Source organism: Nocardioides sp. GY 10113 (genome assembly GCF_004919105.1).
In the GTDB taxonomy this organism is placed as follows: domain Bacteria; phylum Actinomycetota; class Actinomycetes; order Propionibacteriales; family Nocardioidaceae; genus Nocardioides.
Genome location: NZ_STGK01000017.1, coordinates 1 through 56,797, shown reverse-complemented (window position 1 = coordinate 56,797; position 56,797 = coordinate 1). Strand labels below are relative to the sequence as shown.

Genomic DNA, 56,797 nt, shown 5'->3' with positions numbered 1-56,797 from the left:
TGCAGGGGGCGGCCCCGCGCATCGCGGTCGTCTCCGGCCGCTGCTTCGCCGGGAACGCGGTGCTCGCCGGGTGCGCCGACCTGCGGGTGGCCACGCCGGACGCGAACCTCGGCATGGCCGGGCCCGCGATGATCGCGGGCGGCGGCCTCGGCCAGTTCGCCCCCGAGGAGATCGGCCCGGTCGAGGAGCAGGCCGCCAACGGCGTGCTGGACGTGGTGGTCGACGACGAGGAGGAGGCCGTCGACGTCGTACGGCGACTCCTGGCCTACACGGGCTGGCCCGAGCTCGAGGGCGCCGGCGGTGACCCGGCGGCACTGCGCACGATGCTGCCGGACAACGACCGCGAGGCGTTCGACGTGCGGCCGGTGGTCGAGGCGATGTGCGACGAGGGCAGCGTGACCTGGCTGCGCGAGGCCTGGGCGCCCGAGCTGGTGACCGCCTTCGCCCGCGTCGACGGGATCGCCGTGGGAGTCATGGCCAACCAGTCGACCCACCTCGCCGGTGCGCTCACCGCGGACGCCTCGACGAAGGCCGCCGACTTCCTCGGCCTGTGCGAGCGCTGGCGGCTGCCGGTGGTCTCGCTGGTCGACACCCCGGGCTTCATGGTCGGCCCCGAGGCCGAGCGCACCGGACTGGTCCGGGAGTCCTCCCGGATGGTCACCGCCGGGTCGCGGCTGACCGTGCCGCTGGTCGGCGTGGTGCTGCGCCGCGGCTACGGGCTGGGCGCGCAGGCGATGCTGGGCGGCAGCACCCACCGCCCGCTGCTGACCGTCGCCTGGCCCGGGGCGCACCTGGGCCCGATGGGCCTCGAGGGCGCCGTACGGCTGTCGATGGCCAAGGAGCTGGCCGCGCTGCCCGAGGATGATCGCGAGGCGGCGGTCGCCGAGCACACCGCGGCGATGCGGCGCCATGCCCACGCGCTCAACGTGGCGCGGGTCTTCGAGATCGACGACGTGATCGACCCCGCCGAGACGCCAGGGGTGATCGCCGCGACCCTCCGGGCGGCGGCGGGCTGAGGCCGGGGACGGACTGTCGGCGGGCTCGGGCTCCGGACTCGGGCTCCGGGCTCGGTGAGGGCGCGTCAGGGGTGGCCGCGGTCGACACGGATCTCGACCGTCTCGACCACCTCGATCTCGACCTCGACCGAGACCTCGACGGCGCGCTTGCGCCGGCGGAGCCCGGCAGCGGTGAGGCGACGTACCAGGTCGCGGCTGCGCACCACCTGGGCGCCGGCCGCCACCGCCGCCTCGAACGCCTCCGCGGGGACGTCGTAGTGGTCGCCGTCGAAGGCGCGAGGCGGAACGCCGAGCGCAGCGGCGAAGGCGTGCAGCTCCTCGTAGGACTCGTCCGAGGCCAGGTGCGACCAGAGCCTGCCCCGCCACGGCACCTGAGGCGGATCGATCAGCACGGTCACCCGTCGCACCCTAGTCCCGACCGAGGTTTGAACACCGCGCTGGCGGCATAGGCTCACGACATGAACCTCACCCACGCACCGCTCCGCGCCGCGACGGGCGCGTTCATCCTCAACTCCGGGCTCAACAAGCTCAACGCCGACGAGGAGACCGCGCAGCAGCTGCACGGCTTCGCATCGACGGCGTACCCCCAGCTCCAGGGCGTGCAGCCCGCGACCCTGACCAAGGTGCTCGGCTGCGGCGAGGTCGCGCTCGGCGGTGCCCTGCTGTTCCCGAAGGTCCCGTCCGCGCTGGCCGGCACCGCGCTCGCCGCGTTCGGCGCCGGGCTGCTCAACCTCTATCTCCAGGTGCCCGGGATGCGGAAGCCCGGCTCCCTGCGTCCGACGGAGGCCGGCACCCCGCTGGCCAAGGACGTCTGGCTGGTCGGCGCCGGCACCACGCTCGCGCTGCAGGGTTTCTTCAACGGCGCCCGCCGGGCCGGCCGGAAGGCCGCCAAGAAGGTCAGCTCTGCCACCGAGAGCGCCCACGACGCGCTCCCGATCTGACGCTGCCGCCACGCCTCCGCCCCACCGCGGGCCGAGGGTCCGTGGGGCGGAGACGGCGGACGGTCTGTCGGTTGCCGGTCGGGGGCGTGCGCCTGCGCCAGTCGTGTGCCTGAGGCATAGGGATAGCGGGTTCCTGGACACACAACCCCTCCCACGCCAGAACCTGGCTCGCGTCGTGTGCCCCACACCCCGGCATAGCGGGTCCCTGGACACACGCCCCCCACCGCACCGGAACCCGGCTCGCGTCGTGTGCCCCACACCCCGGCATAGCGGGTCCCTGGACACACGACCCCCACCGCACCGGAACCCAACCCGCGTCGTGTGCCCCACACCCCGGCATAGCGGGTCCCTGGACACACGACCCCCACCGCACCGGAACCCAACTCGCGTCGTGTGCCCCACACCCCGGCATAGCGGGTCCCTGGACACACGACCCCCACCGCACCGGAACCCGGCTGGCGTCGGTGCCCGGCCACCGCGGACTCGTCGACCGCCCCGGACATGACGAGTCCCGACACGACGAGGCCCGACATGACGATGCCCGACATGACGATGCCCGCCGCGCGATCGCGCGGCGGGCATCGATGCTGATCGCCGGGGGTCAGCCCTTGAACGCGTCCTTCACGTTCTTGCCAGCGTCCTTGACGCTCTCCCCGGCCTTCTTTACGGACGCCTCGGACTGGTCGGCCTTGCCCTCGACCTCGAGCTCCTCGTCGCCCTTCGCCTTCCCGGCGGCTTCCTTGGCCTTGCCTGCCAGGTCCTCGGCGGTGTTCTTGGCCTTGTCTGCGAACGACATGACCGCTCCTTCCTGATCGGCTTCCTGGTCACAACATCGGACACCAGTCCTCTACCCGACGCCCCCCCGCGGCAAACCCCGACCGCCTGGTGGGCGGCCCGCGCACGGCTCACGACAACCGCGGCGCGGGCCTGGTAGGAATGAGGCACACATCCACGCGCCCGCCCGCTGCGGCGCAGGTCAGCACAGGAGTAGGCATGGTCCGTCTGTTCTGGAGAGTTCTGGTCTTCCTCGTCTCGTCGGCCGTCGGCATCCTGGTCGCCACCCTGCTGCTGAAGGACATGACCCTCGACGCGACCGGCTTCCTGGTCGTGGTCGTCGTCTACTCGGTCGTGCAGGCGGTGATCCTGCCGTTCGTCACCAAGCAGGCGGCCCTGCACGCCTCGGCGTTCCTCGGCGGCACGGCCCTGCTGGCAACCCTGATCGCGCTCGTCGTCGCCACGCTGATCAACGACTCGCTCATGATCGACGGGTTCGCGACCTGGATCGCGGCGACGGTGATCGTCTGGCTGGTCACGGCGCTCGCGACGCTGCTGGTCCCGCTGGCGCTGGTCAAGCTCGGCGTCGAGGCCATCCGCGACAAGAAGGACTAGGCCCGATCCGCAGCAAGAAGCTCCTCCTCACCGTCGACGCCCCCTCGCTCCTGCACCGCAGCCACCACGCGCGCGCCGAGACGGGCCTGCGCGACCGCAGCGGCCGACCCGCGTGGGCGCTGCACGGCATGCTCCGCCAGATCCTCGAGGCGATCGACCGGTTCCAGCCGGACGCCGTGCTCTTCGGACTCGACGACCGCACGGCCTCGGTGCGCGCCGATCGCTACCCGGAGTACAAGGCCGGCCGGGCGCCCAAGGACCCGGCGCTGATCGAGCAGCTGGGGCGGGCCGGCGCCCTGCTGGACGCCCTCGGCCTGGCCGCGATGACCCCTCCCGGGCTCGAGGCCGACGACGTCAACGCCTCCGCCGCGACCTGGGCCGAACGGCACGGCTGGGAGTGCGTCATCGTCACCTCGGACCGCGACTCCTTCGCGCACATCAGCGACCACACCCAGGTGCTGCGGCTGATCAACGGCGGCATCAACGCCTCTCCCCTGCTCAACCCCGCTCGGTTGCAGACCATGTACGGCGTCGCCGCCGAGCACTACCTGGAGTACGCCGCCCTGCGCGGCGACGCCAGCGACAACCTGCCCGGCGTGGCCGGCATCGGGGAGAAGTCCGCGGCGCTGCTGCTCGAGGCCGCCGGGCCGATGGCGGCGGTCTGGGCCGACCTCGAGCACGCCGGCGGCGTGAACGTCGCGGCGGCGATCGACGACTGGAGCCTGGAGCAGGGCGGCCGGCGGGTCGGTGCCGGAGTGGTCCAGCGCCTCTCGGCCCCGGGTGCGCGCGAGCGGTTCGACTTCAACGTCGCCATCATGTCCGGTCGCGACGACCTGGACCTGCCGCTGACCCCGGACGTGCCGGGGACGCCCGGGCTGCTCCCGCTCGACCCGCCGCGGGTGTCCCGGGTGGTGGCGCACCTCAACGTCGAGGCGACGCGCCAGCTCGCGCTCCGGGTGCTGACCGAGCCGCCCGGGTCGCAGGCGTAGCGCGTTCCAGCAAGACCCGGGTCCGGGTCCCGATCAGTCGTCGCGCATCAGCGCGAGGAACTCCCCGACCTCGGCGCGCAGCCGCTCGGCCAGCTGCGCGAGGCCCTGGTAGTCCGCGGCCACCTCCCCGACGAACGCCCGGTCGGCGCCCGCCATCGCGGCGGCCGCGCCGTCGACGGCGACCCGGATCGCCTCGGCCTGGGGCGCCATCTCACGCAGCGCGTCGGCGACGGAACGCAGGTCCTCGCCCGACCGCGCGGCGGCGGCCTGGGTGTCGGCGACCTGCCGGCTGATGGTGGCCGCGGAGCCGGCCACGCTGTCGGCCAGCGACTTCACCTCGTTGGCGACGACGGCGAAGCCGCGGCCGGAGTCCCCGGCGCGAGCCGCCTCGATGCTGGCGTTCAGCGCGAGCAGCCGGGTCGCGGCCGCGATCCGCGCGATGGTCGCGACCACGTCCTGGATCTGGCCCGAGGAGTCCTCGAGCGCAGCGACCGTCGCGCCGGTCCCCTCGGTCCGCTCCACGGTGCTGGCCGTGGACTCGGTCAGGTGCTGAGCGGTCGCCGACAGCTCCACCGACGCGGAGGCCACCTGCTCGGCGACGTGCAGGACGGTCGCCTCCAGGCGGTCGGCCAGCGCCAGCCGGTCCGCGTGCGCGGTCCGGACCCGCTCGTCCGCGGCGGCCATGGCCCGTCCGGCGGCGTTGATCGTGGCGGCGCCGGAGCGGAAGGTGCCCGCGGTCCCGCCGAGCAGGAAGCGCCGGTGGTAGCGACCCTCGCTGGCGGCCTCCAGGGAGGCGGTGGACTCGCGGACGAAGGCGTCGGTGCGGTCCAGCAGCAGGTTCGCCGCCGACCGCAGCGCAGCCAGCTCGGGGTTGGCCTCGAGGCCGTCGAGGAGCGGCACCCGCGCCTCGAGGTCACCGTGGGCGGCCCGGGTGAAGGTCTCGGCGAGGACCCGGATCACCTCGTCCCGCGCGGTGGTGGTGGCCGCGCTCGGGCCGTGGTCGCGCACCCGCATCAGTTCCCCGTCTCGATCAGCGACCAGACGAACTCGTCATAGGTCTGTCCGGCTTCCTGCAGCCGCGCCATGAGGGCCTGGTAGCCGGCCTCGGCGGCCTCGTTCGCGCCCTGGTGGCGGGCCTCCACGGCCCGCAGCTCCCGATAGAGCCCGTCAGCGGCGGCCACCGCGGCGCGGCTGGGCACCCGGCGGTTGGAGTGGTAGCCGACGACCGCGCCGGAGGCGTCGCGGGTCGGCGTGACGTGCGCGAGCACCCAGTAGTGCGCACCATCGCCCGCGAGATTGAGCACGAGGGCGAAGATCTCCCGCCCGGCGTCGATCGTCTCCCAGAGCAGCTTGAAGACGGCGCGAGGCATGTCAGGGTGACGGATCATGTTGTGCGGCTGCCCGAGCATCTCCCGCTCGGGGTGCGCGGAGACCCGGCAGAACACGTCGTTGACGTAGGTCATCCGCCCGCCGCGGTCGGTCTTGGTCACGATCACCTCGTCGGCGCCGAACGTCCTCTCGACGCCCGTCGGACGCACCGCGGGTCGACTCACCTTGTTCCCTCCGTCGTGAGCACCAACGCGCCCCATGTGCTCCAGGCAGTGTGGCCACACGACCCGAGCGATCTCGCACGACCCATCGGCACCGGGACGCCTGGGGTGAGCCGATGCGCGATGTCGCACGGATCACACGGGCACCTGCGGCACCACGCGCCACAGCCACAAGCTGCCGACGGCGGCGAGGAACGGCCTTCGGCCACCAGGTGGGAGACTGGCCGGGTGACGCAGTTCCTCCCCGGATGGCATGAGTTCCGCGAGGCCCGTGAGACCCGGCTGAGGAGCCCGAACGGCTACCTCGCCATCACCGGCCTGCACTGGCTCGACGAGACACCGCAGCGCTTCGAGGACGTGCCCGGCGCCTGGGCGCAGGACGACCGAGGCGTCACGGTCACCCTCGGCCCGGACGAGCGGATCGACCTCTCCGGCGCCGCCCTGACAGAGGGGACACACACCGTCGGCGACCTGGATGACGAGGGCGTGCGCGCCTCCTTCGACGGCGGCAGCGCCGAGGTGGCCGATCGCGACGGCCGAGCCATCCTCCGCCCGCGGCGGGCCGACGCGCCGCACCTGCGCGCCTACCGCGAGACGCCCTGCTACCCGGCCGACCCCGCGTGGGCGCTCCCCGCACTCTTCGTCCCGTACGCCGACGGCGGGAACGCCCCGGCCGTCGGCGAGGTGGTGTTCGCACACCTCGGTCGCGAGCACCGGCTCGTCGCCTGGGACAACGGCGACGGGAGCCTGTGGCTCCTGTTCCGCGACGCGACCTCCGGGGTGACCACCTACGCCGCCAACCGGCAGCTGGTGGCCGCCGCGCCGGGCGACGGCGGCGCCGTGACGCTGGACTTCAACCGCGCGATCAACATGCCCTGCGCCTATACCGAGCACGTCACCTGCCCGCTGCCGCCGGCGTCGAACACGCTGCCCTTCCCGGTCGAGGCGGGCGAGAGGATCCCCGTGATGGCCGCGCTGGAGCCGCTCGGCGCCTGAGGCCGGCCAGCCCCGGTCCGGCGGGGACGCGCGCGTCACAGCCCCGGCAGCACCTCGCGCACGATCGTCAGCAGGCACTCGCGCAGCAGCAGGTGGGCCTGGTCCCGGCTGAGCGCACCGTCGCGCGACCACTCACGGATCGCGCCGCGGGCCAGCTCGCCGTACGCGCGGACGGCGGCGCGCGCGGCGGCGTCGGCGGGGTCGCCGCCGACCATCTCCAGCACCCGCCCGGCAGCGAGGTCGCTGGCCTCGTCCAGGATCGCCAGCACCTCGGCGTCCTCCCCCACCCCCTCGGCGGCGCGCACGGTCAGGTAGCTGGCGCGCTCGCGAGTGATCAGACCGAGGAACCAGCGCACGGCGGTGTCGACCCGGTCGGGCAGCGGACCGGCCGCCAACGGCGCCTCGCCGAAGTCCGGCAGCAGCGAGGCCCGCCGTACGACCTCCAGGTAGAGCGCGCGCTTGTCACCGAAGTAGTGGTTGAGCAGGCCCCGCGCGGCGCCCGCCTCCCGGGCGATCTCGGTCGTGGAGACCTCGGCGTAGGAGCGCTGGGCGAAGAGGCGCTCCGCGGCCACCAGCAGCTGCTCGCGACGCTCGTCGGGTGCGAGCCGTCGGCGCGACTTCGCCGGTTCGGCCGCAGTGGTCATGGCCCGACCATACTATTGGCAGCATGCCAACAAAGGCCTAGCCTGGTAGTCGACCTCCACCAGAGCGCCGAGAGGACCACAGTGACCGCCGACGCCACCGCCGACGCCACCGCCGGCGACGCCACGACCGGGAGGCGCACGGCGCGCGACGTCCCGGTGCCCGCCGGGTTCGACATCCGCGGCCACCTCTCCGGGATCGGCGCCCACCTCGCCGGTCCCGCCAACGTCGTGATGCAGCTGGCCTGGCCCAGCGTCGGGTACGGCGTGATGAACAGCCGCGTCGACAGCGGCAACGCCGTGAAGCGCCCGTTCAAGCGCGGCCGCACCACGTTCACCTACCTCGCGGTGGCGATGCTCGGCACCGACGAGGAGCGCGCGGCGTTCCGCAAGGAGATCAACGGGGCGCACGCTCAGGTCTACTCCCACGAGGGCGAGCCGGTCGCCTACCGTGCGATGGACCCCCGGCTCCAGCAGTGGGTCGCGGCCTGCCTCTACGTCGGCACGGTCGACATGATCGAGAAGATGCACGGCCCGCTCCCCGAGGCCGAGGCCGACGCCCTGTACGCGTACGGCGCCCGGTTCGGGACGACGCTGCAGGTGGCGGCCGCCGACTGGCCCGCGGACCGTGCCGCGTTCGCGGCGTACTGGGAGGAGTCGCTGGCCGAGGTGCGGATCGACGCACCGGTGGCGGCGCACCTGCTGCACCTGGTCCGGTTCAAGAACTTCCCGCGGCCCTTCCACGTGCTCGGCCCGTTCTTCGTCTTCGTGACCACCGGCTTCCTGCCCCCGCTCTTCCGGGAGGCGATGAGCCTGCCCTGGAACGACCGTCAGCAGCGCCGCTTCGACCGCTTGATGCGGCTCCTCGGCCGGTTTGAGGCGGCACTCCCCCGACCGGTCAGGAGCTTCCCGTTCAACGCCTACCTGCTCGACTTCCGGCTCCGCCGCCGTCTCGGCCGCCCGATCCTCTGACCGACCATCCCTCGTCCACAGGAGCCTCGATGGACTTCGACCTGCCCGAGTCCGCCCTCGCCGTCCGCGAGGGCGTGGCCGCCGTCGCCGCCAAGTACGACCACGCCTACTGGTCGCGGTGCGAGGAGCAGCACCGGTTCCCGCAGGAGGTCTTCGACGACCTCGGCCGGGGCGGCTGGTTCGGGCTCTGCGTGCCCGAGGAGTACGGCGGCGGCGGGCAGGGCCTGCTCGAGCTGGCCGTGGCGAACATGACGCTGTGCGCCTCCGGCGGCGTCGCCGGCACCTTCTTCTACGTCACCACCCCGGGATTCGGGGCGATGACGCTGACCCGACACGGCACCGACGAGCAGAAGCAGCGGATCCTGCCCGGCCTGGCCGACGGCACGATCCAGTTCTGCCTGGCGCTCACCGAGCCCGACGCCGGCTCGAACGCGATCGAGATCACGACCGCGGCGAGGCGCGACGGCGACGAGTTCGTGGTCAAGGGCCAGAAGGTCTGGATCTCGAACGTCGAGAACGCCGACTGGATGGTCGCCGTCACGCGCACGATCCCCGCGGCCGAGACGAAGGCGCGAGGTCTCCCCCGGACCGCCGGGTTCACGCTCCTCCTCGTCGACGTGAAGCAGGCGCTGGCCGACGGAACGCTCTCCTACACCCCGATCCCGAAGATGGGCAGCAACATCCTGCACTCCTCACAGGTCTTCTTCGACGAGGTGCGGGTGCCCGCGGAGAACGTCATCGGTGAGGTCGACGCCGGCTTCGCGGTGCTCTGGGACGTGCTCAACCCCGAGCGGATCCTGGCCGCCGCCGGCGGCGTCGGCACGGCGGACGCGGCCCTGCGGATCGCCTGCGACTACGCCCGCGAGCGCGAGGTCTTCGGCCGCCCGATCGGCGCCAACCAGGGCCTGCAGTTCCCCCTCGCGCAGCTCAAGGCGAAGGCCGAGCTCGGCCGGCTGATGACGTACCACGCGGCCTGGCTCTTCGACCAGGGCCGCCCCTGCGGCAACGAGGCGAACGTCGCCAAGCTGACCGGCGCGCAGGTGGGCTGGGAGGCCGCCAACCAGGCCTTCCAGACCCTCGGCGGCATGGCCTACTCCAAGGAGTACCCGGTGGAACGGATCTTCCGGGACGCCCGGATCGCCAAGAACATCCCGGTCGCCGAGGAGCTGGTGCTCGCGCACATCGGGACCCAGATGCTGGGGCTGCCCAAGAGTTACTGAGTCGGATGGGCCGAGCGTGGCTCTGGCTTCGCTCGGCCACGCTGCCGGCCGCGCAGCTGGCCGCCGCAGTGGTTCCGGCCACCTGGCGGCCTACGGCGGCTCTGGTCCCGGACGGACCGAGCACATCGCGACTCGGCAGAAGCTGGCAGGACAGACGCCGAGTCGGCAGGGAGTTCCTGCTGACTCGGCGTCGTCGTCACATCGTCAGACGCGGGGCGCGCCGCCGGAGCGGCCGCCGCTGCGGCCGCGGGACCGGCCCCGGCCGCCCTGGCCGCCGCCCTGGGGGCGCTGCTGACCGGAGCCGGAGCCCTGGCCGCCGCCCTGGCGGGAGCGCTGCTGTCCGCCCTGACCGGCCTGTCCGCCCTGGCCCGCGCCCGCAGTGCCCGACGGCTTGCGCCGGGAGCGCGCGGAGCGTCCGCCACCGCCGCTGCCCGAGGACTGCTTCGGCTGACGCGGCTGCTGCGGCACGGTGAGCTCGAGGGCACCGGGGCGCGAGCGCTCCCCCGGCGCGAGCTCGACCAGCACCGGGTGGGCGCTGCCCTGGATGCGCGTGGTGGTCGGCTTGATGCCGGCCGCCCGGGTCAGGTCGCGCACGTCGTTGCGCTGGTCGCTGGTCATCAGCGTGATCACGGTGCCCTCGGCGCCCGCCCGCGCGGTGCGGCCGGAGCGGTGCAGGTAGGCCTTGTGCTCGGCCGGCGGGTCGGCGTGCACGACCAGCGAGACGTCGTCGACGTGGATGCCGCGCGCGGCGATGTCGGTGGCGACCAGCGCGGCGGCCTTGCCCTCGTGGAAGGCCGCGAGGTTGCGGGTACGGGCGTTCTGCCCGAGGTTGCCGTGCAGCTCCACGGCGGGGACGCCGTTCTTGTTGAGCTGGCGGGCCAGCGCCTTGGCGCCGTGCTTGGTGCGCGTGAAGACGACCGTGCGGCCCGGCGCGCTGGCCAGGTCGAGCAGGATCGGCAGCCGGTGCTCGCGGTCGATGTGGAGCACGTGGTGGGCCATGGTGGCCACCGGCGACTGGGCCGAGTCGGCCTGGTGGGTCACCGGGTCGTTCAAGAACCGCTTGACCAGCACGTCGATGCCGCCGTCGAGCGTGGCCGAGAAGAGCAGGCGCTGGCCGGCCTTCGGCGTCTGTCCCATCAGGCGCCGCACCGCGGGCAGGAAGCCCAGGTCGGCCATGTGGTCGGCCTCGTCCAGGACGGTGATGGCAATGTCGGCGAGGCTGCAGTGGCCCTGACCGATCAGGTCCTCGAGCCGGCCGGGGCAGGCGATCAGGATGTCGACGCCGCGCTGGATCGCGTCCACCTGCGGCTTCTGGCCGACGCCACCGAAGACGGTGCGCGAGGTCAGGCCCGTCGCGGCGGCCAGCGGGGCGAGCGCCTCCTCGATCTGGCCGACCAGCTCGCGGGTCGGGGCGAGGATCAGCGCGCGCGGACGGCCCGGCTTCGCCTTCGCACCACCGGAGAGGCGGGTCACCAGCGGGAGCAGGAAGCCGTAGGTCTTGCCGGAGCCGGTGCGGCCGCGGCCGAGCACGTCGCGCCCGGCGAGGGCGTCGGGCAGCGTCGCTGCCTGGATGGGAGTGGGAGTGGTGATCCCGCGCTGCTCGAGCACCGTCGCGAGCGAGGTGGGCAGGCCGAGATCGACGAAGGAGGTCATGCGTGAGGCGTCCTTGGGTTGCGCCCACCGATGCCCAGATGTCTCCGCCAGGCGGCGGCGGGCGGCCTACGGAGCGTCGTCGCCGGACGGACCGACGATCGCTGCGACGTGGCACTCAACCCGCGGTGGGACCCGAACGAGCTGAAGCACCAGGCTAACGGCGATGCTCGTCCCGACCCCCATCGACGAGTCCCCCCGGGCCCGTGGCCTTGCTCACCCCGGGACGGTGTCCCGCCTCGACACCACTCTCCGGGTAGTATTAGTGGACGATTCAACAATCCGAAGGATTCGACGATCCGAAGGGGGTGCCGGTGCCTACCTACACCGAGCAGGGCAAGGCCTACACCCGGGACATGCAGTACCTCCCCGATCGGATCACCGCCGAGCCCGGCCGCTCGCGCGACCCGTACGGCGGCCACGACCTCGACGTCACCACCTGGCCGGTCGAGCCGGGCCGCTACCGACTGGTGGCCGCACGCGCCTGCCCCTGGGCCAACCGGGCGATCATCGTGCGCAGCCTGCTCGGCCTCGAGGGCGTGATCTCGATGGGCCTGACCGGCCCCACCCACGACGCCCGCAGCTGGACCTTCGACCTCGACCCGGGCGGCGTCGACCCCGTGCTCGGCTACGAGCGCCTGCAGCAGGCCTACTTCGCCCGCGACGCGGCGTACCCGCGCGGGATCACCGTCCCCGCGATGGTGGACGTGCCGACCGGCGCCGTGGTCACCAACGACTTCCCGTGGATCACCCACGACCTGTTCTTCGAGTGGCGCGACCACCACCGCCCGGGAGCACCCGACCTGTGGCCCGACGCCGTGCGCCCGGAGATGGAGGAGGTGATGCAGCGCGTCTTCACCGAGCTCAACAACGGCGTGTACCGCTGCGGCTTCGCCGGCTCCCAGGAGGCCTACGACGCGGCGTACGAGCGGCTCTGGTCGACGATGGACTGGCTCGAGGAGCGGCTGACAGACCGTCGCTACCTGATGGGCGACGCGATCACCGAGGCCGACATCCGGCTGTTCACCACGCTGGTCCGCTTCGACGCGGTCTACCACGGCCACTTCAAGTGCAACCGCAACAAGCTGACCGAGATGCCGGCGCTGTGGGGCTACGCCCGCGACCTGTTCCAGACGCCGGGCTTCGGCGAGACGGTCGACTTCGACCAGATCAAGCGGCACTACTACGTGGTCCACGAGGACATCAACCCGACCGGGATCGTGCCCCGCGGGCCGGAGTCGAGCGTCTGGCTGTCCCCGCACGGGCGCGAGCGGATCTGACGCTCACCCGCGGGCCCGCGGCGGCTCGTACGCCGCCATCGGCTGGATGTGGGCCGCGTCGACCCACTGCTGGTAGACCACCAGGTCGCCCGGCGAGCGAGGTGGCGGCACCAGCGCGAAGACGCACAGCCCCTGCCACACCACCACGCCCTCCCGCGGCGTCGTGCGCCGCCAGGTCAGCAGGATCCCCGGCAGCGAGCTGGGGCCCCAGCGCATGGTGGTGTCCACCCACACGTGCACCGGCGGCGTACGACGCACCGGCTGCTGCTCCATGGCTGGAGCCTAGCCCGACATCGAACATCTGTTCGAATGGGGGTCGGCGACCGCTCGCCGGCGCAGGGCCGCGCACCCGACCGGAAAAATGAAGCCGGGCCGCGACCTCTGGGGGGGTCGGTCGCGGCCCGACGACCACCATCATGACATACCCGGCGCGAGAACCAACACCCGGGGCAGGTGTGTCCCCGGGAAGCCGAAGTCACTCCCAGAACACGCGGTCGACGACGCCCCGGGCGTGCCGCGTGACCCGCCGGTAGTCGTTCACCAGCGCGTCGGTCTCGTCGAGCCGGTAGCCCATCACCCAGGCCACGGCGCGACGCTCGACGGTCGCCCGGGGGAACTGGTCACCGGGCTTGCCGCGGGCCAGGAGCACGGCGTTGCGCACCCGGCTCACCATCCGCCAGGCCTCGGTCAGGGTCTCGGCGTCGTCCTCGGCCAGCAGGCCGCCCTCGGCAGCGGCGCGTACCGCGGGCAGCGTCTGCGCCGTCCGCAGACCGGGGTGCTCGGCGCCGTGGCGCAGCTGGAGCAGCTGCACGGTCCACTCGATGTCGGCGAGGCCGCCGCGGCCGAGCTTGAGGTGCGTGGCAGGGTCGGCGCCCCGCGGGAGCCGCTCGGTGTCGACCCGCGCCTTGATCCGGCGGACCTCCTGGATGTCCCGCTCACTCAGACCGCCCTCGGGGTAGCGCAGCGGGTCGATCAGCTCGGTGAACCGGCGCCGCAGCGACTCGTCGCCGACCACGGCGTCGGCGCGCAGCAGCGCCTGTGCCTCCCAGACCTTGGACCACTTCGCGTAGTACGCGCCGTAGGCCTCGAGCGTGCGGACCAGCGCACCCTGGCGCCCCTCGGGGCGCAGGTCGGCGTCGACCACGAGGGCCGGGTCCGGGCCGGGGGCGGCGAGCGCGGCCCGGACCTCCTCGGCCACGGCCTTCGCGTAGGAGGCCGCCACCTGCGGGTCCGCGCCGGGGTAGGGGTCGTGCACGAAGAGCACGTCGGCGTCGGAGCCGTAGGAGAGCTCGAAGCCGCCGTACCGCCCCATCGCGACGATCGCCAGCGCGGTCGGCTCCTCGTCCAGCCCACGCTCGGCGCGCACCGCCTCGCCGGCGACCTGCAGGGAGGCCTCGAGCGTCGCATCGGTGAGGCGGGACAGGGCGAACCCGACATCGGCGACGTCGGTGAGGCCGAGCACGTCGCCGGCCGCGATCCGCAGCAGCTCGCGGCGCCGGATGGCCCGGATCGCGCGCGCCGCCTTGCCGGCGTCGGCCTGCCGCCGCGCGGTGGCCAGCATCTCCTCGCGCAGCGGCTCGGCGCCGAGCGGCGTGAGGTCGCCGGCCAGCAGCCGCACGCCCTGCGGCTCCCGCTCCAGCAGGTCGGTGGTGTAGCGCGACGTGCCGAGCAGGTGGGCCAGCCGATCAGCGGCCTCCCCCTCGTCGCGCAGCGTGCCCAGGAACCACGGGCTCCGGCCGAGCGCCTCGCTCAGCTTGCGGAACCCGAAGAGCCCGGCGTCGGGGTCGGCGCACTCCGAGAGCCACTGCAGCATCGCCGGCAGCAGCGCGCGCTGGATCGCCGCGGCCCGGCTGACGCCGGCGGTCAGCGCCTCCAGGTGGCGCAGGGCGGAGCGCGGGTCGGCGTACCCGAGCGCGGCGAGTCGGACCGCGGCCGCCTCCGAGGAGAGGTGCACGCCATCGCCGGGGATCTGCGCGACCGCGGTCAGCAGCGGTCGGTAGAAGAGCTTCTGGTGCAGCCGGCTGACCTCGCGGCGGTGGTGCTCCCAGAGCCGGTTCAGGGCCTCCACCGGCTCCTTGAGCAGGCCGAGGCTGCGCCCCAGCCGGCGCAGGGACGGCTCGTCGGTGGGCACCAGGTGCGTACGCCGGAGTCGGTAGAGCTGGATCCGGTGCTCGAGCTGGCGCAGGAAGGCGTACGCGCGGTGCAGCTGCTCGCCGTCCGAGCGGCCGACGTAGCCACCCTCGGTGAGGCGGGCCAGGGCGCTGAGGGTGGTCGGCGGCCGGATCGCCTCGTCGGCCCGGCCGTGCACCAGTTGGAGCAGCTGGATCGCGAACTCGACGTCGCGCAGGCCGCCGGCGCCGAGCTTGAGCTCCCGGTCGGCGTCCTTGGCCGGGATGTGGTCCAGCACCCGGCGGCGCATCGCCCGCGCGGCGTCGACGAACCCCTCGCGGTCCGCGGCCGACCACACCATCGGCGCGACCATCTCCACGAACTCGTGCCCCAGGTCGAGGTCGCCGGCGACCGGCCGTGCCTTGAGCAGCGCCTGGAACTCCCACGGCTCGGCCCACCGCTCGTAGTAGCCGCGGTGGCTGGCCAGGGTGCGACTCAACGGCCCCGCCTTCCCCTCGGGCCGCAGGTTGGCGTCGACGGGCCAGATGGTGCCCTCGGCGGTGTGGTCGGAGCAGACCTGGATCATCTGCGCGGCCAGCTTGGCCGCGACGCGCCCGGCCGCGGCGACCGCACCGGCGTCGGCGTCGGGGTCGGCGGGCTCGTGGGCGAAGACGACGTCGACGTCGGAGACGTAGTTGAGCTCGTGCCCGCCGCACTTGCCCATCGCGATCACGGCCAGCCGCACGGTCGCGGCGTCCTCGGTGCCGACCCGCGCGCGGGCCACGGCCAGCGCCGCCTCGAGCGTGGCGGCGGCGAGGTCGGAGAGCTCGGCCGCCGCGTCGTCGACGGGCAGGTGGTGGGCCAGGTCGCGGGCCGCGAGTCGCAGCAGGTGCCGGCGGTACTCCACGCGCAGCGCGTTCACCGCCTCCTGGTCCGGCAGCGTGGCGACCGGCAGCGGCGCGGCGTGGTCGGCGCCGACCGCCTCGAGCAGCGCGTTGCGCATCGCGAACGCCGGCACGCGGGTCGACCCGAGCGTCGGGTCCCGCAGCTCGCGCCACTGCTCGGGATGGTGCAGCAGGTGCTCGGCGAGCGCGGCGCTGGCACCGAGCACGCAGAGCAGCCGCATCGCCAGCCCCTCGTCGTGGCAGACCGCGGCGAGCAGCGCCTCCCGGTCCTCCACCGCGTCGGCGAGCCCGACGAGGGCGGTGAGCGCGGCGTCCGGATCGGCCACCAGGCCGAGGAGCGCCAGCAGCTCCCGCCCGCGGTCGCCCAGCTCGGCGAGGTCGCGCTGGGCGCGCTCGGTGTCGGAGAAGCCCAGTCGCACCATCTCGGTGCGGATCGTCGGCCGGATCACCGCGCCGGCTCCTGGGCCGATCCCCGGGCCGATTCCCGGGCCGATTCCCGGGCCGATTCCCGGCCCGGTTCCCGGGCGGTGCCGCCCGCCGCGATCCGCGCCGCGAAGGCCGCACCGCGCTCGAGGCGGCGCACGTCGAGCCGGGGACCCGCCTCGGTGAGCCAGGTCCCCAGCAGGTGGGGCGGGCACTCGTCCTCGTGCTGGAGGACCAGGATCCTGTCCACGGGCTCGACCTCGCGCGCGCCGCCGCCGGTCACAGCACCGGCAGCATGCGGTCCCGCTCGAACGCCGACACCTGGCCGCGGTACTCGTCCCACTCGGCCCGCTTGTTGCGGAGGAAGTAGTCGAACACCTGCTCCCCCAGCGTCTCGGCGAGCAGCTCGGAGTTCTCCGCGATGCTGATCGCCTCGTTGAGGTTGCGGGGCAGCGGCTCGATCCCGAGGCTGCGACGCTCCCTCTCGGTGAGGGCCCAGACGTCGTCCTCGGCCTCCGCGGGGAGCTCGTAGTCGTTCTCGATGCCCTTCAGACCGGCCGCGAGCACGGCGGCGTAGGCGAGGTAGGGGTTGCAGGCGGCGTCGATCGTGCGCAGCTCGACGCGGGTGGACTGCCCCTTGTGCGGCTTGTACATCGGCACCCGCACCATCGCGGACCGGTTGTTGTGCCCCCAGCAGATGTAGGACGGCGCCTCGCCACCGAACATCATCCGCTTGTAGGAGTTCACCCACTGGTTGGTGACCACGCTGATCTCGTTCGCGTGCCGGAGGATGCCCGCGATGAACCGACGTCCGGTCTTGGAGAGCTGGTACTCGGCACCGGCCTCGTAGAAGGCGTTCTGGTCCCCCTCGAACAGCGAGACGTGGGTGTGCATGCCCGAGCCCGGGTGGGTGGTGAAGGGCTTGGGCATGAAGCTCGCCCAGATCCCCTGCCCCAGCGCCACCTCCCGGATGACGGTCCGGAAGGTCATGATGTTGTCGGCGGTGGAGAGCGCGTCGGCGTACCGCAGGTCGATCTCGTTCTGGCCGGGGCCGGCCTCGTGGTGGCTGAACTCCACCGAGATGCCCATCGCCTCGAGCATCGTGATCGCCTCGCGACGGAAGTCGGAGCCGAACGAGTGCGCGGTGTGGTCGAAGTAGCCGCTGCGGTCGACCGGGATCGGCTCCGCACCCGGCTCCGGGGCGTCCTTGAACAGGTAGAACTCGACCTCGGGGTGGGTGTAGAAGGTGAACCCCTGGTCGGCGGCCTTGGCCAGCGTCCGCTTGAGCACGTTGCGCGGGTCGGCGTACGACGGCGAACCGTCGGGCATCACGATGTCGCAGAACATCCGGGCGGTGGCGGGACCGTCGGAGCTGCGCCACGGAAGGATCTGGAACGTGGTCGGGTCCGGCAGCGCGAGCATGTCGGCCTCGTAGACGCGGGCGAAGCCCTCGATCGCCGAGCCGTCGAAGCCGATGCCCTCGGAGAAGGCGCCCTCCAGCTCGGCCGGCGCCACCGCCACCGACTTGAGGAACCCGAGCACGTCGGTGAACCAGAGCCGGACGAACCGGACGTCGCGCTCCTCGAGAGCGCGGAGGACGAAGTCTTCCTGCTTACCCATGGCTGCAGCCTAGGGGCAGGAGACACGGCGCGCGGCCCGGGTGCCCGACACACGATCGCGCCCGCCGGGCCCGGTCCAGCACCTGAAAGTACGACTGCCGCCGACCGCTCCGCCCCTAGCGTCCCCGACGTGCACACGATCTGCCGAGCCCTCGCCGCGGCCGCGGCGGCCGCCGGCCTCTCGGCGGTCACGGGATGTAGCGGGGGATGGTTCCCCGACGACGAGGCGTCGGCTCAGGCGCCGACTCCGTGGACGCCTGTTCCGACGACGTCCGCCGCGCCGACCGTGACGGAGTCACCGGTTGCCCAGCAGCCGAGGAGCAGGAAGCGGACGAAGGCGGCCGCACCGACCTCTCGGTCCGCATCGCAGGCTCCGGCCGCCGACAACGAGCTCGGCCTGCCCCACGAGGTCATCGTCCGCCTGGGCAGCATGGCCGACCTCTACGGCTATGGCCTGGGTCCGGGCACTGCCCTGGACTACGAACAGGCCACCAACTTCGCGTACGGCGTCTCCGTCGTCTGCGACAGCTGGCGTTCGGGCGAGACGACCGTCCAGGACGCGGTGGACGACGACGTCATGAGCGGGGCCCCGGTCAGCGATGCCCGCGGGTTCAACCGCTACCTCCACACCACGTTCTGCCCGGCGTACCACGCCGCGGGCAACTGACCCACGACGAACGGACCCCCGACCCGGTCGGTCGGGGGTCCTCATCGGTCGGACGCGCGGCGTGCGATCAGTCCCGCAGTGCCACGGCGAGCTTGTCGACGAGGGCCGGCATGCCCTTCTCCCACTGGAAGCTCAACGCGGTCGGCGGCGAGACCGAGGAGACGTTGGCCGGGCCCACCATCTGGGCCACGGCGCCGGCCCCGACCGCCGGGATGGTCAGCGCCTTCTCGTCCGTCAGCATCGCGTCGGCCTCCTCCTGGGTGGAGTGGTAGCTGACGATCAGGTCGGACTCGAGCGCATCGGCCTTCTCCCAGCTCAGCTCGAAGTAGAAGCCGTTGTCGGAGGTGTCCAGCTCGGCGACGCTCGGGGCGACCTCGAAGCCGAGCTCGGTGAGCACGCCGACCCGCGGGTCGATCCCGGTGTAGACCGACAGCGTGGTCGGGGCGGCCCAGATGCCGGCGACCGTCGTGCCCGCGAACTCGGGGTGCGCCGCGGCCTCCTCGGCCATGTAGGCGTGGATCTCGTCGAGGATCTCCTCGCCCTTCTCCTCCCGGCCCAGCGCGGTCGCGGTGAGACGGATGGTCTCGTCCCACGGCGTGGTCCAGGGCCCCTCGGTGAAGGCGACCACCGGGGCGATCTCGGAGAGCTGCTCGTACTGCTCCTCGGTGAGGCCCGAGTACGGCGCCACGATCAGGTCGGGGGTGGCGGCGATGAACTCCTCGTAGGGGATCTCGGCACCGCCGGCGTCGTCGTTGAGGACGACGGGGTGCTCGACGCCCGCCTCGTCGTAGGCCTCCTCGACCCAGGGCAGCAGGTTGCCCTCGCCGGCGGTCCACAGCTGCTCGGCGACGGCGACCGGGTAGACGCCGGCGGCGATCGCGGCCTCGGTCGATCCCCAGCCCCACGTGGCGACGCGGGTCGGCTCCGCCTCGATGACGGTCTCGCCGTAGAAGTTCTCGAGGGTGATCGGGAAGACGTCGGCCGCCTCGCCGGCCGTTGCGGCGGTGGCGGTGGCGGAGTCGTCGGAGCCGCAGGCGGCCAGGGTCAGGGTGGATGCCAGACCGGCCACGACGGCTGCGGTGCGGCGGAAGCCACGTGTCGTGCGCACGCGAGTCTCCTTCAGGTTGCGGACTGTTAGTAAGCCCAGCCTAACCTAACCCGCATCCGGGCATGCAGAGGGGTCAGCGCCGCGAACGACCGCGGGGCACCACCAGCGGACCACCGGTCACCGGGTCCGCGACGACGGCCGCGTCGAGGCCGAACGCGTCGCGGACCGTCTCCTCGGTCAGCACGTCGGCGGGTGCCCCCTGGCCCACGATCCGTCCGGCCGCCATCACGACCACGTGGTCGGCGTACCGGGCAGCGTGGTTGAGCTCGTGCAGCACCATCACGACCGTCGTACCGCGCTCCTCGTTGAGGTCGACCAACAGCTCGAGCAGCTCGATCTGGTGGGTGAGGTCGAGGTAGGTGGTCGGCTCGTCCAGCAGCACGGCGCTGGTCTCCTGGGCCAGCACCATCGCGATCCAGACGCGCTGTCGCTGCCCGCCCGAGAGCTCCTCGAGGCGCCGTTCGGCCAGGTCGGCGACGCCGGTGGACTCGAGCGAGCGCAGGACGACCGCGTCGTCAGTGCTGGTGTGTCGTCCGAACCAGCCCTGGTGCGGGTAGCGCCCGCGAGCGACCAGCTCCGCGACCCGGACCCCGTCGGGCGCGACCGAGGCCTGCGGCAGGACGCCGATCAGGCGCGCCAGCTCGCGGCGCGACAGGGCGTGGGCGTCCTCGCCGTCCACGGTGATCCGGCCACCCTGGAGCGGGTGCAGGCGGGCCAGACCGCGCAGCAGGGTGGACTTGCCGCAGGCGTTGGGGCCGACGATCGCGGTCACCTTGCCCGGCGGCAGCGCCAGGTCGAGGCCGTCGATGACCGGGTGCGCCCGGTAGCCGAGGACGACACCCTCGGCGGTGATCGCTGTGCTCATGCCCGCTCCCTCACTCCGGTCTCCGTCAGTGCTCGCATCCGCCCCCGCATCAGCGCCCACCCCGCTCGCTGCGCGCCAGCAGCCACAGCAGGTACGGCGCGCCGACCAGGCCGGTCACCACGCCCACCGGGGCCGTCATCGGGCCGAGCGCGTGCTGGCCGACCACGTCGGCGCCGATCGTCAGCGCCGCCCCGACCGCCGCCGAGGCTGCCAGCGCTGGCCCGCCGTCATCGAGCAGTCGGCGGGCGATCGCGGGAGAGACCAGCGCCACGAAGGCGACCGGGCCGGCCACGGCGGTGGCCAGCGCGACCAGCCCGACGCCGATCAGCAACGCGGTGGCCCGGGCCCGGCCGGCGTGGAGGCCGAGCGAGGCCGCATGGTCGTCGCCCAGTGCCAGCCGACGCTGGTCGCGGGCGACCAGCGCGGCCAGTACGGCCAGTACGGCGACGCCGGCCGCGAGCAGCCCGAGCAGCTCGTCGCGGACGTCGGCCACGCTGCCGACCGTCCACAGCAGGACGCTGCCGGCGTCACGATGGTCGGCCTCGGACAGGCGCCAGGAGATCAGCGAGGCGCACACGTAGGAGACGCCGACGCCGACCAGCACGAAACGCAGGCCGTGCAGGCCCCCACGCCACGCGAGCGCCCAGATCGCGACGGCCGCGGCGATCCCGCCGCCCAGCGCCGAGAGCGTGACCACGCCACCCGACGCGCCGTACCCGACCACGGCGGTCACAGCGCCGAGCGAGGCACCGCCGGAGATGCCGAGGATGTCCGGACTGGCCAGGTTGTTGCGCAGTGTGGACTGGAACAGCGCGCCGGCCAGGCCGAACGCGGCGCCGGCCAGGACCGCCGCCAGCGCACGCGGCAACCGGAGCTGCTGCACCACCAGGAGGTCGAGCCGGTCCCCGACCCCGAACACGGCCGGCAGCGCCCGCTGCGGCGGGACACCGGCGACACCGAGCACGAGGGCGAGCAGGAGCAGCACCAGGGCGAGGCCCGCCGCGGCCGCGGCGACGACCGCGCCGCGGGCGCGCTGGCGCCGCCGGATCCTGCCGAGCGCGAGGATGCTCACAGCCCCGCCACCCGTCGCCCACGGGCCACCGCGATCAGCACCGGCGCGCCGATCAGCGCGGCCACCACCCCGGCCTCGAGCTCCTCGTCGCCGAGCAACCGGCCCAGGATGTCGGCGACCAGCAGCATCGCCGCGCCGAGGAGCGCGCAGAGCGGGACCAGCCACCGGTGGTCGGTGCCGACCAGGCGCCGGGCGGCGTGCGGGACCGCGAGGCCGACCAGCGCGATCGGCCCGGCCAGCGCGGTGGCCGCGCCGGCGAGGCAGACGATCGCGGCACCGGCCCAGACCCGGGTGACACCGACCCGCTGCCCGAGCCCGGCGGCGACGTCGTCACCCAGCGCGAGGCCGTTGAGCCGGTGGGCGAGGGGTGCCGCCACGACCGCGCCCAGGACGACGAAGGGCCACAGCGCGGCGACGGCATCCAGGTCCCGCCCGGTGAGCGCACCGACGGCCCAGAACCGCAGGGAGTCCAGGGCGTCGACGTCGCGGAAGAGCAACAGGGTGGTGAGCGGCGCGAGCAGAGCCGAGACGGTGGCACCGGCCAGCGCCAGCTGGACCGGGCGACCGTGACCGATCGCGAAGACCAGCACCGCGGCGATCGCGGCACCGACGAAGGCGAACCAGATGGAGGCCGCGGGGGCGACCACACCGAAGGTGGTCGCGGCCACCACGATGCCGAGCGAGGCACCGGCGTTGAGCCCCAGCAGCCCGGGGTCGGCCAGCGGGTTGCGGGTCACCGCCTGGGCGAGCACCCCGGCCAGGCCCAGCGCCGCCCCGGCGAGCAGACCGATGACGGTCCGCGGCACCCGCTGGCCCCGGATCACTGCGTGGTCGACGTCGCCGGCGACCGGACCGACCAGCGCCTGCCAGGTGTCGGCGAGCGCCACGCCGCGCACGCCGAGCGCGAGACTGAGGCCGGCAGCGGCGAGGACCCCGAGCCCGGCGAGCCCGAGCACCAGGGTCCGGCGTCCGCGCCCCGTGGCGACCACGCCGCCAGGCGCCGGCGCCGTGACGATGGGATCCGCGCCAAGTAAGGCTTGCATAACCTAAGTCTCACACACCGCCGACGTGGGGGTTGTGGCCCCCCGACTTGCGGGTTACGTCCCCCCGACTTGCGGGTCGTGGTCGCCCGACTCGCGGGTTGTGTCACGGACGGGCGGCGACGCGGTCAACCACCCGAACTCGGCGCGCCACAACCCCCGACTCGGCGCGCCACAACCCCCCACTCGCGGTCAGGGGTGGCGGCGGGTGATCACCGCGTTGGCAATCCCCGCCACGGCGACCAGCAGCGCGGCGACGGCCGGCAGGAGCATCGCGGCGTGGCTCCCCCAGTGCTCGGCCACCTGGCCGGCGATCGCCGACGCGAAGGCCTGGCCGACGATGATCGCGGACCCGAGCATGGTCATCACGGTGGCCGAGCGGCCGACCGGGCTGCGCCGGGCGCCGAGGCTGTACTGGGTGACCAGGGTCGGGCCGATGCCGATGCCAGCCACGACCAGCATCACGCTGATCGCGCCGACCGAGGATGCGGTCGGCAGCAGAGCCGCGCCGAGCAGCAGGGCGACGGAGAAGACGACCCAGCGCGCCGCGAGACCGAACCGGGCCGGGAAGAAGCCGACGGCCAGCGCCAGCACGGCCGAGCCGACGCCCATCGCGCCGTAGACCAGCCCGGCCTGGTCGCCGTGGCCCGCCTCGTCCATGAACGCGGTCAGCGCGGTCAGGGTGGCGCCGAAGAAGAGGCCGACAGCGCCGATGCCCAGCACGACCACCAGCAGCGCCGGCCGGAACAGCTCGGCGACCGGGGCCGCGACCTCGGCCCCTTCGGCGTCGGCGTGTCCCCCGTCCGCCCGACCGGTGGGGTGCAGCGCGAACGCGGTCACGAAGACGGCGGTCAGCAACGCGGCGCCGAGCACGGGGGCCGACGGCCCGAACCAGGTGGCGAGTACGCCGACCAGGACCGGTCCGATGATGAAGACCAGCTCGTCGGCGGCCGACTCGTACCCCATGGTCGAGTGGAAGGAGCGGTCGCGACGGGTCGGGTCGACCCGGCGCCCGATCAGGGCGACCAGCCGCGAGCGCGACATCGGCGCGACCTGCGGTGCGCTGGCGCCGATCAGGAACGCCACGGCCAGCACCGCCGCGTTCGGCAGCGGGCTGTAGACGACCCAGGCCATCAGGGCCAGTGCGAAGGTGCTGACCAGGCTGGCGCCGACGAGCACGCGGCGCTGTCCGAACCGGTCGGCGGCGGCGCCGAGCAACGGACCGACGAGCGCGGTGCCGATGCCGACCATCGCGGAGTTGAGGCCGCCGAGCGCCAGGGAATCGCGCGCGGAGACCACCAGGGTGAGCACCCCGACGACCATCATCGCGTAGGGAAGCCGGGCCGCCAGCGCCACCGGGAAGTACGTCGGGCCGCTGGCCTCGAGCACGCTGCCGGCATGCCGGGTCGCCGGTGAGCGGTCGATCGTCGCGCTGGGCGCGCTGCGCAGCAGTTCCTGTGTCATCACGGACCTCGGGGGGGGCTTGGAGGGCGGTACGTGCCGCCTTGGCCCGCTCCCGGACTAGGTGATGCACATCAGTGCGGCCGGCGCAGAGCTGCCGACCTGCCCACGATACCGGTGGGCAGCCACATTCCCGTCATCGACGGCGGCGCTCAGGCCTCCGGCACCCGGGCCAGGTCCTCCAACCACGCGTCCGGGCGGGCATCCGACGGCATCCGCCAGTCCCCGCGCGGCGACATGGTGCCGCCGGCGACCACCTTCGGGCCGTTGGGCAGCGCCGAGCGCTTGAACTGGTTGGCGAAGAACCGACGGACGAAGACGTCGAGCCACTTCCGGATCACCGGGAGGTCGTAGGCGTTGCGGGACTCCGCCGGGAACCCGGGCGGCCACTCGCCGGCGGCCGCGTCCCGCCAGGCGTGCCACGCGAGGAACGCGATCTTGCTGGGCCGGGTGCCCCGGCGCAGCACGTGGTAGAGCGTGAAGTCCTGGAGCGCGTAGGGGCCGACGTAGTCCTCGGTCGCCTGCGGCCGCTCGCCGGCCGCGGTCGGGATCAGCTCCGGGGTGATCTCCTGGTCGAGGATGTCCTGGAGGACGAGGTCGGTCTCCTCGTCGTACGCGCCGCCGTGCAGCTGGTCGGTGTCGATCACCCAGCGGATCAGGTGCTGGATCAGCGTCTTCGGCACGCCGGCGTTGACGTTGTAGTGCGACATCTGGTCGCCGACGCCGTAGGTGCACCAGCCGAGCGCCAGCTCGGAGAGGTCACCGGTGCCGAGCACGATCCCGCCGCGGTGGTTGGCCAGCCGGAACAGGTAGTCGGTGCGCAGGCCGGCCTGGACGTTCTCGAAGGTGATGTCGTAGACCGGCTCACCGCCGACGAACGGATGGTCGAGGTCGTGCAGCATCTGGGTGGCGGCGGGCTTGATGTCGAGCTCTGCGAAGGTGCAGCCGAGCGCGGTGGCCAGGCGGGTGGCGTAGGACTTGGTGGCCTCGCCGGTGGCGAAGCCGGGCATCGTGAAGGCGTGGATGTCGCTGCGCGGGCGGCCCAGCCGGTCCATCGCCTTGGCGGCGACGATCAGCGCGTGGGTGGAGTCGAGCCCGCCGGAGACGCCGATCACGATCTTGGGCTGGAAGGTCTCGGTGCCGATCGCCATCAGCCGCTGCTCCAGGCCGGACACCTGGATGTTGTAGGCCTCGTAGCAGTCCTGGGCGAGCCGCTCGGCGTCGTCGGGGACGAACGGGTAGCGGTCCACCTTGCGGCGCAGCCCGATGTCGCCGGTCGGCGGCTCGAGCTCGAACCCGACCGTCCGGAACTCCGGTACGCCGGCCGAGCGCGCGTTGTCGTCGAAGGTTCCCTGCCGGAGCCGCTCCTGACGCAGGCGGTCGAGGTCGACGTCGACCACGGTGCGCCGCGGTCCCTCGGGGAAGCGCTCGCTCTCGCCGAGCAGGTCGCCGCACTCGTAGACCATCGTCTGCCCGTCCCACGACAGGTCGGTGCTCGACTCCCCCAGGCCGGCCGCGGCGTAGACGTAGGCGGCGTTGCAGCGGGCGCTCGCGCTGCGCGCCAGCAGGTGCCGGTCCTCGGCGCGGGCGATCGTGATCGGGCTGCCCGAGACGTTGGCCAGCACCGTGGCGCCGGCCAGCGCCGCGTGGGAGCTCGGCGGCACCGGCACCCACATGTCCTCGCAGACCTCGACGTGCAGCCGCAGCCCGGGCACGTCGGTCGCGGCGAAGATCAGGTCCGGGCCCAGCGGCACGGTCTCCCCACCGACCTCGATCGACTCGCCGTGCAGGTCGGCGCCGGCGCCGAACCAGCGCCGCTCGTAGAACTCGCGGTAGGTCGGCAGGTAGGACTTCGGCGCGACGCCGAGCACCCGGCCGCCCTGGATCACCACGGCGCAGTTCAGCACCCGGTTGCGGTGCTCCAGCGGGGCGCCGACGACGAGTACCGGCAGCAGCTCGGCGGAGGCGACGACCAGCTCGGTGAGCGCCTCGGCGACCGCCCCCAGCAGCGTCTCCTGCAGGAACAGGTCGTCGGCGGCGTACCCGCTCAGGCACAGCTCGGGGAAGACCGCTACCGCGACGCCCTCCTCGTGGCAGCCGCGCGCCTGCTCCAGCACGCGTGCGGCGTTGGTCGCGGGGTCGGCGAGCGCCACCGGGAGGGTGACGGCCGCGACGCGGGCGAAGCCGTGGGCGTAGGAGGAGTAGAAGTCCACGCGGTGAGTCTAGGGAGGCTGGTGGGACTCCCCGCGATGAATCCCATCCCGTCGGCGGGTCGACACGGACATGAGCGCCGAGAGCACGCACCCCACGAGCACCCCCACCAGCAGGCCCGCCGCCAGCCCCGCCGGCGACTCCTCCCCCGCGATCCGGGGCACCAGGGTCCAGCCGTGCCTGTGGTTCGACGACCAGCTGGAGGAGGCCGCCCGCTTCTACACCGGCATCTTCCCCCGCTCCTCGATCGGCCACCTGGCCCGCCGGCCCGCCACCGACGGCGGGCCCGGCGCGGTGTACGCGGGCGAGTTCGTCCTCGACGGCCTCGCCTTCCGCGGCATCAACGGCGGCCCTCAGCACTTCTCGTTCTCCGAGGCGATCTCGTTCTCGATCGACTGCGGCGACCAGTCCGAGGTCGACTACTACTGGGACTCGCTCGTCGACGGCGGCGAGGAGTCGATGTGCGGCTGGCTCAAGGACCGCTACGGCATCTCCTGGCAGGTGGTCCCCACCCGGCTCTACGAGCTGGTCTCCGACCCGGACCCCGGGCGGGCGCAGGCCGCGATGCAGGCGATGCTGCAGATGCGGCGGATCGTGGTCGCCGACCTGGAGGCCGCCGCCGACGCGGCCGCGCCGACCACGGGGTGACGGAGCCGGGGTGACGGAGCCCGGGTGACGGAGCCCGGGTGACGGAGGCCACAGCACCCGGACCTCGGCCCCGCCACCGGACCGGACTAGCCTCATTGTGTTCCTGACATGTCCGTGGACTCCCCTGGCGGAGCCGCGAGACCGGATGAAACGGAGCTCGACGATGAGCACTTCCACCCCGGCCACCCCTGCCGCCCCCGCGGAGGAGACCGCGCCCTACGGCGGAGCGACGGCCAGCAGCCCGTCCGCCAGCAAGCCCGTCAAGCGGATCCGGACCCAGCACCTGCGCGAGATGAAGCAGCGCGGCGAACGGTTCTCGATGCTGACCAGCTACGACCAGCTGACCGCGCAGATCTTCGACGAGGCCGGGATCGAGGTGCTGCTGGTCGGCGACAGCGCCTCCAACAACGTCCTCGGCAACGCCACCTCGCTGCCGATCACGGTCGACGAGCTGATCCCGCTGACCCGTGCGGTCTCCGGCAGCGTCAGCCGCGCGCTGGTCGTCGGCGACCTTCCGTTCGGCTCGTACCAGGCCTCCCCGGAGCAGGGCTACCTGACCGCCGTACGGTTCATGAAGGAGGGCGGCGCGCACTGCGTGAAGCTCGAGGGCGGCGTGGAGATGACGCCGCAGATCGAGCGGATGACCCGCGGCGGCATCCCGGTGATGGCCCACATCGGCTTCACCCCGCAGTCCGAGCACGCGCTCGGCGGCTACCGGGTCCAGGGCCGCGGCGAGACCGCCGACCGGATCCTCCGCGACGCCCACGCCGTCCAGGACGCCGGCGCGTTCGCCGTGGTGATGGAGATGGTCCCCGGCGACGTGGCCGCGAAGGTCACCGCCGAGCTCGACATCCCCACCATCGGCATCGGCGCCGGCAACCAGTGCGACGGGCAGGTGCTGGTCTGGCAGGACGCCTTCGGGCTGCGGTCCGGGCGACTGCCCCGCTTCGTCAAGCAGTACGCCGACCTGCGCTCGGTGCTGCTCGACGGGGCCCGCGCCTACGACGCCGAGGTGAAGTCGGGCGCGTTCCCGGGCGAGGAGCACACCTTCTGAGTCGCCTGCCGCCGTACCGTGGCGGCATGCGCCCCACCGCCGCACTCCGCGCCGCGATCGTCGTCGCCCTGGCCGCCACCGTGCTCTCGACCGCCCGGGGCGCCCAGGGCGCACCGGTCCCGCCCACGCCCCGACCATCCGAGCGCGCGGTACCGGCGCTGGAGGTCACCGTCGTCGCCGATGACCTGGACATCCCCTGGGACGTCCGCCCGATCGGCGGCGGCCGCCTGCTCGTCACCGAGCGGGGCGGGGAGCTGCTGCTCCTGAAGGACGGGACGCGGACGACCGTGGACCTGGTCGGCGCGCGCATCTGGAGCTCCGGCGAGACCGGCCTGATGGGACTGGCGGTGGACCCGAGGTTCACGAAGAACCGCCGCTTCTACACCTGCTCGGGGTGGCAGAGCCGCAGCGGCGCCCACGACATCCGGGTGATCCGCTGGCGGCTCGCCGACGATCGGGCCAGCGCGCGGCGGCAGCAGACTCTGCTCACGGGCCTGCCCACCACGACCGGACGGCACGGCGGCTGCCGGCTGCTGATCGCCCGCAACGGGGCGTTGCTCGTCGGCACCGGCGACGCCGCGACCACCGCCGCCCCGCAGACCCTGCGCAACCTGGGCGGCAAGACCCTCCGCCTGGACCGGCGCACCGGCGAGGCCTGGCCCGAGAACCCGTGGTCGCGCGCGTCCGGGCCTCGGCGCTACGTCTTCACCTACGGCCACCGCAACGTGCAGGGCCTCGCCCAGCGGGCGGACGGGACGCTGTGGTCGGTCGAGCACGGCACCTACCGCGACGACGAGGTCAACCGGCTCGGGGCGGGTCGCAACTACGGCTGGCAGCCCGGCCCCGGCTACGACGAGAGCCCGCCGATGACGGACCACTCGCTGCCCGGCCGCCAGTGGGACGCGCGGTGGTCCTCCGGCGAGCCCACGATCGCCACGTCCGGTGGCGCGTTCCTGCCCACCCGCGGCTGGGGCCGGCTCTCCGGCGCGCTCGCGGTCGCCGCCCTGCGCGGCGAGCACCTCCGCTTCCTCACCTTCGACAAGAGGGGCCGACTCGTCCGCGAGCGGGTCCGCCTGCGCGGGGAGTACGGCCGGCTCCGGGCGGTGACGGTCGCCCCCAACGGGACCCTGCTGGTCACCACGAGCAACGGCGCCGGGGCCGACCAGCTGCTCCGGGTCCGCCCCGTCCGCTGAGGCGCGCCCCGGTCCCGGGTCGGGTCAGGCCAGGCCCCGCCGCTCCAGCAGCGGCTCGATCGGCGCGGGCCGACCGCGCCACGCGCGGTAGGACTCCAAGGGGTCCATCGTGCCGCCGATGCCGATCACGTGGCGGCGATACGCCTCGCCGTTCTCCCGGGTGGGGCCACCGCTCTCCTTGAACCAGGCGACGGTGTCGGCGTCGAGCACCTCGCTCCAGACGTAGGAGTAGTACGCCGACGCGTAGCCGCTGGAGAAGGCGTGCGCGAAGTACGGCGTGGAGTAGCGCGGCGGGACCGCCCGGAGGTCGAGCCCGACCGCGGACAGCGCCCGCGCCTCGAACGCGGCCACCTCCTCGGGGTCGGTCGGCACCTCGTCGGGCCCCAGCTCGTGCCAGGCCAGGTCGAGCAGCGCGGCGGCCAGGTACTCGCTGGTGGCATAGCCCTCGTTGAACGTGGCCGACGCCTCCAGCCGTTCGATCACCCCCGCCGGGATCGGCTCGTGGGTCTCGTGGTGCACCGCGTACTCGGCCAGCACCGAGGGCCACAGCATCCACATCTCGTTGACCTGGGAGGGGTACTCGACGAAGTCGCGGAAGACGTTGGTCCCCGACAGCTTCGGGTAGGTCGCCCGGCCGAGCAGGCCGTGCAGGGCGTGGCCGAACTCGTGGAACAGGGTCGTGGTCTCGTCGAAGGTCAGCAGCGTCGCCTCCCCCGGCGCGGGCTGCGGCACGTTGAGGTTGTTGAACACCACGGCGGTGGCGGTCCCCAACAGCGCCGAGGCGTCGACGAAGCTGCTCATCCAGGCACCGCCGCGCTTGGAGTCGCGGGTGTAGAGGTCCAGCAGGTAGAGCCCGACCGGGGTGCCGTCCTCCTCGGCCACCTCGAAGACCCGCACGCCCGGGTGGTAGCCGTCCAGGTCGTCGCGCTCGGTGAAGGTCAGCCCGAAGAGCAGGTGCGCGGCACGGAAGACGCCGTCGCGCAGCACCCGCTCCGCCTCGAACCAGGGGCGCAGGGCGGCCAGGTCGACGTCGTACTGGCTGGCGCGGACCTGCTCGGCGTAGAACGGCCAGTCCCACGCCTCGACCTCGAACCCGGCCTCGGCCGACAGCGCCGCGTGCTCGGCGCGGGCGTTGCGGGCGGCGGGTGCGGCGAGTCGCTCGAGCATCGCCCGTACGGCGGCGGGCGTGCCGGCGGTGTTGTCGGCGGTGACGGCGGCGGCGTGGGTCTCGAAGCCGAGCAGGCGGGCCCGCTCCGCACGCAGCCGCAGGATCTCCAGCGCGGTGGCGCGGGTGTCGTGCTCACCGCCGCGGCTGCCGCGCGCCCGCTGGGCGTCGTACAGCCTCCTGCGGACCTCACGGTTCGTCAGCGAGGCCAGGTGCGGGTGGGCGGTCGGCAGCACCAGCGTAAGCAGGTAGGCGTCGTGGAGTCCGCGGGCCTCGGCCGCGGCCTTCGCGGCGGAGATCTCCCCGGCGGTCAGGCCGTCCAGGTCGGCAACGTCCTCCACCACCACGGCCAGGTCGTTCGCGTCGGCCTGCAGCGCCAGCTCGAAGGCGGTCTCGGCCTGGGAGATCCGGCCGTTCAGCTCGGTCAGCCGTGCCTTGTCGGCGGCGTCGAGCCCGGCCCCGGCGAGCGTGAGCTCGGTGACGTAGCGCTCCACCAGGTAGCGCTCCTCGGGGCCCAGGGCATGGCGGTCGGCGTGCACCGCCTGTAGCCGGGCGAAGAGCGCGGCGTCCAGCAGGATCGCGTCGCCGTGCGCGGCGAGCCGCGGCGCCAGCTCGGCGCGGATCGCGTCGATCCGGTCGTTGGAGTCGGCGCTGGCCTTGTTGAAGAAGACGCTGAGCGCGCGGTGGAGCCCTACGCCGCTGAGCTCCAACGGGACCAGGGTGTTCGCGAACGTCGCCGGTGCCGGATCGGCCGTGATCGCCGCGATCGCCGCCAGCTGGTCGGCCATCCCCTCCTCGATCGCCGGCGCGTAGTCCTCGTCGGAGATCTCCGCGAAGTGCGGCAGCTGGTACGGCAGGTCGCTGGCCCGCAGCAGGAAGTGCGTCACGGGCTCACCCTAGGTCGTCGCGCGAAGACCGGGGTGAGAGGATTCCGCGCGTGGCTGAGCTGACCTTCCGGACCGGGACGATGGACGCCGGCAAGTCGACCCTGGCGCTGCAGACCAACCACAACCACGCGGCGCGTGGCCGGATCGGGCGGCTCTTCACCTCGCACGACCGCGCCGGCGCGGCGCTGGTCTCCTCCCGGCTCGGACTCACCGCGGAGGCGCACGAGGTCGCCGACGACTTCGACTTCTGGCGCTACACCGTCACCGCGCTCACCCAGGGCGCGCGGATCGACTACCTGATCTGCGACGAGGCCCAGTTCTACACCGCGGCGCAGATCGACCAGCTGGCCAAGGTCGTCGACGAGCTGCAGATCGACGTCTTCTGCTTCGGCATCCTCACCGACTTCCGGACCCGGCTCTTCCCCGGCTCCGCCCGTCTGGTCGAGCTGGCGGACCGCACCGAGGTGCTCCAGGTCGAGGCGCTGTGCTGGTGCGGCAAGCGCGCGACCCACAACGCCCGGACCGAGGACGGCGTGATGGTGACCGAGGGCGAGGTGATCGTGGTCGGCGACGTGGAGTCCGCCGAGGCCGAGGCGGCTGCTGCGGCCGGCGCAGCGGGCACGGCCGGCACGGCCGGTGCGCCGCCGGCGGACCCCACCCACGAGGTGGAGGTGGCCTACGAGGTGCTCTGCCGCCAGCACCACCGCCGGGGCCTCACCGCCGCGCGCGCCCGCGCCGTCAGCCTCTCCCCCGAGCCGCTCCCCTTCACCGGCTAGCCGCCGCGGTGGCTTCGAGGCTCGCTGCGCTCGCGCCTCAACCACCGACACCGGCTCGCCAACCCCAGGCCTCACGGCTGCGATCGCGGGGAACGTGAAGCAAGCGCTCCGGAGGGCGCGACGAAGGAGCAACCGGAGGGCGCGAGCGAGCTTCTCCGCGATGCGGCCGCGGCAAGCCGCCAGGACACGGCAACCACCGCGGCGCCCGACTGCGCGCGCGGCAGCGTGGCCGAGCGAAGCGAGAGACACGCTCGCGCCATCGAACTCAGTCCACCAGGACCGGGATCTCCATCTCCTCGGGCGTCAGCGACCCGTGCATGCCCACCAGCCGCGACTCGTAGGGGAACCCGTCGGTGGACAGGATCGCGTGGTCGTCGCGAGAGGCGACCACCACGTCGCCGAGCCTCGGGGCCACTGCCGGGTCGACGGGGCCGAACCAGCCCCGCGCCACGGCCTCGGCCCGGGACAGCACCTCGGCCCGGTCGCCCAGCCGCTCGCGCCAGGTGGCCAGCACGTCGGGCACCGCGCCGCCGACGCAGTACAGGTGGCGGAACCGCGCCTCGCCGCCGACCAGGGCGACGCCGGAGCGCAGGTCGTCCTCCTCGCTGACGTCGATGCGGCGGTGCGCCGGTACGTCGACCATCCCGTGGTCGGCGACCACCAGCAGCCGCCGGTCCGGCGGCAGCGCGTCGCGCAGCTGCTCGGCCTCGTGGTCGATCATCGCCAGCTGCTGGAGCCACTCGGTGGAGGCCACGCCCCACCGGTGACCGGTCCAGTCGAGGTCGCCGTCGTACACGTAGGTCAGCGAGGGCCGCGCCGCGGAGGCCGCGACCACGGCGGCGATCCGCTCGCCGACCCGGTCCACGCCCACGTAGTCGGCACCGCGGTGGGCGGCCACGGTCAGGCCGCTGCCGTCGAACTCGCGCTTGTTCACCACGCTCACCTGGACGCCCGCGTTCTGCAGGCTGGTGAAGGTGGTCTGGTGCGGCTGCCACTGGACCGGGTCGACGTCGGCGTCCCACACCAGCGCGTTGAGCAGCTGGTCGGTGCCGGGCACCCGGGTGGTGAAGCCGACCAGGCCGTGCCCACCCGGCGGCAGGCCGGTGCCGAGCGAGGTCAGGCTGGTCGACGTCGTCGACGGCACGCCCGCCGTCGCGGGGGCCGAGCCGACCAGGAGCGAGGAGAGGTACGGCGCAGCGGCGGCGTAGCGCTGCAGCAGCCGGGCGCCCAGGCCGTCGATGAGGAAGACCACGTAGGAGGCGGCGTCGGGGAGCACGAGGCCCGACGGCCTGTGCGCCAACGGGCTGCCCAGCGCGGCCGCCACCGCGGGGACCACGTCGCTGAGCGAGCGCTCGCCGTAGGCGGGCGGGCAGAAGTCGCCCACCACCGCGTCCGGGGCGCCGACCGGGCCGGTCACCGGGCCGGTCACCGGCCGCCGCGCGTGCGCGCAGAGAGGGTGGCCGCGAAGCTGAGCAGGCCGCCGACCGCGTCCTTGCCGTCGGCCGCCGCGGAGACCCGCAGCGAGAAGTCGTCGGAGGCCAGCACACCGGTGTACCCGTGGTCGGCGTCGCACTGCGGGTCGTTGCAGGAGGCCGGCTCGAGGTCGACCCGGCTCACCCCACCCCAGCCGATGGTGAGCACGGCCTCGGCCGGGGGCCGCGGGCCCGACGTCGGCTCGGTGACCATCCGGGTGACCACGACCGAGCTCACCGAGGAGAGCGAGACCGCCTCGGTGGAGGTGGAGGTGTAGGGCTCGGGCAGCAGGTCGTCGCCGGTGTGCTCGTCGGTGTGGCAGAGGATCAGCCGGCTCGGGGTGAGCACGATGACGCTCTGGTGGCGGCGTACCTCGTCCCGCTCGAAGGTCGGCTCGTGGTGGACGTAGTAGGACAGCACGTCCTCGCCGCCGACCGCGTCGCTGACCGCGGAGGCGACGACCTCCGGGTAGTAGCCCGTGCGGTCGATCGCGGTACGCAGCTCGGCCGCGCGATCGGCCTGGGGGGCGGAGCGGGTGGGTTCCTGCATGCTGCGCATCCTCCCACGTCGCTCGGATCGCCTCCCGGCACCCCACGACCTCATCGCGGACCACCGCCTCGCGGTCCGAGGTCCCGTCCCGCGTCCCGTCCGGATCCGCCGTACGGCGGCGCGCCGGCGGGCCGTCCTGCCGTCACTCCGGGATGGTCGTGATCAGGTCGGGCATCCGGCGCACGAACGAGTCGGGACGCGGGTCCTTGACCAGGGCCACCCGCGCCGCGGCGGTGAGCACGTTGGCGCCGTCGGCGCCGGCCAGCACCAGCGGCAGCTCCAGCGAGCTGAGCTCGGGCAGCTCGTTCTGCAGCGCCGCGACCTTCGCGATCAGCTGCTCGATCGCGGCGACGTCGACCTGCTCGGTGCCGCGGTAGCCGAAGAGCAGCGGCGAGCTCTTCACCTCGCGCACCATCGCGGAGATGGTCTGGGCGTCGAGCGGCGGGATCCGGTACGAGCGGTCCCCGAGCAGGTCGATCACCGGTCCGGAGATGCCGAACGAGACCACCGGCCCGAAGAGCGGGTCCTCGGTGGAGCGGATCGCGATCGGCACCCCGGGCGGCGCGTTCTTCTGCAGCACGAACGCCGCACGCTCGGGGTCGGTGACGACCCGGTTCAGGGTCTCCCAGGCCTCCGCCAGGTCGTAGGCGGAGCCAATGTTGCGCCACACGTGCGCCTGGTCGGGGCGCTCGCGCACCGACGCGCGGGTGGACTTGAGCACGAGGTCCCAGCCGATCTCCTCGGCGACCGCCGTCGCCTCCTCCAGGCTGGCCACCGGGTAGACCGGCCACACGTCGATGCCGAAGGCGCCGAGCAGGTCGCGCACCTGGGTCTGGTCGAGCTCGACGCCCTCCTCGGCGCGCCCCGGACCGGCCTGCGTCAGCGCCCGGGAGACCAGCTTCTTGGCGCGGCGCTCGTCGATCTCGCCGAGGTCGGCCGGCGCGCCGTCGGGCGTCTTCAGCCACACGGCGTACTCGACCACACGGGCCAGGGCGCGCACGGCGCCCTCCACGGCCGGGTACGACGGCACGGAGCCGCGACCGGCCGAGGAGCCGGCGACGTCGGGCACCCGGAGCAGCTCGGGCACACCCTCGGCGCCGAGGAAGCTGGAGACCAACGGCTTGTCCGACTGCTCCCCCACGGCGGCGAGCACGTTCGCCACCTCCTCGCCCGAGACGTCCAGGGGCGGCAGGTAGACCGCGATCACCGAGTCCACGTCGGGGTCGTCGATGGCGTCGTCGAGGGCGTCCTCGAAGTCCTCCGCGGTGGCGTCGGGGCGCAGCGCGACCGACCGGTTGACCACCAGCCCGACGCCGGAGGCGGCGTCGGCGGCCAGCAGCCCGATCGCGTCGGAGTTGCCGACGATCGCGACCCGGCGTCCGCGCGGCAGCGGCTGGTGGGCGAGCAGCTGCGCGACGTCGAACATCTCGTCCAGGGTGTCGACCTGGATCACGCCGGCCTGCCGGAACATGGCGTCGACGGCGGCCTGCGGGGCGCCGATCCGGCGGACCGTGTGGCCCATCGGCACGCCCTGGGTGGTGCGCCCCGAGCGGACCGCGACGATCGGCTTGCGCTGGGAGACCCGGCGCGCGATCCGGGAGAACTTGCGCGGGTTGCCGATGGACTCCAGGTACATCATGACGACCTCGGTGGCGTCGTCCTCCTCCCAGTACTGGAGCAGGTCGTTGCCGGAGACGTCGGCGCGGTTGCCGGCGCTGACGAAGGTGGACAGACCCAGGCCCCGGTTGCGGACCTTCTCCAGGATCGCGGTGCCCAGCGCACCGGACTGGCAGAAGAAGCCCGCGCGGCCGCGGCTCGGCATCACCGAGGAGAGCGAGGCGTTGACCTGCACGCCGGGGTCGGTGTTGATCACGCCCAGGCAGTTGGGGCCGATCAGCCGCAGCCCGTAGGAACGGCACAGGCCGGCGAGGTGGCGCTGCCGGCGGCGGCCCTCCTCGCCGGTCTCGGCGAAGCCGGAGGAGATCACGATCAGCCCGTGCACGCCCTTCGCGGCGCAGTCGAGCACGACGTCGGTCACCGCGTCGGCCGGGACCGCGACGATCGCGACGTCGACGTCGTCGGCGATGTCGTTGACGGTCTTGTACGCCGGCATGCCGGAGACCGCGTTGGCGCTCGGGTTGACCACGTAGACGCGGCCGGTGAAGTCGCCGGTGACCAGGTTGCGCACCAGCACCTGGCCGACGGTCTCCTGGCGGCGGCTGGCGCCGATGATCGCCACCGAGCGCGGGTGGAAGAACCGGTGGATCGAGGCCGACTCGGCGAGGTGCTCGCGGTTGTGCATCACCCCGATCGCGGTGTCGGTCGGGTCGATCGGGAACTCCAGCGTGATCACGCCGTCGTGGTAGCCGCTGACCACCTTGTAGCCGGCGTCGCGGAAGGTCTGGATCATCCGGGTGTTGTCGGGCAGCACCTCGGCGGTGAACCGCTCCAGGCCCCGCTCGCGGCCCGCCTGCGCGAGGTGCTCCAGCAGCAGCTGGGCGATGCCGCGGCCCTGGTGCTGGTCCTCGACCAGGAAGGCGACCTCGGCCTCGTGGTTCTCGATCGTGTCGTAGCGCCCGACCGCGATCATCCGGCCCTGGAGCATCACCACCAGGGCGACGCGGTCGCGGTAGTCGACGTGCGTGAACCGCCGTACGTCGGCCGGCGAGAGCGTCGGCATCGGAGAGAAGAACCGGTAGTACTTCGACTCGTCGGAGACCCGGGCGTAGAACTCGGTCATCAGCGGGCCGTCGTCGGCCCGGATCGGCCGGATGTGCGCGGTCCGCCCGTCGCGGAGCAGGACGTCGCCCTCCCAGTGGGCCGGCGGCGCCTCGACCTCCGGCGCGATCTGCGGCTCGATCTTCACCGGGTCCATCGTCGCCGGGTCGGGCTGCTCCTGGGGGCTCACACCCGAAATCTACCGGGCCGCGCGGCCGGGTCCAGGCGAACGACACCGCTACGGACGGCCCGGGGCGCGCCGGGCGGCGCTCCGCGGAGACCCGGGGACACGCCACGGCGCGCCCTCCGCGCCGTCACCGGGGGCGGCCAGGGAGAATGAGGCCCATGGCACGGCGCAGCAAGCAGGACCCGCTCCCGGAGGATTTCGAGGAGCACATCCTCGACACCGACATCCGCGACGAGATGCAGTCGTCGTTCCTCGAGTACGCCTACTCGGTGATCTACTCCCGGGCGCTGCCCGACGCCCGTGACGGCCTCAAGCCGGTGCAGCGCCGGATCCTCTACACGATGAGCGACATGAGCCTGCGGCCCGACCGCGGCCACGTGAAGAGCGCCCGCGTCGTCGGTGAGGTGATGGGCCGCCTGCACCCGCACGGCGACTCCGCGATCTACGACGCGCTGGTCCGGATGGCCCAGCCGTGGTCGATGCGACTCCCGTTCATCGACGGCCACGGCAACTTCGGCTCCCCCGACGACCCGCCCGCGGCGATGCGTTACACCGAGTGCCGGATGGCGCCGCCCGCGATGGCGATGACCGCGTCGATCGACGAGGACACCGTCGACTTCCGGCCGAACTACGACAGCCGCGAGTTCGAGCCGAGCGTGCTGCCGGCGGCGATCCCCAACCTGGTCGTCAACGGCACCACCGGCATCGCGGTGGGCATGGCCACCAACATGGCCCCGCACAACCTGGTCGAGGTGGTGCAGGCGCTGCGCCACCTGATCCAGCACCCGAAGACCGACGTCGACGGGCTGATGCGCTTCATCCCCGGCCCCGACCTGCCCACCGGCGGCAAGATCGTCGGCCTGGACGGCATCCGCGACGCGTACGAGACCGGGCGCGGCACCTTCAAGATGCGTGCCACCGCGCGCGTCGAGACCTTCGGCCGCCGCAAGGGCATCGTGGTCACCGAGCTGCCCTACGGCGTGGGCACCGAGAAGGTCGTGGAGCGGATCAAGGTCCTGGTCCAGGGCAAGAAGCTGCAGGGCATCGCCGACATCAAGGACCTCACCGACCGCGACCACGGCCTGCGCCTGGTGATCGAGGTCAAGAACGGCTTCGTGCCCGAGGCGGTCCTCGAGCAGCTGTACAAGATGACGCCGCTGGAGGACTCCTTCGGCATCAACAACGTCGCCCTGGTCGACGGCCAGCCGCGCACCCTCGGCCTCAAGCAGATGCTGGAGGTCTTCCTCCAGCACCGCTACGACGTGGTCCGCCGGCGCAGCCAGTTCCGGCGCAACAAGAAGGCCGAGCGCCTGCACCTGGTCGACGGCCTGCTGATCGCGCTGCTCGACATCGACGAGGTCATCCAGGTGATCCGGACCAGCGACGACTCCGGCGCCGCGAAGGAGCGCCTGATCAGCGTCTTCGACCTCTCCCAGGCCCAGGCGGAGTACATCCTCGAGATGCAGCTGCGCCGACTCACCCGGTTCTCCCGGATCGAGCTGGAGAAGGAGCAGGAGACGCTGCGCCGCGAGATCGAGGAGCTGGACGCGATCCTCGCCGACGACGCGCTGCTGCGGAAGGTCGTCTCCGACGAGCTCGCCGAGGTCGCCAAGACCTACGGCACCCCGCGACGTACCGTGCTGCTGGAGTCGGCCGGCTCGGCCGCCGTGGCCGCGGCGGCGGCGCCGCTCGAGGTCGCCGACGACCCGTGCTTCGCGCTGCTCTCGGCCACCGGGCTGCTCGCCCGCACCTCCTCCGCGGAGCCGGTGGGCACCGGCGGCGGTCGGGCCAACCACGACGTGGTGCTCTCCGCGGTGGCCACCACGGCGCGCTCCGACATCGGCGTGGTCACCAGCGCCGGTCGGCTGCTGCGACTCGGGGTGCTCGACCTGCCGTCGATCCCGCCCTCGGCCAACGAGCCCAACCTGCAGGGCGGCCTGCCGCTCTCGGAGGTGCTGTCGCTGTCCACCGGCGAGCGCGCGGTCGCGCTCTGCGCGCTGACCCCCGAGGGTCCGGGGCTGGCGATCGGCACCCGCCAGGGCGTGGTCAAGCGGACCAACCCCGAGGTCCTCAACAAGGACGAGTGGGAGGTGATCGGGCTCAAGGACGGCGACGAGGTGGTCGGCGCGGTCCAGCTGCGCACCGGCACCGAGGAGCTGTGCTTCATCACCAGCGACGCCCAGCTGCTCCACTACCCCGCCGACGTGGTGCGGCCCCAGGGGCGCTCCGGCGGCGGCATGGCCGGCATCCGGGTCGCCGACGGGCAACGGGTGGTCTGGTTCGGCGTCCTCGACTCCTCGCTGGTGGAGCAGGGCGCGGTGGTGGTCACCGCGTCGGGCTCCTCGACCGCCCTGCCGGGCACCGAGCCGGGCGCGGTCAAGGTGACCGAGTTCGTCGAGTACCCGGGCAAGGGCCGGGCCACCGGCGGCGTCCGCTGCCACCGGTTCCTCAAGGGCGAGGACGCCCTGATCTTCGCCTGGGCCGGCCCGGCGCCGGCCCGCGCCGGAGCCGCCAGCGGCGCGCCGATCGACCTGCCGCCGGCCACCGGTCGCCGCGACGGGTCCGGTACGCCGGTGAGCCAGCCGATCGCGGCCTGCGCCGGCCCGCTCGTGATGGCGCTGGGCCAGGGCACCGGCGAGGCCGCCGGCGACGCGTCGGGCGACGCGGCAGCCACGACGGGGTCCGAGGCCTGACATGTGTCAGGGTGACCCCATGACGCCGTTGCGCCCCACGCTCCTCGCTGCCTTCCTGCTCACCTCCGCCGCCCTCACCGCCTGCTCCGGCGGTGACGAGGAGGGATCGGCGGAGAAGGTCGACACGCCCGAGCAGGTCCTCCTCCAGGCCAAGGAGCTGCTCGACGGCACCAGCGGCGTGGAGGCGACGCTGAGCACCGACGAGGACCCCGGCACCGACTACCTGTCCGAGGCCCGCGGCACGATCACCGCCGACCCGGCGGCGTTCGAGGGCACCATCGCCGGTCGAGTGCTGGGCTTCCCGGCCACCGACATCTCCGTGGTCTCGGTCGACGGCAGCGTCTGGATCGACGTGCCGTTCAGCGGCTGGACCGACGAGTACTCGCCCCAGGACTTCTGCGGCCCCGACCCGGCGACCCTGCTCGACCCCGACACCGGCGTCTCCGGCGTGCTCACCTCGGCCACCGACCTGTCGGCCGGCGACTCCGAGCGGGCCGAGGACGACCCCTCGGTCGTGATCACGCCCTACACCGGCACCGTCCCCGGGGACGCGATCCGCGAGGTGCTCCCCTGCACCGAGTCCGACGACGTCGAGGCGACCTTCACCATCGACGACGAGGGCTACCTGCGCACCGCCGACATCACGGGCGCCTTCTTCCCCGACTCGGACCCGATCACCTACCGGATCGCGATCGACGCCTACGACGTCACCAAGGACATCCAGGCGCCGAAGTGAGCCGCCGGTGACCGACATGGGAGGCGCGTCCCCGGGGGTGGGCTCGTCGATGGACCGCGCCCTGCTCGCGCTGTGCGCGTTCGCGGTGGCCTTCGCCGCCGTCGACACCTACGTCGTGGTCCTGGCGCTGCCGGACATGATGGCGGCCGCCGGGATCTCGGTCGAGGACCTGCAGCAGGCCGCGCCGATCGTCTCCGGCTTCCTGCTCGGCTACATCGCCACCCTCCCCCTGATCGGGCGCGTCGCCGACCTGCGTGGCCAGGTGCCCGTGCTGCGCATGTCGCTGGCGCTGTTCGCCCTCGGCTCCGCGCTCACCGCCGTCTCCCCCGAGCTGGTCACCATGGTGGTCGGCCGGTTCCTCCAGGGCGTCGGCGGCGGCGGGCTGGTGCCGGCGACCATGTCCCTGGTCGCGGCGCTCTACCCGCCGCACCGCCGCGGGATCCCGCTGGGGCTGGTCTCGGCCGTCCAGGAGTTCGGCAGCGTCCTCGGCCCGCTGTACGGCGCCCTGGTGCTCTCCTTCGGCACCTGGCGCGCCATCTTCGCCCTCAACCTGGCCGTCGGCGTGCTGCTGATCCTCGCGCTGCGCGTGCTCGGCGGCGGTACCCCCACCGCCGGGGCGGCCCCGGTACGGCGCCGACGACCCGACCTGGTCGGGCTGGCGCTGCTGCTGGTCACCCTCGGCGCCGGGCTGATCACGTTCGTCCAGCCGCCCGCGATCAAGCGCGACCTGACCTGGGGCCAGATCTTCATCCCCACCGTCGAGGACGGGTCGCGGTGGACCACGCCGGCCGGCCTGGTCGCCGCGCTCGCCGCCGCGCTGTTCCTGCTCTGGTGCTGGTTCGGTCGCGATCCGCTGGTCGACCTGCGCGGCTGGCTGCGCGTCGGCGTCGAGGCGGACCTGGTCGGCGCACTGCTGCTCGGCGCCGCGCTGGCGGGGGTGGTGCTCGCGTTCGCCACCGCGGACCCCGAGGTCGCCGTCTTCTCGCCGCAGGGGCCGTGGTTCCTGGTCGCCGCGGCCATCGCGGCCGTGGCGTTCGCCGTCCACCTGCGCCGCGCCGCCGCCCCCGTCGTGCCGCGCGGCGCGCTGCGCGCCACCCCGGCCTGGGGCTCGCTGGTCGTCAGCTTCCTGGTCGGCTGGGCACTGATCGCAGCGCTCGTCGACATCCCGCTCTTCGCCCGCACCACCGTCTACCCCGACTCCCAGCTCTCGGCGGCGCTGGTGCTGCTGCGCTTCCTCGCCGCGCTCCCCGTCGGAGCGCTGATCGGCGGCTGGCTGCTCCAGCGGCTGCCCGCGGGCGCGGTCGCCGCGGGCGGGATGCTCGCCGCCTCCGCCGCGTTCCTGGTCATGGCCCGGTGGGACGCCACCAGCCTGGAGTCGTTCGCTGCCAACATCCCCCTGGTGCTCGGCGGTCTCGGCTTCGGACTCGCCCTGGCCCCGGTCAACGCCGCGATGCTGGCCAGCACCACCGACGAGGCCCACGGGCTGGCCTCCGCCCTGGTCGTGGTCGGCCGGATGGTCGGCATGCTGGTCGGCATCTCCGCGCTGACCACCCTCGGCCTGCGCCGGCTCTACGAGGAGCGCGCGGCCCGTCCCGAGCTCAGCCTCACCGAGCTGGGGGTGCTGCAGGAGCAGGCCGTCTTCGCCGGCGCCGCGGTCGCGGCCGCCGCGGCGGCGGTGCTGGCCGTCGTACTGTTCCGGTCGGCGCCGACCCGGGCGGTCCCGGTGACCGAGGCCCTGCGCGCCGGCGGATGACGCGCCGCTACTCTCACCCTCATGGGTGACTTCGACGACCTCCTCGCCGCGAACCAGGACTTCGCCGCGAGCGACTTCAACTTCGGTGGCTTCGACGGCGTCGCGCAGGCCGGCGTCGCGCTGGTGACCTGCATGGACTCCCGCATCGACCCGCTGCGCATGCTCGGCCTCAAGCCGGGTGACGCCAAGATCTTCCGCAACCCCGGCGCCCGCGTCACCGAGGCGGCGCTCGAGGCGATCGTCCTCGGCGTGCACCTGCTGAACGTGGACCGGGTCCTGGTGGTCCCGCACACCCGCTGTGCGGTCGCCTCGAACTCCGAGGAGACGCTGCGCGAGCGCGTGGCGGCCTCGGCCGGGACCGACGCCACCTGGCAGCGGTTCCAGGTGGTGGAGGACCAGGTCGCGACCCTCGGCCTGGACATCCACCGCATCACCAGCCACCCGCTGGTTCCCGACACCGTCAAGGTCGGCGGCTTCATCTACGACGTCGACTCCGGCCTCCTCAACCAGAAGTACTGAGACATGCCCCTCTCCCCTCTCGGGACGCCGCGCTCGGCCGCGGCCACCACCGCCCTCATGCTCGGATCCGGTGAGCTCGGCAAGGAGGTGGTGATCGAGCTGCAGCGCCTCGGCGTGGAGACGATCGCCGTCGACCGGTACGCCGACGCGCCGGCCATGCAGGTCGCGCACCGCGCGCACGTGATCGACATGCAGGACGCCGACGCCCTGCGCGCGCTGCTGCGCGAGGAGCGGCCCGACGTCGTCATCCCCGAGATCGAGGCCATCGCCACCGGCGTGCTGGCCGAGCTGGAGTCGGCCCAGGAGTGGCCGCTGCGGGTCGCGCCGACCGCGCACGCCACGGTGCTGACGATGAACCGCGAGGGCATCCGGCGCCTGGCGGCGGAGGAGCTCGGGCTGCCGACGTCGCCGTACGAGTTCGTGGAGTCGCTGGCCGAGCTCGAGGCGGCCGCGGACAAGCTCGGCTGGCCGGTCGTGGTGAAGCCGGTGATGTCCTCCTCCGGCAAGGGCCAGTCGCTGGTCCGCACGCCCGAGGACGTGGCGGCGGCGTGGGAGTACGCCCAGACCGGCGGCCGGGGCACCCAGACCACGCGGTGCATCGTCGAGGGCTTCGTCTCCTTCGACACCGAGATCACGATGCTGACCGTGCGCCACGCGGGCGGGACGAGCTTCTGCGACCCGGTCCACCACCTGCAGCAGGACGGCGACTACTGCGAGTCGTGGCAGGCGCCCGCCGACGGCTCGGCGCTGTCGCCCGCGGTGATCGCCGCCGCGCAGGACGTGGCCAGGAAGGTGACCGACGCGCTCGGCGGCTACGGCCTGTTCGGCGTCGAGCTCTTCCTGGCCGGCGAGGACGTGATCTTCTCCGAGGTCTCCCCTCGCCCGCACGACACCGGTCTGGTGACGCTGGTCAGCCAGGACGTCAGCGAGTTCGGCCTGCACGCCCGCGCGGTCCTCGGGCTGCCGGTCGCCGCGACGCGCCTGCCGGGTGCGGCGGCGTCGTGGCCGGTCAAGGTGCGCGGCACCGGCGTGCCGTCGTTCGACGGCCTCGCCGAGGCCTACGCGATCGACCCGAGCGTCCAGGTCCGCCTGTTCGGCAAGCCCCGCGTCGAGGGCGAGCGCCGGGTCGCGGTGACCCTGGCCCGTGGCGCCACCACCGAGGAGGCCCGCGCGAACGCGAAGGCCGCCGCCGAGGCGCTGACCGTCACCCTCTCCTAGCGCGAGTGGGTGGCCAGCACCGCCCGACTTCGTCGTCAGCGCCGGCCGAGTCGGTCGAAGGCGACAGCACCATGTCGCTTCTGACCGACTCGGGCGGCGCTGGCCACCGACTCGGGCGGCGCTGACGAACGACTCAGTCGGCGGTTTCCACCTTCTCGGCTACAGGTGGTCGCGCAGCGCCTTGTCGACCAGCGCGCCCGGGAACTCCCCGAGCCGCGCCCCCAGCGTGGACAGGTCACCGATCTCCCCGGCGACGTCGAGCCACGCCCCGACCTCTGCCACCGGGTCGGCTCCGAGCAGCACGTCGAGGAGGAGCGGACAGTCGATGGCGCCCCCGTCCGGCTCCGGCGCCACCGCGGCCGCCCAGCACCCGAGCTCGAGCCGGAGCGGGGCCTGCGGCCCCGGCGCCTCGGCGCGCAGGTCGACGTACCAGAAGAGGTCACCCACGGCGATCCGCAGGTGGCCGCGGCGTGCCTTGGCGCCGCGCTGCTTCAGCAGCGCGGTCACCGCCTTCCTCGTCTCCGGGACCGCCATCAGGCGTCGAGCGCCTCGACGTCGACCTCGTAGGCGCCCTGCACGATGAACTCCTTGCGCGGCGCGACCTCCGAGCCCATCAGCAGCTCGAACACCGCGGTGGCGTCGGCCGCGTCGTCGATGGTCAGCCGTCGCAGGGTACGGCGGCGCGGGTCCATCGTGGTCTCGGCCAGCTGGTCGGCGTCCATCTCACCCAGACCCTTGTAGCGCTGCACCGGGTCCTTCCACTTGACGTTCTTCTTCCGCAGCTCGGCCAGCTTCCGCTGCAGCTCGTCGTCGGAGTAGGTGTAGACGTACTTGTCCTGCCCCTTCTTGGGGTTGGAGATCTCGATCCGGTGCAGCGGCGGGACCGCGGAGAAGACCCGGCCCTCCTGGATCATCTCGGGCATGTACTTGAAGAAGAGCGTGGCCAGCAGGCACCGGATGTGCGCGCCGTCGGAGTCCGCGTCGGCCATGAAGATGATCCGGCCGTAGCGGGCGGCCTCGAGGTCGAAGGTCCGCCCGGAGCCGGCGCCGACGACCTGGATGATCGAGGCGCACTCGGCGTTCTTGAGCATGTCGCCCACGGACGCCTTCTGCACGTTCAGGATCTTGCCGCGGATCGGCAGCAGCGCCTGGAACTCCGAGCTCCGGGCCAGCTTGGCGGTGCCGAGCGCGGAGTCACCCTCGACGATGAACAGCTCGGTGCGCTCGTTGTCGTTGGCCCGGCAGTCGGCCAGCTTCGCCGGCAGCGTCGAGGACTCCAGCGCGTTCTTCCGGCGCTGCGTCTCCTTGTGCTGGCGGGCCGCGACGCGGGTCTTGGCGGCGCCGACGACCTTCTCCATGAGGAGCTTGGCCTGGGCCTTCTCGGTCCGCTTGGAGGAGGTCAGGAACTCCTTGAGCTGGGCGGCGACGATCTTGCGGACCGCGCCGCGCACCGCCGGCGTACCGAGGATCTCCTTGGTCTGGCCCTCGAACTGGGGCTCGGCCAGGCGCACGGTGACCACACCGGTCAGGCCCTCGAGGATGTCGTCCTTGATCACGTCGTCGTCGTTGACCTTGAGCGCCTTCGTGGCCCGCATGGCCTCGTTGAAGGTCTTGGTCAGCGCGGCCTCGAAACCGGAGACGTGGGTGCCGCCCTTGGGCGTCGCGATCACGTTCACGAACGAGCGCAGCGTGGTGTCGTAGCCGGTCCCCCAGCGCACCGCGACGTCGACGGTCAGCTCGCGCTCGACGTCCTGGGGCACCAGGTGGCCCTGGTCGTCGAGGAGCGGGACGGTCTCGGTGAAGGTGTCGGTGCCCTGCAGGCGGAGCACGTCGGTGACGGGCTCGTCGTCGGCGAGGAAGTCGCAGAACTCGGCGATTCCGCCGTCGTGGCGGAACTTCTCCTCGGTCGGCTCCGGCCCCCGCAGGTCGCGGATCACGAGCTCGAGCCCCGGGACGATGAACGACGTCTGCCGCGCGCGCCCGATCAGCCCGTCGAGCACGAAGCCGGCGTCCTTGGTGAAGATCTGGCGGTCGGGCCAGAACCGCACCCGGGTGCCCGAGGTGCCCTTCGCGACCCGCTTGCCCTTGCGCGAGAGACCGGCCTGCGGGGTGAAGGTCGCGCTCGGGCCCTCGCCGTCGAAGACGCCGGGCACGCCGCGCTGGAAGCTGATGCCCTGCGTCGCCGGCGAGCGGTCGACGTCGATGTCCATCCGGGCCGACAGCGCGTTGACGACCGAGAGGCCCACGCCGTGCAGTCCGCCGGTGGCGGCGTACGACGAGCCGCCGAACTTGCCGCCCGCGTGGAGCTTGGTGGCGACCAGCTCGACGCCGGTCATCCCGCTCTTGGGCTCCTTGTCGGTGGGGATGCCACGACCGTCGTCGTAGACCTCGACCGAGCCGTCGTCGTGGAGGGTCACCTCGACGCGGTGCGCGGCACCGGCCAGCGCCTCGTCGACGCCGTTGTCGATGATCTCCCACACGCAGTGCATGAGACCCCGGGTGTCGGTCGAACCGATGTACATGCCCGGGCGCTTACGGACGGCCTCGAGGCCCTCGAGCACCAGGAGATGGGCAGCGGTGTAGGTGTTGTCGGCGATGGTGGAACTCCCTTCGAACGCAGACCAAATCTACCCGCGACACGCCGGAGGACGTTGCAGGCGCACCCGGCGAGGGTGGTCCACCATGGCGCCACCGGCGACGGCGCGGGCGCCCGAGCCGGGGGCGACATCGGGGTCGCTGAGGAGCTGCCCGCTCCGCGGCCGGTGACAAGGATGTTTCGGGCCGTGGAAATCTCGTCACCCGCGGCACTTCCCGTGGTTGTATGACGTGGGTCAGACCACACGCGGACGGGAATCTTTGCACCAGTCGCTACGTTGATCCGGGCGTCACCCTTTTCGGGTGGCGAAGGAAGAGAGAGAGGCCGTCGTGACAACTGCCGTTGCCCCTAGCGCTCAACTGACCGCCGAGGACCGGTGCGACCGGTGCGGCGCTCAGGCCTACCTCCGCGTCGAGCTCGCCATCGGCGAGCTGCTGTTCTGCGGCCACCACGCCCGCGAGCACGGTGCGGCCCTGAAGGAGATCGCCGTGAGCGTCCAGGACGAGACCCACAAGCTGACCGGTTCGCCGGCCGCGTCCGACGACGCGAGCTGACCGACACCGACGACCACACGACGAAGGGTCCCGGGAGTTCCCGGGGCCCTTCGTCGTACCCAGCCAGAGATCGGGGCACCGCCGCACCATGGGCATCCTCTTCGCACTGACCGCCGCAGGCGCCTACGGCGTCTCCGACTTCGTCGGCGGCCTGGCCTCCCGTCGTACGTCGGCCTGGCCGGTGGCCCTGCTCTCCGGCGTCGGCGCGCTCCTGGGCTCGCTGCTCCTGGCGGCCGGCGGCACGGGTGACCCGGCCGCTGCCGACCTGTGGTGGGGCCTCCTCGCGGGACTCGGCAGCGGCTTCGGCACGGCGTTCCTCTACCGCGGCTTCGCGTCGGGCCGGATGGGGGTCGTCGCCCCGGTCTCTGCGGTCGGCGCCGCACTGCTCCCGGTGGCGGTGAGCGTGCTGGCCGGTGAGCGGCCCGCGCTGCTGGTCTGGCTCGGGATCGCGGCGGCGCTGCCCGGCATCTGGTTGGTGGCTCGCGAGCCGGCCACCGACAACGGCCCACTCGGCGGCACCGCGGGCCTGCTCGACGGCGGCCTGGCCGGCGTCGGCTTCGGCGTGCTGTTCATCGCGACGGGCCAGGTGCCCGACGGAGCGGGCTACTGGCCCCTGGTGGCCACCCAGGCGGCGTCGATGGTCGCGATCGTCGCGCTGGCGATGCTCTTCGGCGCCTCGTGGCGCCCCACGGCCCGCACGGAGGCGTGGGGACTGGCCGCGGGCCTGCTGGCCACCCTGGCGGTGCTCTGCTTCCTGCTGGCCACCCAGGCCGGCCTGCTCACCATCGCGGCCGTGCTGACCTCGCTCTACCCGGCGATCACGGTGCTGCTCGCGGCGCTCGTGCTGCGCGAGCGCATCTTCCCGCCGCAGGCCGTCGGCCTCGCGCTGTGCGGTGGTGCGGTCGCGCTCGTCGCGCTCGGCTGAGCCGACCGGCACCGGCCCCCGCAACGACGGACGGCCGGCACCACCCGAAGGTGGCGCCGGCCGTCGACGTCTGCTGACCCGGACTCAGTCCAGGTAGTCGCGCAGGACCTGCGAGCGCGACGGGTGCCGCAGCTTCGACATCGTCTTGGACTCGATCTGACGGATCCGCTCGCGGGTCACGCCGTAGACCTTGCCGATCTCGTCCAGCGTCTTCGGCTGGCCGTCGGTGAGGCCGAAGCGCATCGAGACCACGCCCGCCTCACGCTCGGAGAGGGTGTCCAGCACCGCGTGCAGCTGCTCCTGGAGCAGGGTGAAGCTCACCGCGTCCGCGGGCACGATCGCCTCGGAGTCCTCGATCAGGTCACCGAACTCCGAGTCGCCGTCCTCGCCCAGCGGCGTGTGCAGCGAGATCGGCTCACGGCCGTACTTCTGGACCTCGACGACCTTCTCGGGGGTCATGTCGAGCTCCTTGGCGAGCTCCTCCGGGGTGGGCTCGCGACCCAGGTCCTGGAGCATCTGCCGCTGGACGCGGGCGAGCTTGTTGATGACCTCGACCATGTGCACCGGGATCCGGATGGTCCGGGCCTGGTCGGCCATGGCGCGGGTGATCGCCTGCCGGATCCACCAGGTCGCGTAGGTGGAGAACTTGTAGCCCTTGGTGTAGTCGAACTTCTCGACCGCACGGATCAGACCGAGGTTGCCCTCCTGGATCAGGTCCAGGAAGAGCATGCCGCGGCCGGTGTAGCGCTTGGCCAGCGAGACGACGAGACGCAGGTTGGCCTCGAGCAGGTGGTTCTTGGCGCGGCGGCCGTCCTCGGCGATCCACTCCAGCTCCTCGAGGAGCTTGGGGGTGATCTTGCCGCCGGCGGCGAGCTTCTCCTCGGCGAAGAGGCCGGCCTCGATCCGCTTGGCGAGCTCGACCTCCATCTCGGCGTTCAGCAGCGGCACCTTGCCGATCTGCTTGAGGTAGTCCTTGACCGGGTCGGCGGTCGCGCCGGCGACCATGACCTGCTGCTCGGGCTCGTCGGTGTCGTCGGCGGCCGAGACGACGAAGCTGGCTTCCTTCTCGTCCTCGGCGATGGTCGGGTCGGACTTGACGTCCTTCTCGAACTGCTCGTCGGAGATGTCCGGCAGGACCTTCTTGCCGTCAGGGCCGATCACCGGCGCCGCCGCGGCAGCGCCGTCGGCGGTGGCCGGGGCCTCCGCTGCCGGCGCGGCCTTCTTGGCGGCCGCGGCCTTCTTGGCCGGAGCGGCCTCGGCCTCGGCGGCCGCCTTCTTGGCCGGAGCGGCCTTCTTGGCGGTCTTCTTGGTCGCGGTCCGCGAGGTCGCGGCGACGGCGCGCGTGTCGACCGGCATCGCCACGGAGATCCCGAGACCGGTGATGTGCGCCATCAGGGGCTTGAGCTGGGCTGGCGCGACGTCGGCGTCGGTGAACGCCTGACGCACATCCTCGGGAGTCACGCTCCCGGTCGGGGCCGCTCGCTCGATGAGGGCGACGATGGAGGGGTGCTCAAGCACCTCGGTCGGGACCTTGCGTGCGTTCGAGGACACGAACACCTCTCGATACTTGCGGAGATTCCGATACGGGCAGTCAGGGCGCGGCTAAGCCCGGAGGCGTCAAGACCGCTGATCACATTGTGCCACGGTCATGGTCACGCTCCACGCCGGCCCGGCGCTTTGGACCGGCGCAGGTGCGGCCGCGGGGCGACCGGACGTGTGGCGCCGGCCACGCGACGAGCGACCGTCAGCAGGAAACGGACCTCCGAGGAGCCCTGATCGGCATGGCAAAGGTCACGCCTGCGCCTTGGCGGCCGCCTTCTTCTCCTTCTTGTACTCCCGCACCTTCTGCAGGGACTCCGGGTCGACCACGTCGGCCACCGAGCGGTACCCCTCCAGCGCGTAGTCGCCGGCGACCTTCTCCCAGCCGGCCGGCACGACACCGAGCTGCTTGGCCAGCAGCGCCACGAAGATCTTCACCTTCTGGGCGCCGAAGCCCGGCAGCGCCTGCAGCCGCTTGGCGAGGTCCTTGCCGTCGGCGGCCTCGGTCCAGATCCGGGCCGCGTCGCCGTCGTACTCGTCGGTGACGATGCGGGCCAGCTCCTGCAGTCGCGCCGACATCGAGCCCGGGAACCGGTGGATCGCCGGCGTCGTCGCGCACAGCGCCGCGAACTCCTCCGGGTCCGCGGAGGCGATCTCGGCGGGGTCGAAGGAGCCCAGGCGGCCGTTCACCTTGTGCGGCCCGGCGAAGGCGTGCTCCATCGGGTACTGCTGGTCGAGCATCATCCCGACGAGGAGCGCGAACGGGGAGTCGGTCAGCAGCTGGTCGGCGGCGTCGTCGCCGGTGATGTGGATCGCCATGGCGTCCATTCTCCCCCGGCTCCCCTGGACCGCGGCGTCGCCCCGGCGCGCTCGCCCGCCGCCGGCGACCGCGCGCACCGGCGCGTCGTCTGAAGTCAAGAACCTGTCGTCCGAGGCCAAGCCATTGCCGGGACCGCGGTCGCATGATGGGCTGGAGTTCCGCCCGCGACCTCAGGAAAGGGAGTACCCAACGATGCTGCTCACCACCCCCCTGCGCACCACGCGCGCCCGCCACGCCGGAGAGGCCCTCTGATGCGCGCGGTGGTGCTCACCGACGGCAAGCTCGAGCTGACCGAGATCCCCGAGCCGACCCCTGGCCCCGGCGAGGTCCTCGTCGAGGTGCTGGCGACCGGCATCTGCGGTTCCGACAAGTCCTGCATCCACCACCCGGAGGCGTTCAACGCCGCGTCGCAGCGCAACTTCGGCGTCGAGATGCTGGACCTCTCCAAGCCGCTGGTCCTCGGCCACGAGTTCTCCGCGAAGATCGCCGCGTACGGCCCCGAGACCGAGCAGAAGCTGCCGGTCGGCACCCGCGTCGTCGCCGTGCCCGCGCTCCCGCGCGAGCAGAGCGTCCTGGTCGGCTTCGGCGGCATCGACACCCCTGGCGGCTTCGCCGAGAAGGCCGTCCTCAACGAGCAGCTGCTGGTCCCGGTCCCGGACAACGTCTCCGACGAGCTCGCCGCCCTCACCGAGCCGCTCGCCGTGGCGCTGCACTCGCTGAACCGGATCGAGATCGACGAGAACGACGTGCCGCTGGTCGTGGGCTGCGGCCCGATCGGCCTGGCCACCATCCTGCTGCTCAAGGCCCGCGGGATCGGCCCGGTCGTGGCCACCGACCTCTCGCCCGAGCGGCGCGAGTTCGCCAAGCGCGTCGGCGCCGACGTCGTGGTCGACCCGGCTGTGGACAACGCCTACCAGGCCTGGATGGCGGCTGCCGCGACCGACGACCCGGCCAAGATGGCGGCGCCCACCATGGTCGCCGGCCAGCTGCCGCTGCGCCCGACGGTCGGCTTCGAGTGCACGGGTGTCCCCGGCCTCCTGGCCCAGATGATGACCGGCGCCCCGCCGGCGAGCCGGATCATGGTCTCCGGCATGAACCTCGGGGACGACGTCATCCAGCCCGGCACCGGCATCCTCAAGGAGCTGGACATCAAGTTCACGCTCTACTACACGCCGCAGGAGTACGCGGAGGCCCTCCGCGTCATGGCCGACGGCGAGATCGACGCCTCGCCGCTGATCACCGGCGAGGTCGGGTACGACGGCATCGCGGACGCCGTCGCGAAGCTCGGCACCTCGCCGACCGACGCGAAGATCCTGATCAAGCCCGGTCTCTGAGGCCGTGCGGTCCGCGGGCCGCTGATCGATCCCTTCGGCTGGGGCGGGTGCTACCCGCCCCAGCCGAACGCGATTCCGCCCCCGACGACCACCAGCGCCCAGACGCCGACCGAGGCCAGGCCCAGCCACACCGGCCGGCGCGGCCGCTCGTGGAAGGCCCGCAGGCACGCGGCCAGCAGCCCTGCCCACACGGAGAGCAGCGCGATCAGCACCCACCACGGCACCAGCGGGCCGCTGGCGGCGTACAGGAAGAACGACGCGGCCATCAGCACCAGCCCCGCGAAGGGCCAGGGCGACACCACCCGGCCGGAGGCAGGGTCGACGACGACCCGCCTGATCCGGCGGCGACGAGCCACTCAGTCCCCGTCCTCGACGTCGTCGTTCCAGGCCGGGTCGTGCTCCCACGCCTCGGTGCGCTCCGCCGCCTTCTCCAGGGCCCGCGAGGCCTCCGCCTCGGTCTCGTAGGGCCCCAGCCGATCCTTGTTCGGGCAGCCCTCGGTGCCCTCGACGGTGTGGTGCGTGAGGCAGAACCAGTACGCCATGGGGTGAACCTACTCCGCCGGACGCCACCCGCCGTCGTTCCGCCGAGCAAGCGCAACATTCGCGTTACGCGGCATGAGTAGGGTCCGGCACATGGGCACGATGTTCGACGACTACGGGGCGAGTGGGCCCGCGTACGACGAGATGTTCGACGGGCCGGACCTCCGATCGCCCTACCTGCGACTGCGGGACTCCCTGGAGAAGATGACCACGCCCGACCTGGTCGGCCGGGTCGAGGCGCTGCAGGCCAGCTACCTCGACCAGGGCGTCACCTTCGACATCGGCGGCGAGGAGCGGGCGTTCCCGCTCGACATCCTGCCCCGGGTGATCGAGACCGCCACGTGGTCGACCATCGAGCGCGGCGTCCAGCAGCGCGTCAAGGCGCTGGAGATGTTCCTCTCCGACGTCTACGACGCCGGCAACGTCTTCGACGACGGCGTCATCCCGCGCCGGGTGATCGCCACCTCCTCCCACTTCCACCGCGCCGCGGCGACGATCCGGCCCGCCAACGGCGTGCGCGTCCACGTGTCCGGGATCGACCTGATCCGCGACAACCACGGCGAGTTCCGGGTCCTCGAGGACAACGTGCGGGTCCCCTCCGGGGTCTCCTACGTGATGACCAACCGGCGGGCGATCTCGGCCGCGCTGCCCGAGACGATCACCCAGCACCGGATCCGACCGGTGGCCGGGTACCCGCAGCGACTGCTCGCCGCGCTGCGGGCCGCGGCGCCGGCCGGCGTCACCGACCCGACCGTCGTCGTACTGACCCCGGGGGTCTACAACGGCGCCTACTTCGAGCACGCGCTGCTGGCCCGGACCATGGGCATCGAGCTGGTCGAGGGCCGCGACCTGGTCTGCCGGCGCGGCGAGGTGATGATGCGGACCACCAAGGGCCTCGCCCCGGTGCACGTCATCTACCGCCGCATCGACGACGAGTTCCTCGACCCGGTGCACTTCCGCGCCGACTCGGTGCTCGGCTGCCCGGGCATGATCGACGCCGCGCGGGCGGGCAACGTGACCCTGGCGAACGCGGTCGGCAACGGGGTGGCCGACGACAAGCTCGTCTACACCTACCTGCCCGACATCATCCGCTACTACCTGGGCGAGGAGCCGGTGCTCCGCAACGTCGACACCTGGCGGCTGGGTGACGCCGACGCCCGCGAGGAGGTCCTGGACCGTCTCGACGAGCTGGTCCTCAAGCCGGTCGACGGCTCGGGCGGCAAGGGCATCGTGATCGGACCGCGCGCCACCCGCGACGAGCTCGACGAGCTGCGGGTCAAGCTGTTGGAGGACCCGCGCTCCTGGATCGCCCAGCCGGTGGTCCAGCTCTCCACGGTGCCGACCTTCGTGGACGGCGAGCTGGGCCCGCGCCACGTCGACCTCCGACCGTTCGCGGTCAACGACGGGGACGACGTCTGGGTGCTGCCCGGCGGCCTGACCCGGGTGGCGCTGGCCAAGGGCGAGCTCATCGTGAACTCCTCCCGGGGCGGCGGCTCGAAGGACACCTGGGTGCTCGCCGGCCCGCTGGACTCGCTCACCGTGCACGGCGGGCAGCAGCAGGAGCAGCAACAACAGCAGTCGACCGGGACCGCGCCCGACGCGGCCGGCGCGGTCGACGGCGCCACGACCGACGGGACCGAGGGGGACGCGGCATGCTGAGCCGGATCGCGGAGTCGATGTTCTGGATCGGCCGTTACGTCGAGCGTGCCGAGGACACCGCTCGGATCCTGGACGTGCAGACCCAGCTCGTGCTCGAGGACGCGAGCGTGGACGAGGAGCAGACCTGCCGTGACCTGCTGGCCAGCATGGGCATCGAGCCGGAGGACTTCCCCACCACGCTGACCATCGACCGGGTGCTGGCCGCACTCGCCTACTCCCCCGCCTCCCCGACGTCCATCGCCAACGCGCTGGCCTCCGCGCGCGAGGCCGCCCGCGGCGCCCGGGAGACGCTCTCGGTGCCGCTGTGGGAGGTCATCAACACCACCTACCTGTCGATCCCGTCGCGCCGGTTCGAGTCGCTGCGGCCGCCGTACGTCTTCCAATGGGTGCGCGAGCGCGCGGGCCTGATCAACGGCGTCGCCGACGCGACGATGACCCGCGACCTGGGCTGGCACTTCCTGCTGCTCGGACGCTTCATCGAGCGCGCGGACATGACTTCGCGGATGGTCGCCTCGACGGCCCTGGCCGGAGGCTCGCCGGAGCAGTGGCGGACCACGCTGCGCGCCTCCGGTGCCTACGAGGCGTTCCTGCGCACCTACCGCGGCGTCGAGACCGAGGCCGCGGCCGCCGAGTTCCTGCTCCTCGACCGGCTGTTCCCGCGGTCCGCGGCGTTCTCGCTGGCGCGCGCCGAGCAGTGCCTGGAGAACCTCGGCGACGAGCCGCGCCGGGCCGGGTTCGAGGACGAGGCACACCGGCTGATCGGGCGCACCCGCGCCGAGCTGGAGTACCGCTCACTGGCGGACCTGATCACCGAGCTGCCCGAGGAGATGGAACGGCTGCAGCAGACCTGCGCTGCGGCCACGGACGCGATCACCCGGCGCTACTTCGCTGGCGCCGAGGCTGTCTCGTGGAAGGGAGTGCAGGTGTGATGCAGCTGCGGATCGTGCACACCACGGAGTTCGCCTACGACGGCGCGGCGAGCGCGTCGTACAACCAGGCCCGGATGACGCCGGCGACCTCGCCCGAGCAGATCGTGCTGCACCACCGGATCGACGTGACCCCGGCGCCGTGGTCCTTCGGGTACCGCGACTACTTCGGCAACAACGTGCTGGCGTTCGAGGCCGGCGACCCGCACGAGTCGATGAAGGTGGTCGCCACCTCGACCGTGCAGGTCAACCGCGCGGAGCCGGCCGACCCGAGCACGCCCTGGGAGGCGTACGGCGAGCGCGACGTGGCCGACCGGTGGACCGAGTACCTCGACCTGCCCGAGCTCGTCGACCCGCCGACCGACTTCCTCGCCGAGGTGCGCGCGGTGGCCGACGTGGCGGTGCTGCCCGGCGCCGCTGCGCGCGAGATCTGCCGTCTGGTGCACGAGGCGATCGAGTTCCAGCCCGGGGCCACCGACGTCTCCACCCCCGCCGCGACGGCGTGGAAGCAGCGCGCGGGGGTGGTGCAGGACATGGTCCACCTGGCGATCGGCGGGCTGCGCGCGATCGGGATCCCGGCGCGCTACGTCTCGGGGTACGTCCACCCCGTCGCCTCGCCGGTCCTCGGCGAGACCGTCTCCGGCGACTCGCACGCGTGGCTGGAGTGGTGGGACGACGGCTGGAAGGGCTTCGACCCCTCGACCAACGCCGCGCCCGACGACCGGTACGTGGCCGTCGCGCGCGGGCGCGATTACGAGGACGTCCCGCCGCTGCGCGGGATCTACTCCGGTGCGGAGACGTCGCAGATGACCGTCTCCGTCGAGGTCACGCGGATCTCCTGAGGTCTGTCGCTCCGGGCTGCGCGGTGGCTGGCTTGGGGGGTGCACGTGGGTGCCGAGGCTGGCGTGGGTCGTGTGCCTGAGAACTCGGGCTGGCGTGGGGTCGTGTGCCTGAGAACTCGCTATAGGTGGGCCTCAGGCACACGACCCGCCCGGGGCCGACGGTCTGGACACAGTCGTGTGCCCCAGAAACCGCTATAGGCGGGTCTCAGGCACACGACCCGCCCGGGGCCGACGGTCTGGACACAGTCGTGTGCCCCAGAAACCGCTCTAGGCGGGTCTCAAGCACACGACCCACCCCGAGCCGCTGGACTGGACACACTCGTGTGCCCCAGAACCCGCCATAGGCGGGCCTCAGGCACACGACCCCTCGGTGCGGGGCATGCGCCGCGTCCCGGTGTCGCCGTCAGATCCGGCCGGCCAGCCGCTCGACCCGCAGCACCGCGAGCTCGTGCTCGACGTCACCGCTCATCACCGCCGCGAGGCGCAGGTGACCGAGCGCGTCGTCGTACCGGCTCTGGCGCTCGAGCGCGCGGCCGAGCGCGTGCCGCGCCCACGCGTCGGAGGGGTCCTCCTCGACCAGGCCGGCCAGCTCCTCCTCGGCCTTCACGATCTGGGCGCGCATCATGAACGCCCAGGCCCGGAGGCTGCGCAGGCCGCGGTTGCCGGGCTCCTCCGCGAGCGCCGGCTCGATCAGCTCCAGCGCCTCGCGGGGAGCCCGCCGGGCCAGCAGGTCCCAGGCGTCGCGGTAGGCGTTCTCGTGCGCGCTCGCCTGGCCGGGGAACACGATCGCCGGCGGAGCGAGGGTGGGTTCGGCGTCGAAGGCGGGCTCGTTCATGACGTCTTCAACTGTGCACCTGGGGCGGTTGTTCCCTAGTCTGAAGGGCGGACGGGCTGGCCGGGCGACCGCGTGATCCCTTCGGGGGTCCCGAGGAAAGTCCGGGCTCCACAGAGCAGGGTGGTGGGTAACACCCACCCGAGGTGACTCGCGGGACAGTGCCACAGAGAACAGACCGCCGGTCTCCTTCGGGAGGCAGGTAAGGGTGAAACGGTGGGGTAAGAGCCCACCAGTGCCCCGGGTGACCGGGGCAGCTCGGCAAACCCCACCCGGAGCAAGACCAGACAGTGCACGACGGTTCCGACCGAGAGGGCTGCTCGCCCGAGTGCACGGGTAGGTCGCTGGAGGCCACCGGCAACGGTGGTCGTAGATGGATGGTCGCCCCCTGGCAACAGGGACAGAACCCGGCTTACAGGCCAGCCCGTCCCCCACAACTCGCTGACCTGCGGAAAAACTGGAGCATGGCGATCTCGGTCGGGTCTGCTGCACGGATAGGTGACATCTGATCTGCGTCGATGTGTGTCGACGCTGGAA

At 72.8% G+C, this 56,797-nt stretch carries 51 protein-coding genes and 1 other RNA gene (1 of these 52 cut by a window edge); 25 read left to right on the top strand and 27 right to left on the bottom strand.

All coding sequences use genetic code 11. The annotated features are described in order from the left end of the window. Positions 1–1,016, top strand: partial view of a carboxyl transferase domain-containing protein gene (locus tag E8D34_RS17705; protein ID WP_136595989.1) — the 3' portion only. Its footprint begins 511 nt before the window's first position; only the last 1,016 of its 1,527 coding nucleotides appear in the window; its start codon lies beyond the left edge, outside the window; it ends in the stop codon at positions 1,014–1,016. Between the two features lie 65 nt (positions 1,017–1,081). Here the strand turns inward: E8D34_RS17705 and E8D34_RS21425 are convergent, their stop codons facing one another. Then, the gene (locus E8D34_RS21425; RefSeq protein ID WP_136595988.1) at positions 1,082–1,414 is read right to left on the bottom strand and encodes a DUF4031 domain-containing protein; all 333 of its coding nucleotides are present in this window, start codon (positions 1,412–1,414) and stop codon (positions 1,082–1,084) included. 60 nt (positions 1,415–1,474) lie between these two features. Between E8D34_RS21425 and E8D34_RS21420 the strand changes: the two genes are divergently transcribed. Beyond that, complete coding sequence (locus E8D34_RS21420) at positions 1,475–1,957, top strand: hypothetical protein (RefSeq protein WP_136595987.1); 483 nt, start codon at positions 1,475–1,477, stop codon at positions 1,955–1,957. Positions 1,958–2,558: 601 nt separating this feature from the next. On the opposite strand, the gene E8D34_RS17690 is transcribed toward E8D34_RS21420, so the two are convergent. Continuing rightward, entirely contained in the window at positions 2,559–2,753 is a 195-nt protein-coding gene (locus E8D34_RS17690) for a CsbD family protein (RefSeq protein WP_136595986.1), read from the bottom strand. Positions 2,754–2,950: 197 nt separating this feature from the next. Here E8D34_RS17690 and E8D34_RS17685 point away from each other — a divergent pair, with 197 nt between their 5' ends. Together E8D34_RS17685 and E8D34_RS17680 are read left to right on the top strand one after the other, a co-directional pair. After that, positions 2,951–3,346 carry a hypothetical protein gene (locus E8D34_RS17685; RefSeq protein WP_136595985.1) on the top strand — a complete coding sequence of 132 codons (396 nt, stop codon included), beginning with the start codon at positions 2,951–2,953 and terminating at the stop codon, positions 3,344–3,346. Between the two features lie 5 nt (positions 3,347–3,351). After that, positions 3,352–4,335, top strand: coding sequence for a 5'-3' exonuclease H3TH domain-containing protein (locus E8D34_RS17680; protein WP_136595984.1), 984 nt, complete (start codon positions 3,352–3,354; stop codon positions 4,333–4,335). A gap of 33 nt (positions 4,336–4,368) precedes the next feature. Here the strand turns inward: E8D34_RS17680 and E8D34_RS21590 are convergent, their stop codons facing one another. Both E8D34_RS21590 and E8D34_RS17670 read right to left on the bottom strand, forming a co-directional pair. After that, entirely contained in the window at positions 4,369–5,349 is a 981-nt protein-coding gene (locus E8D34_RS21590) for a methyl-accepting chemotaxis protein (protein WP_136595983.1), read from the bottom strand. Next, on the bottom strand, positions 5,349–5,888 hold the full coding sequence (locus tag E8D34_RS17670) for a PAS domain-containing protein (RefSeq protein WP_206056784.1): 540 nt from the start codon (positions 5,886–5,888) through the stop codon (positions 5,349–5,351). The genes E8D34_RS21590 and E8D34_RS17670 overlap by 1 nt, the downstream gene beginning before the upstream one ends. A gap of 225 nt (positions 5,889–6,113) precedes the next feature. On the opposite strand from E8D34_RS17670, the gene E8D34_RS17665 reads away from it, so the two are divergent. Then, complete coding sequence (locus E8D34_RS17665; protein ID WP_240771435.1) at positions 6,114–6,881, top strand: DUF1684 domain-containing protein; 768 nt, start codon at positions 6,114–6,116, stop codon at positions 6,879–6,881. A gap of 35 nt (positions 6,882–6,916) precedes the next feature. Here E8D34_RS17665 and E8D34_RS17660 read toward each other — a convergent pair whose 3' ends face one another. After that, entirely contained in the window at positions 6,917–7,525 is a 609-nt protein-coding gene (locus E8D34_RS17660) for a TetR/AcrR family transcriptional regulator (RefSeq protein ID WP_136595980.1), read from the bottom strand. An 81-nt stretch (positions 7,526–7,606) separates the two neighbouring features. On the opposite strand from E8D34_RS17660, the gene E8D34_RS17655 reads away from it, so the two are divergent. Continuing rightward, on the top strand, positions 7,607–8,494 hold the full coding sequence (locus E8D34_RS17655) for an oxygenase MpaB family protein (RefSeq protein WP_206056783.1): 888 nt from the start codon (positions 7,607–7,609) through the stop codon (positions 8,492–8,494). Positions 8,495–8,523: 29 nt separating this feature from the next. Continuing rightward, positions 8,524–9,714 carry an acyl-CoA dehydrogenase family protein gene (locus E8D34_RS17650; protein WP_136595979.1) on the top strand — a complete coding sequence of 397 codons (1,191 nt, stop codon included), beginning with the start codon at positions 8,524–8,526 and terminating at the stop codon, positions 9,712–9,714. Positions 9,715–9,918: 204 nt separating this feature from the next. Here E8D34_RS17650 and E8D34_RS17645 read toward each other — a convergent pair whose 3' ends face one another. Next, entirely contained in the window at positions 9,919–11,367 is a 1,449-nt protein-coding gene (locus tag E8D34_RS17645) for a DEAD/DEAH box helicase (protein ID WP_136595978.1), read from the bottom strand. Between the two features lie 353 nt (positions 11,368–11,720). Here E8D34_RS17645 and E8D34_RS17640 point away from each other — a divergent pair, with 353 nt between their 5' ends. After that, positions 11,721–12,644: a glutathione S-transferase C-terminal domain-containing protein gene (locus E8D34_RS17640; protein ID WP_136596021.1), complete on the top strand. Its 924-nt coding sequence runs from the start codon at positions 11,721–11,723 to the stop codon at positions 12,642–12,644. A 3-nt stretch (positions 12,645–12,647) separates the two neighbouring features. On the opposite strand, the gene E8D34_RS17635 is transcribed toward E8D34_RS17640, so the two are convergent. The 4 genes from E8D34_RS17635 to glnA form a co-directional block, all read right to left on the bottom strand. Beyond that, positions 12,648–12,917: a hypothetical protein gene (locus tag E8D34_RS17635; RefSeq protein WP_136595977.1), complete on the bottom strand. Its 270-nt coding sequence runs from the start codon at positions 12,915–12,917 to the stop codon at positions 12,648–12,650. Between the two features lie 202 nt (positions 12,918–13,119). Further along, a complete protein-coding gene (locus tag E8D34_RS17630) occupies positions 13,120–16,080 on the bottom strand; it encodes a bifunctional [glutamine synthetase] adenylyltransferase/[glutamine synthetase]-adenylyl-L-tyrosine phosphorylase (RefSeq protein WP_136596020.1) in 2,961 nt (986 codons plus the stop codon). Positions 16,081–16,103: 23 nt separating this feature from the next. Then, the gene (locus E8D34_RS17625; protein ID WP_136595976.1) at positions 16,104–16,331 is read right to left on the bottom strand and encodes a hypothetical protein; all 228 of its coding nucleotides are present in this window, start codon (positions 16,329–16,331) and stop codon (positions 16,104–16,106) included. 29 nt (positions 16,332–16,360) lie between these two features. Continuing rightward, positions 16,361–17,701 (bottom strand): type I glutamate--ammonia ligase, encoded by a 1,341-nt coding sequence (glnA, locus tag E8D34_RS17620; protein ID WP_136595975.1) that lies wholly within the window; start codon positions 17,699–17,701, stop codon positions 16,361–16,363. A gap of 129 nt (positions 17,702–17,830) precedes the next feature. On the opposite strand from glnA, the gene E8D34_RS17615 reads away from it, so the two are divergent. Continuing rightward, positions 17,831–18,367, top strand: a complete 537-nt coding sequence (locus E8D34_RS17615; RefSeq protein WP_136595974.1) for a hypothetical protein — start codon at positions 17,831–17,833, stop codon at positions 18,365–18,367. A gap of 67 nt (positions 18,368–18,434) precedes the next feature. Here the strand turns inward: E8D34_RS17615 and E8D34_RS17610 are convergent, their stop codons facing one another. The 6 genes from E8D34_RS17610 to E8D34_RS17585 form a co-directional block, all read right to left on the bottom strand. Beyond that, a complete protein-coding gene (locus tag E8D34_RS17610) occupies positions 18,435–19,475 on the bottom strand; it encodes an iron-siderophore ABC transporter substrate-binding protein (protein ID WP_136595973.1) in 1,041 nt (346 codons plus the stop codon). A 73-nt stretch (positions 19,476–19,548) separates the two neighbouring features. Beyond that, positions 19,549–20,340 (bottom strand): ABC transporter ATP-binding protein, encoded by a 792-nt coding sequence (locus tag E8D34_RS17605; RefSeq protein WP_136595972.1) that lies wholly within the window; start codon positions 20,338–20,340, stop codon positions 19,549–19,551. A gap of 49 nt (positions 20,341–20,389) precedes the next feature. After that, positions 20,390–21,412, bottom strand: coding sequence for an iron chelate uptake ABC transporter family permease subunit (locus tag E8D34_RS17600; RefSeq protein WP_136595971.1), 1,023 nt, complete (start codon positions 21,410–21,412; stop codon positions 20,390–20,392). Continuing rightward, positions 21,409–22,455: an iron chelate uptake ABC transporter family permease subunit gene (locus E8D34_RS17595; RefSeq protein ID WP_136595970.1), complete on the bottom strand. Its 1,047-nt coding sequence runs from the start codon at positions 22,453–22,455 to the stop codon at positions 21,409–21,411. Before E8D34_RS17595 ends, E8D34_RS17600 begins: the two co-directional genes overlap by 4 nt. A 189-nt stretch (positions 22,456–22,644) precedes the next feature. After that, on the bottom strand, positions 22,645–23,916 hold the full coding sequence (locus E8D34_RS17590) for an MFS transporter (protein ID WP_136595969.1): 1,272 nt from the start codon (positions 23,914–23,916) through the stop codon (positions 22,645–22,647). A gap of 149 nt (positions 23,917–24,065) precedes the next feature. After that, positions 24,066–26,126, bottom strand: a complete 2,061-nt coding sequence (locus tag E8D34_RS17585) for an NAD(+) synthase (RefSeq protein WP_136595968.1) — start codon at positions 26,124–26,126, stop codon at positions 24,066–24,068. A gap of 70 nt (positions 26,127–26,196) precedes the next feature. Between E8D34_RS17585 and E8D34_RS17580 the strand changes: the two genes are divergently transcribed. From E8D34_RS17580 to E8D34_RS17570, 3 genes are all read left to right on the top strand, one after another. After that, positions 26,197–26,772 carry a VOC family protein gene (locus E8D34_RS17580; RefSeq protein WP_136595967.1) on the top strand — a complete coding sequence of 192 codons (576 nt, stop codon included), beginning with the start codon at positions 26,197–26,199 and terminating at the stop codon, positions 26,770–26,772. Between the two features lie 163 nt (positions 26,773–26,935). Further along, entirely contained in the window at positions 26,936–27,826 is an 891-nt protein-coding gene (gene panB, locus E8D34_RS17575; protein WP_136595966.1) for a 3-methyl-2-oxobutanoate hydroxymethyltransferase, read from the top strand. Positions 27,827–27,852: 26 nt separating this feature from the next. Continuing rightward, entirely contained in the window at positions 27,853–29,019 is a 1,167-nt protein-coding gene (locus E8D34_RS17570) for a PQQ-dependent sugar dehydrogenase (protein ID WP_136595965.1), read from the top strand. A 24-nt stretch (positions 29,020–29,043) separates the two neighbouring features. On the opposite strand, the gene E8D34_RS17565 is transcribed toward E8D34_RS17570, so the two are convergent. Further along, complete coding sequence (locus E8D34_RS17565; RefSeq protein WP_136595964.1) at positions 29,044–31,071, bottom strand: M3 family metallopeptidase; 2,028 nt, start codon at positions 31,069–31,071, stop codon at positions 29,044–29,046. Positions 31,072–31,121: 50 nt separating this feature from the next. Here E8D34_RS17565 and E8D34_RS17560 point away from each other — a divergent pair, with 50 nt between their 5' ends. After that, positions 31,122–31,847 carry a thymidine kinase gene (locus tag E8D34_RS17560; RefSeq protein ID WP_136595963.1) on the top strand — a complete coding sequence of 242 codons (726 nt, stop codon included), beginning with the start codon at positions 31,122–31,124 and terminating at the stop codon, positions 31,845–31,847. Between the two features lie 265 nt (positions 31,848–32,112). Here the strand turns inward: E8D34_RS17560 and E8D34_RS17555 are convergent, their stop codons facing one another. From E8D34_RS17555 to E8D34_RS17545, 3 genes are all read right to left on the bottom strand, one after another. Beyond that, positions 32,113–33,276, bottom strand: a complete 1,164-nt coding sequence (locus E8D34_RS17555) for a nucleotide pyrophosphatase/phosphodiesterase family protein (protein WP_240771433.1) — start codon at positions 33,274–33,276, stop codon at positions 32,113–32,115. Next, positions 33,273–33,869 carry a DUF5998 family protein gene (locus E8D34_RS17550; protein WP_136595962.1) on the bottom strand — a complete coding sequence of 199 codons (597 nt, stop codon included), beginning with the start codon at positions 33,867–33,869 and terminating at the stop codon, positions 33,273–33,275. Before E8D34_RS17550 ends, E8D34_RS17555 begins: the two co-directional genes overlap by 4 nt. A 142-nt stretch (positions 33,870–34,011) precedes the next feature. Next, complete coding sequence (locus E8D34_RS17545) at positions 34,012–36,777, bottom strand: bifunctional GNAT family N-acetyltransferase/acetate--CoA ligase family protein (RefSeq protein ID WP_240771432.1); 2,766 nt, start codon at positions 36,775–36,777, stop codon at positions 34,012–34,014. 155 nt (positions 36,778–36,932) lie between these two features. Between E8D34_RS17545 and E8D34_RS17540 the strand changes: the two genes are divergently transcribed. Genes E8D34_RS17540 through purT form a run of 5 tightly spaced genes read left to right on the top strand, consistent with a single transcriptional unit; the run spans position 36,933 to position 43,693 of the window. Next, the gene (locus E8D34_RS17540) at positions 36,933–39,467 is read left to right on the top strand and encodes a DNA topoisomerase IV subunit A (RefSeq protein ID WP_136595961.1); all 2,535 of its coding nucleotides are present in this window, start codon (positions 36,933–36,935) and stop codon (positions 39,465–39,467) included. 19 nt (positions 39,468–39,486) lie between these two features. Next, the gene (locus E8D34_RS17535) at positions 39,487–40,203 is read left to right on the top strand and encodes an LppX_LprAFG lipoprotein (RefSeq protein WP_168929501.1); all 717 of its coding nucleotides are present in this window, start codon (positions 39,487–39,489) and stop codon (positions 40,201–40,203) included. Between the two features lie 16 nt (positions 40,204–40,219). Then, complete coding sequence (locus tag E8D34_RS17530; protein WP_136596017.1) at positions 40,220–41,956, top strand: MFS transporter; 1,737 nt, start codon at positions 40,220–40,222, stop codon at positions 41,954–41,956. Between the two features lie 21 nt (positions 41,957–41,977). Beyond that, positions 41,978–42,475: a carbonic anhydrase gene (locus tag E8D34_RS17525; RefSeq protein ID WP_136595959.1), complete on the top strand. Its 498-nt coding sequence runs from the start codon at positions 41,978–41,980 to the stop codon at positions 42,473–42,475. Positions 42,476–42,478: 3 nt separating this feature from the next. After that, positions 42,479–43,693 carry a formate-dependent phosphoribosylglycinamide formyltransferase gene (purT, locus tag E8D34_RS17520; protein ID WP_136595958.1) on the top strand — a complete coding sequence of 405 codons (1,215 nt, stop codon included), beginning with the start codon at positions 42,479–42,481 and terminating at the stop codon, positions 43,691–43,693. Between the two features lie 159 nt (positions 43,694–43,852). Here the strand turns inward: purT and E8D34_RS17515 are convergent, their stop codons facing one another. Together E8D34_RS17515 and E8D34_RS17510 are read right to left on the bottom strand one after the other, a co-directional pair. Continuing rightward, positions 43,853–44,200, bottom strand: coding sequence for a hypothetical protein (locus E8D34_RS17515; protein WP_136595957.1), 348 nt, complete (start codon positions 44,198–44,200; stop codon positions 43,853–43,855). A gap of 26 nt (positions 44,201–44,226) precedes the next feature. Then, a complete protein-coding gene (locus tag E8D34_RS17510; protein ID WP_136595956.1) occupies positions 44,227–46,320 on the bottom strand; it encodes a DNA topoisomerase IV subunit B in 2,094 nt (697 codons plus the stop codon). Between the two features lie 298 nt (positions 46,321–46,618). Here E8D34_RS17510 and E8D34_RS17505 point away from each other — a divergent pair, with 298 nt between their 5' ends. Next, complete coding sequence (locus E8D34_RS17505; protein WP_136595955.1) at positions 46,619–46,843, top strand: hypothetical protein; 225 nt, start codon at positions 46,619–46,621, stop codon at positions 46,841–46,843. An 88-nt stretch (positions 46,844–46,931) separates the two neighbouring features. After that, complete coding sequence (locus E8D34_RS17500) at positions 46,932–47,768, top strand: DMT family transporter (RefSeq protein ID WP_136595954.1); 837 nt, start codon at positions 46,932–46,934, stop codon at positions 47,766–47,768. Positions 47,769–47,852: 84 nt separating this feature from the next. Here E8D34_RS17500 and E8D34_RS17495 read toward each other — a convergent pair whose 3' ends face one another. Both E8D34_RS17495 and E8D34_RS17490 read right to left on the bottom strand, forming a co-directional pair. After that, positions 47,853–49,124, bottom strand: a complete 1,272-nt coding sequence (locus tag E8D34_RS17495; RefSeq protein ID WP_240771436.1) for an RNA polymerase sigma factor — start codon at positions 49,122–49,124, stop codon at positions 47,853–47,855. A 435-nt stretch (positions 49,125–49,559) separates the two neighbouring features. Further along, a complete protein-coding gene (locus E8D34_RS17490; protein WP_136595952.1) occupies positions 49,560–50,126 on the bottom strand; it encodes an HhH-GPD-type base excision DNA repair protein in 567 nt (188 codons plus the stop codon). A 252-nt stretch (positions 50,127–50,378) separates the two neighbouring features. Here E8D34_RS17490 and E8D34_RS17485 point away from each other — a divergent pair, with 252 nt between their 5' ends. Next, positions 50,379–51,461 (top strand): zinc-binding dehydrogenase, encoded by a 1,083-nt coding sequence (locus tag E8D34_RS17485; protein WP_136595951.1) that lies wholly within the window; start codon positions 50,379–50,381, stop codon positions 51,459–51,461. A gap of 50 nt (positions 51,462–51,511) precedes the next feature. Here E8D34_RS17485 and E8D34_RS17480 read toward each other — a convergent pair whose 3' ends face one another. Then, on the bottom strand, positions 51,512–51,817 hold the full coding sequence (locus E8D34_RS17480) for a hypothetical protein (RefSeq protein ID WP_136595950.1): 306 nt from the start codon (positions 51,815–51,817) through the stop codon (positions 51,512–51,514). After that, a complete protein-coding gene (locus tag E8D34_RS17475) occupies positions 51,818–52,003 on the bottom strand; it encodes a hypothetical protein (RefSeq protein ID WP_136595949.1) in 186 nt (61 codons plus the stop codon). 91 nt (positions 52,004–52,094) lie between these two features. Between E8D34_RS17475 and E8D34_RS17470 the strand changes: the two genes are divergently transcribed. From E8D34_RS17470 to E8D34_RS17460, 3 genes are read left to right on the top strand one after another with little or no spacing between them, the layout of a single operon-like run. After that, a complete protein-coding gene (locus E8D34_RS17470) occupies positions 52,095–53,660 on the top strand; it encodes a circularly permuted type 2 ATP-grasp protein (protein WP_136595948.1) in 1,566 nt (521 codons plus the stop codon). Then, positions 53,654–54,589 (top strand): alpha-E domain-containing protein, encoded by a 936-nt coding sequence (locus tag E8D34_RS17465; RefSeq protein ID WP_136595947.1) that lies wholly within the window; start codon positions 53,654–53,656, stop codon positions 54,587–54,589. The genes E8D34_RS17470 and E8D34_RS17465 overlap by 7 nt, the downstream gene beginning before the upstream one ends. Continuing rightward, positions 54,589–55,428, top strand: coding sequence for a transglutaminase family protein (locus E8D34_RS17460; protein WP_168929500.1), 840 nt, complete (start codon positions 54,589–54,591; stop codon positions 55,426–55,428). Before E8D34_RS17465 ends, E8D34_RS17460 begins: the two co-directional genes overlap by 1 nt. Positions 55,429–55,831: 403 nt before the next feature. On the opposite strand, the gene E8D34_RS17455 is transcribed toward E8D34_RS17460, so the two are convergent. Next, complete coding sequence (locus tag E8D34_RS17455) at positions 55,832–56,263, bottom strand: tetratricopeptide repeat protein (RefSeq protein WP_136595945.1); 432 nt, start codon at positions 56,261–56,263, stop codon at positions 55,832–55,834. 52 nt (positions 56,264–56,315) lie between these two features. On the opposite strand from E8D34_RS17455, the gene rnpB reads away from it, so the two are divergent. Next, an RNA gene (gene rnpB, locus E8D34_RS17450) (RNase P RNA component class A) lies at positions 56,316–56,691 on the top strand. Positions 56,692–56,797 lie beyond the last annotated feature (106 nt).

Excerpts from the sequence above, each read along its gene's own strand:
- E8D34_RS21420 (WP_136595987.1), top strand. The coding sequence starts at position 1,475 with ATGAACCTCACCCACGCACCGCTCCGCGCCGCGACGGGCGCGTTCATC.
- E8D34_RS17690 (WP_136595986.1), bottom strand. The coding sequence starts at position 2,753 with ATGTCGTTCGCAGACAAGGCCAAGAACACCGCCGAGGACCTGGCAGGC.
- E8D34_RS17685 (WP_136595985.1), top strand. The coding sequence starts at position 2,951 with ATGGTCCGTCTGTTCTGGAGAGTTCTGGTCTTCCTCGTCTCGTCGGCC.
- E8D34_RS21590 (WP_136595983.1), bottom strand. The coding sequence starts at position 5,349 with ATGCGGGTGCGCGACCACGGCCCGAGCGCGGCCACCACCACCGCGCGG.
- E8D34_RS17660 (WP_136595980.1), bottom strand. The coding sequence starts at position 7,525 with ATGACCACTGCGGCCGAACCGGCGAAGTCGCGCCGACGGCTCGCACCC.
- E8D34_RS17650 (WP_136595979.1), top strand. The coding sequence starts at position 8,524 with ATGGACTTCGACCTGCCCGAGTCCGCCCTCGCCGTCCGCGAGGGCGTG.
- E8D34_RS17645 (WP_136595978.1), bottom strand. The coding sequence starts at position 11,367 with ATGACCTCCTTCGTCGATCTCGGCCTGCCCACCTCGCTCGCGACGGTG.
- E8D34_RS17640 (WP_136596021.1), top strand. The coding sequence starts at position 11,721 with ATGCAGTACCTCCCCGATCGGATCACCGCCGAGCCCGGCCGCTCGCGC.
- E8D34_RS17635 (WP_136595977.1), bottom strand. The coding sequence starts at position 12,917 with ATGGAGCAGCAGCCGGTGCGTCGTACGCCGCCGGTGCACGTGTGGGTG.
- E8D34_RS17630 (WP_136596020.1), bottom strand. The coding sequence starts at position 16,080 with ATGGTGCGACTGGGCTTCTCCGACACCGAGCGCGCCCAGCGCGACCTC.
- glnA (WP_136595975.1), bottom strand. The coding sequence starts at position 17,701 with ATGGGTAAGCAGGAAGACTTCGTCCTCCGCGCTCTCGAGGAGCGCGAC.
- E8D34_RS17605 (WP_136595972.1), bottom strand. The coding sequence starts at position 20,340 with ATGAGCACAGCGATCACCGCCGAGGGTGTCGTCCTCGGCTACCGGGCG.
- E8D34_RS17595 (WP_136595970.1), bottom strand. The coding sequence starts at position 22,455 with ATGCAAGCCTTACTTGGCGCGGATCCCATCGTCACGGCGCCGGCGCCT.
- E8D34_RS17590 (WP_136595969.1), bottom strand. The coding sequence starts at position 23,916 with ATGACACAGGAACTGCTGCGCAGCGCGCCCAGCGCGACGATCGACCGC.
- E8D34_RS17580 (WP_136595967.1), top strand. The coding sequence starts at position 26,197 with ATGAGCGCCGAGAGCACGCACCCCACGAGCACCCCCACCAGCAGGCCC.
- panB (WP_136595966.1), top strand. The coding sequence starts at position 26,936 with ATGAGCACTTCCACCCCGGCCACCCCTGCCGCCCCCGCGGAGGAGACC.
- E8D34_RS17570 (WP_136595965.1), top strand. The coding sequence starts at position 27,853 with ATGCGCCCCACCGCCGCACTCCGCGCCGCGATCGTCGTCGCCCTGGCC.
- E8D34_RS17550 (WP_136595962.1), bottom strand. The coding sequence starts at position 33,869 with ATGCAGGAACCCACCCGCTCCGCCCCCCAGGCCGATCGCGCGGCCGAG.
- E8D34_RS17540 (WP_136595961.1), top strand. The coding sequence starts at position 36,933 with ATGGCACGGCGCAGCAAGCAGGACCCGCTCCCGGAGGATTTCGAGGAG.
- E8D34_RS17535 (WP_168929501.1), top strand. The coding sequence starts at position 39,487 with ATGACGCCGTTGCGCCCCACGCTCCTCGCTGCCTTCCTGCTCACCTCC.
- E8D34_RS17530 (WP_136596017.1), top strand. The coding sequence starts at position 40,220 with ATGGGAGGCGCGTCCCCGGGGGTGGGCTCGTCGATGGACCGCGCCCTG.
- E8D34_RS17525 (WP_136595959.1), top strand. The coding sequence starts at position 41,978 with ATGGGTGACTTCGACGACCTCCTCGCCGCGAACCAGGACTTCGCCGCG.
- purT (WP_136595958.1), top strand. The coding sequence starts at position 42,479 with ATGCCCCTCTCCCCTCTCGGGACGCCGCGCTCGGCCGCGGCCACCACC.
- E8D34_RS17500 (WP_136595954.1), top strand. The coding sequence starts at position 46,932 with ATGGGCATCCTCTTCGCACTGACCGCCGCAGGCGCCTACGGCGTCTCC.
- E8D34_RS17495 (WP_240771436.1), bottom strand. The coding sequence starts at position 49,124 with ATGCCGGTCGACACGCGCGCCGTCGCCGCGACCTCGCGGACCGCGACC.
- E8D34_RS17490 (WP_136595952.1), bottom strand. The coding sequence starts at position 50,126 with ATGGCGATCCACATCACCGGCGACGACGCCGCCGACCAGCTGCTGACC.
- E8D34_RS17485 (WP_136595951.1), top strand. The coding sequence starts at position 50,379 with ATGCGCGCGGTGGTGCTCACCGACGGCAAGCTCGAGCTGACCGAGATC.
- E8D34_RS17475 (WP_136595949.1), bottom strand. The coding sequence starts at position 52,003 with ATGGCGTACTGGTTCTGCCTCACGCACCACACCGTCGAGGGCACCGAG.
- E8D34_RS17470 (WP_136595948.1), top strand. The coding sequence starts at position 52,095 with ATGGGCACGATGTTCGACGACTACGGGGCGAGTGGGCCCGCGTACGAC.
- E8D34_RS17465 (WP_136595947.1), top strand. The coding sequence starts at position 53,654 with ATGCTGAGCCGGATCGCGGAGTCGATGTTCTGGATCGGCCGTTACGTC.
- E8D34_RS17460 (WP_168929500.1), top strand. The coding sequence starts at position 54,589 with ATGCAGCTGCGGATCGTGCACACCACGGAGTTCGCCTACGACGGCGCG.
- E8D34_RS17455 (WP_136595945.1), bottom strand. The coding sequence starts at position 56,263 with ATGAACGAGCCCGCCTTCGACGCCGAACCCACCCTCGCTCCGCCGGCG.